This window comes from Caryophanon latum (assembly GCF_001700325.1).
GTDB classification, from domain to species: Bacteria; Bacillota; Bacilli; order Bacillales_A; family Planococcaceae; genus Caryophanon; species Caryophanon latum.
This window is the reverse complement of record NZ_MATO01000006.1, coordinates 1-57,671: the sequence shown is the minus strand read 5'-3', so window position 1 is coordinate 57,671 and position 57,671 is coordinate 1. Positions and strand designations below refer to the sequence as shown.

34 protein-coding genes and 1 pseudogene are annotated in these 57,671 nt (G+C 43.7%); 3 read left to right on the top strand and 32 right to left on the bottom strand.

Going from position 1 to position 57,671, the window contains the following annotated elements:
- Positions 1-79: 79 nt before the first annotated feature.
- A complete protein-coding gene (locus A6K76_RS01745) occupies positions 80-391 on the bottom strand; it encodes a metal-sulfur cluster assembly factor (RefSeq protein ID WP_425393856.1) in 312 nt (103 codons plus the stop codon).
- 202 nt (positions 392-593) lie between these two features.
- Between A6K76_RS01745 and A6K76_RS01740 the strand changes: the two genes are divergently transcribed.
- Both A6K76_RS01740 and A6K76_RS01735 read left to right on the top strand, forming a co-directional pair.
- Positions 594-1,400 carry a Cof-type HAD-IIB family hydrolase gene (locus A6K76_RS01740; RefSeq protein ID WP_066461478.1) on the top strand — a complete coding sequence of 269 codons (807 nt, stop codon included), beginning with the start codon at positions 594-596 and terminating at the stop codon, positions 1,398-1,400.
- A gap of 161 nt (positions 1,401-1,561) precedes the next feature.
- The gene (locus A6K76_RS01735; protein WP_066461476.1) at positions 1,562-2,437 is read left to right on the top strand and encodes a DegV family protein; all 876 of its coding nucleotides are present in this window, start codon (positions 1,562-1,564) and stop codon (positions 2,435-2,437) included.
- A 60-nt stretch (positions 2,438-2,497) separates the two neighbouring features.
- Here A6K76_RS01735 and A6K76_RS01730 read toward each other — a convergent pair whose 3' ends face one another.
- From A6K76_RS01730 to A6K76_RS01625, 22 genes are all read right to left on the bottom strand, one after another.
- Positions 2,498-4,315, bottom strand: coding sequence for an oligopeptide ABC transporter substrate-binding protein (locus A6K76_RS01730; RefSeq protein ID WP_066461619.1), 1,818 nt, complete (start codon positions 4,313-4,315; stop codon positions 2,498-2,500).
- Between the two features lie 243 nt (positions 4,316-4,558).
- Complete coding sequence (locus A6K76_RS01725; RefSeq protein WP_066461617.1) at positions 4,559-5,404, bottom strand: ABC transporter permease; 846 nt, start codon at positions 5,402-5,404, stop codon at positions 4,559-4,561.
- Between the two features lie 86 nt (positions 5,405-5,490).
- Positions 5,491-6,453 carry an oligopeptide ABC transporter permease gene (opp4B, locus tag A6K76_RS01720; protein WP_066461472.1) on the bottom strand — a complete coding sequence of 321 codons (963 nt, stop codon included), beginning with the start codon at positions 6,451-6,453 and terminating at the stop codon, positions 5,491-5,493.
- Positions 6,454-6,455: 2 nt separating this feature from the next.
- On the bottom strand, positions 6,456-7,403 hold the full coding sequence (locus A6K76_RS01715) for an ATP-binding cassette domain-containing protein (protein WP_066461471.1): 948 nt from the start codon (positions 7,401-7,403) through the stop codon (positions 6,456-6,458).
- Positions 7,403-8,410 (bottom strand): ABC transporter ATP-binding protein, encoded by a 1,008-nt coding sequence (locus A6K76_RS01710; protein ID WP_066461469.1) that lies wholly within the window; start codon positions 8,408-8,410, stop codon positions 7,403-7,405. The genes A6K76_RS01715 and A6K76_RS01710 overlap by 1 nt, the downstream gene beginning before the upstream one ends.
- A gap of 474 nt (positions 8,411-8,884) precedes the next feature.
- On the bottom strand, positions 8,885-10,318 hold the full coding sequence (locus A6K76_RS01705) for an alpha-amylase family glycosyl hydrolase (RefSeq protein WP_066461467.1): 1,434 nt from the start codon (positions 10,316-10,318) through the stop codon (positions 8,885-8,887).
- Between the two features lie 180 nt (positions 10,319-10,498).
- Entirely contained in the window at positions 10,499-10,852 is a 354-nt protein-coding gene (locus A6K76_RS01700; RefSeq protein WP_066461465.1) for a YisL family protein, read from the bottom strand.
- Between the two features lie 78 nt (positions 10,853-10,930).
- Entirely contained in the window at positions 10,931-11,830 is a 900-nt protein-coding gene (locus tag A6K76_RS01695; RefSeq protein WP_066461464.1) for a fumarylacetoacetate hydrolase family protein, read from the bottom strand.
- 58 nt (positions 11,831-11,888) lie between these two features.
- Positions 11,889-13,028, bottom strand: coding sequence for a DUF418 domain-containing protein (locus A6K76_RS01690; RefSeq protein WP_066461462.1), 1,140 nt, complete (start codon positions 13,026-13,028; stop codon positions 11,889-11,891).
- 339 nt (positions 13,029-13,367) lie between these two features.
- Positions 13,368-17,033 (bottom strand): helicase-exonuclease AddAB subunit AddA, encoded by a 3,666-nt coding sequence (addA, locus tag A6K76_RS01685; protein WP_139108630.1) that lies wholly within the window; start codon positions 17,031-17,033, stop codon positions 13,368-13,370.
- Positions 17,030-20,536 (bottom strand): helicase-exonuclease AddAB subunit AddB, encoded by a 3,507-nt coding sequence (gene addB, locus A6K76_RS01680; RefSeq protein WP_066461460.1) that lies wholly within the window; start codon positions 20,534-20,536, stop codon positions 17,030-17,032. The genes addA and addB overlap by 4 nt, the downstream gene beginning before the upstream one ends.
- Positions 20,537-20,844: 308 nt before the next feature.
- The gene (locus A6K76_RS01675; protein ID WP_066461457.1) at positions 20,845-21,465 is read right to left on the bottom strand and encodes a TVP38/TMEM64 family protein; all 621 of its coding nucleotides are present in this window, start codon (positions 21,463-21,465) and stop codon (positions 20,845-20,847) included.
- 159 nt (positions 21,466-21,624) lie between these two features.
- On the bottom strand, positions 21,625-22,788 hold the full coding sequence (locus A6K76_RS01670) for a PDZ domain-containing protein (protein ID WP_083995178.1): 1,164 nt from the start codon (positions 22,786-22,788) through the stop codon (positions 21,625-21,627).
- A gap of 96 nt (positions 22,789-22,884) precedes the next feature.
- Complete coding sequence (locus A6K76_RS01665) at positions 22,885-23,430, bottom strand: TlpA family protein disulfide reductase (protein WP_066461455.1); 546 nt, start codon at positions 23,428-23,430, stop codon at positions 22,885-22,887.
- Between the two features lie 68 nt (positions 23,431-23,498).
- Positions 23,499-24,830 carry a murein hydrolase activator EnvC family protein gene (locus A6K76_RS01660; RefSeq protein WP_066461454.1) on the bottom strand — a complete coding sequence of 444 codons (1,332 nt, stop codon included), beginning with the start codon at positions 24,828-24,830 and terminating at the stop codon, positions 23,499-23,501.
- 15 nt (positions 24,831-24,845) lie between these two features.
- Positions 24,846-25,730 (bottom strand): permease-like cell division protein FtsX, encoded by an 885-nt coding sequence (gene ftsX / locus A6K76_RS01655; RefSeq protein WP_066461452.1) that lies wholly within the window; start codon positions 25,728-25,730, stop codon positions 24,846-24,848.
- Positions 25,720-26,406, bottom strand: coding sequence for a cell division ATP-binding protein FtsE (gene ftsE, locus A6K76_RS01650; RefSeq protein WP_066461450.1), 687 nt, complete (start codon positions 26,404-26,406; stop codon positions 25,720-25,722). Before ftsE ends, ftsX begins: the two co-directional genes overlap by 11 nt.
- Positions 26,407-26,679: 273 nt before the next feature.
- On the bottom strand, positions 26,680-27,816 hold the full coding sequence (locus A6K76_RS01645; RefSeq protein WP_066461449.1) for a DUF4097 family beta strand repeat-containing protein: 1,137 nt from the start codon (positions 27,814-27,816) through the stop codon (positions 26,680-26,682).
- Between the two features lie 214 nt (positions 27,817-28,030).
- On the bottom strand, positions 28,031-30,874 hold the full coding sequence (gene uvrA, locus A6K76_RS01640) for an excinuclease ABC subunit UvrA (RefSeq protein ID WP_066461447.1): 2,844 nt from the start codon (positions 30,872-30,874) through the stop codon (positions 28,031-28,033).
- A gap of 16 nt (positions 30,875-30,890) precedes the next feature.
- Complete coding sequence (gene uvrB / locus A6K76_RS01635) at positions 30,891-32,864, bottom strand: excinuclease ABC subunit UvrB (RefSeq protein WP_066461443.1); 1,974 nt, start codon at positions 32,862-32,864, stop codon at positions 30,891-30,893.
- 335 nt (positions 32,865-33,199) lie between these two features.
- Positions 33,200-34,993 (bottom strand): carbon starvation CstA family protein, encoded by a 1,794-nt coding sequence (locus A6K76_RS01630; RefSeq protein ID WP_066461442.1) that lies wholly within the window; start codon positions 34,991-34,993, stop codon positions 33,200-33,202.
- A gap of 271 nt (positions 34,994-35,264) precedes the next feature.
- Positions 35,265-35,501, bottom strand: a complete 237-nt coding sequence (locus A6K76_RS01625; RefSeq protein WP_066461441.1) for an IDEAL domain-containing protein — start codon at positions 35,499-35,501, stop codon at positions 35,265-35,267.
- A 295-nt stretch (positions 35,502-35,796) separates the two neighbouring features.
- On the opposite strand from A6K76_RS01625, the gene A6K76_RS01620 reads away from it, so the two are divergent.
- Positions 35,797-36,288, top strand: a complete 492-nt coding sequence (locus A6K76_RS01620) for a competence protein ComK (protein ID WP_066461437.1) — start codon at positions 35,797-35,799, stop codon at positions 36,286-36,288.
- A gap of 108 nt (positions 36,289-36,396) precedes the next feature.
- Here A6K76_RS01620 and prfB read toward each other — a convergent pair.
- The 9 genes and pseudogenes from prfB to A6K76_RS16705 form a co-directional block, all read right to left on the bottom strand.
- A protein-coding gene (prfB, locus tag A6K76_RS01615; RefSeq protein WP_139108633.1) for a peptide chain release factor 2 occupies positions 36,397-37,495 on the bottom strand; the annotation gives its coding sequence in 2 pieces (ribosomal slippage) (positions 36,397-37,422 and positions 37,424-37,495; 1,098 coding nt in all).
- A gap of 535 nt (positions 37,496-38,030) precedes the next feature.
- The gene (gene secA, locus A6K76_RS01610) at positions 38,031-40,541 is read right to left on the bottom strand and encodes a preprotein translocase subunit SecA (protein ID WP_066461434.1); all 2,511 of its coding nucleotides are present in this window, start codon (positions 40,539-40,541) and stop codon (positions 38,031-38,033) included.
- Positions 40,542-40,835: 294 nt separating this feature from the next.
- A complete protein-coding gene (locus tag A6K76_RS01605) occupies positions 40,836-42,386 on the bottom strand; it encodes a transglutaminase domain-containing protein (protein WP_139108629.1) in 1,551 nt (516 codons plus the stop codon).
- A gap of 261 nt (positions 42,387-42,647) precedes the next feature.
- Positions 42,648-44,375 carry an S-layer homology domain-containing protein gene (locus A6K76_RS01600; protein WP_066461431.1) on the bottom strand — a complete coding sequence of 576 codons (1,728 nt, stop codon included), beginning with the start codon at positions 44,373-44,375 and terminating at the stop codon, positions 42,648-42,650.
- Between the two features lie 129 nt (positions 44,376-44,504).
- A complete protein-coding gene (hpf, locus tag A6K76_RS01595; RefSeq protein WP_066461430.1) occupies positions 44,505-45,065 on the bottom strand; it encodes a ribosome hibernation-promoting factor, HPF/YfiA family in 561 nt (186 codons plus the stop codon).
- Positions 45,066-45,266: 201 nt separating this feature from the next.
- The gene (locus tag A6K76_RS01590) at positions 45,267-46,427 is read right to left on the bottom strand and encodes an RNA-guided endonuclease InsQ/TnpB family protein (protein WP_066461428.1); all 1,161 of its coding nucleotides are present in this window, start codon (positions 46,425-46,427) and stop codon (positions 45,267-45,269) included.
- A 232-nt stretch (positions 46,428-46,659) separates the two neighbouring features.
- Complete coding sequence (locus tag A6K76_RS01585; protein ID WP_066461426.1) at positions 46,660-47,049, bottom strand: PilZ domain-containing protein; 390 nt, start codon at positions 47,047-47,049, stop codon at positions 46,660-46,662.
- 153 nt (positions 47,050-47,202) lie between these two features.
- On the bottom strand, positions 47,203-47,613 hold the full coding sequence (gene fliS, locus A6K76_RS01580) for a flagellar export chaperone FliS (protein WP_245671934.1): 411 nt from the start codon (positions 47,611-47,613) through the stop codon (positions 47,203-47,205).
- A 191-nt stretch (positions 47,614-47,804) separates the two neighbouring features.
- Positions 47,805-57,671, bottom strand: a pseudogene (locus A6K76_RS16705) (hypothetical protein); the annotation flags it as partial.

Sequence of the window (57,671 nt, the reverse complement as noted above, 5' to 3'; positions counted from 1 at the left end):
CTTTTGTTTTTGCAAAGAATTGCACACATTTTTTGCACAAAAAAATGAGCCCATTTATTGGACTCATCTCGTATAGTAATTAACGTACACCTAATGCCATTTTCGCATAGCGGCTCATCATATCTTTTGACCAGCCTGGCTGCCAAACGATGTTCACTTCTGTATCTTTTACTTCTGGTAATTCAGAAAGCGCTGTTTTTACTTGATCTACAATTACTGGTCCAAGTGGGCAGCCCATTGACGTTAATGTCATCGTGACAGTAGCTAAACCTGCATCGTCTAAATCTACATCATATACTAAACCTAAGTTTACGATGTCAATGCCTAACTCAGGGTCAATTACGTTTTCTAAAGCACTCATCATGCTGTCTTTCATATCTTGATCAATCATGTGAAAAGCTCCCTTCTCTCTATCCATTTAGGCTGTTTCAAACCTGTTCGTGTGTAGCTCTATCATATCAAATGTACGCGGTGCTTGCCACTTAGCTGTTTGAAAATGCTGTATTTTTGCCAAAACGTACAGCACATGCATCGTTTTTTTGACGAAATGTACGAACAGCCGTAAACTAAAAAGATATGGAAGGGAGATTTGTATGCAAAAGCACTTAGTCGTACTTGATTTAGACGGTACGTTATTAACAAACGATAAAACAATTGCGCATCAAACGAAACAAACACTATTACAAGCAAAGGATGAAGGTCACCACGTTATGATTGCGACCGGACGACCGTACCGCGCGAGTGCACCATTTTATGAGGAGCTCGGTCTCGTTACACCGATCGTCAACTTTAACGGTGCATTTGTGCATCATCCATTTAATACAAACTGGCAAACGTTCCACCAGCCGATCGATTTATCGGTCGTGCACGATGTCGTGTCGTCCATTCATGCGTATGAATACGAAAATTTACTCGCTGAAATTAAGGATGATGTGTACATTCACCGAGAAGATGACTGGATGTCGCCATTATACGCTATGGGCAACCCGCTCGTTCGCATTGGCGATTTACGCGACACATTGCCTGCCGATCCAACATCGCTACTCATTTCAGCTAATGAAATAAATGTGCCGATCATTCGCAACCATTTACAAGCAGTCCATGCAGAGGTCATTGAGCATCGTCGCTGGGGCGCACCTTTTCCGCTCATCGAAATCGTTAAAAAAGGTTTAAACAAAGCGGTTGGCATCGACTTAGTCGCCAAGGAGCTCGGCATTCCGCGCGAGCGTATTATCGCATTTGGAGATGAAGATAATGACCTTGAAATGCTCGAGTATGCAGGCGTCGGTGTGGCAATGGGGAACGCGATCGATTGTGTTAAAAATATCGCAAATGAAATTACATTATCGAACGAAGAAAATGGAATCGCCGTCATATTGCAGGAGCGCTTAAAACTTTAACTAACGAAATGCGTTAATTAGCCCATTCATATTGAATCGATATAGCTCGATGAAAACGTTTTAGTGATGAAGCACGAGCTTGAACTGAGCTTTCGATGCGAACATGATTGCTAATTAACATATGTAATGAGTGACCCACGTCTTGAAGGGAGAAAAACTGTATGAGGCTATTTGCAGATAGTGGCTGTGATTTACCACTCGCATTTTTACAAGATTATAACGTCACATTGTTCCCGCTCGTCGTCGAATTAAACGGCAAAACGTATCGTGACATGCTCGACATTCGCGCTGAAGAAGTGTACGATGCCATTCGTGAAGGCGCAACACCGCGCACGCATCAAACACCGTCAAACATTTTATATGAAGCGTTCCACAAGCTAGCGATGAGCGAAGAGGACGGTGTATACATTACATTTTCGAGCAATTTATCTCGTATGTATGAGGAAGCTGTCAACATTAAACAGCAGCTCATTCAACAATATCCAAACTTTCAGCTAGAAATTATCGATTCACAATGCGCATCGCTCGGCTACGGCTTGCTCGTCGATAAAGCAGCACGCATGAATGAGGAAGGCTATTCGACGTGCGAAATTGTGAAGGAAGTCAAGCGCCGTATGGAAAGCATGGTGCAGCTGCTCGTTGTCGATGATTTGCGCTACTTAGCAAAAGGCGGTCGCCTATCAAAAGCAGGTGCATTCGTCGGCGAGTTGCTGTCGATCAATCCGATTTTTGAAATGAAAAACGGGAAATTGATTGAAATTGAACGTGTACGCGGTCGCCAAAAAGGGATGCAGCGTATGCTCGATTTACTCGAAGTGCGATGCACGAATTTGAGCAATCAAGTTATTTGCATTAGCCATGCTGATGACGTAACATTCGCTGCCGAGCTGAAAAAAGTCGTGGAGACGCGCTTTCGTCCACGCAAAGTTGGCATCGCAATGATCGGTTCTTCAATTGGCTGTCATACAGGACCTGACGCGATCGCTTTATTTGCGCTCGACGAATCATACTATACGCATATTGAACATCATTTATAATACAAAAAGGGGAGCACGACCGTCACTTGGACGATCGCACTCCCCTTTCATATGCCGTTATTATTTAATTGGCTCTTCTGCTGTTAACTGTACATCTTCTAAACCTAAATCAGTTGTGTAGTCGATTGAGAAGTTTTTCACACGTTTGTTTACTGGTGTAATTTCTAAACGGTTGTTCATTGGGATTACTGGCGCTTCTTCAGCCATTAATTCTTCCCAAGCAAGTAATTTCTCTTTACGGAAGTCCGCATCGAATGCTTCTGGAGAATCGATTGCTACAAGTAGCTCTTGAGATTCTTCTGTTGCAAAGCGAGAGAAGTTAAACGCTGCATCGTTAGAGTATAACCCCATTGGAGATGGGTTCGTACCTGTACCCCATGCACCCATGAAAATGTCGATTTCTGGGTCATCTGCTTGTACTTTATCGTAGAACGCATTGAACTCGATTGAGCGACCTGTCGTTAACGTTACGTTTAAGCCTACATCAGCCCAGTTTTGTAACCAGTATTGTGTAATTTGCTCAGCGATATCGTCACCTGACATCGTCGCTAAACGAATTTCTAATGGATTGCCTTCTTTATCTTCACGGATACCGTCACCGTCTTTATCAACGTAACCAGCTTCATCTAATAATTCCATCGCTTTTTCTGGGTCATATGTGTAACCAGGTAAGTCTGCGTTATGGAATGATGCGAATACTGGTGGAATGAATGAGTTTGCACGAGAGCGTAAGCCGTAGTAATAAACATCTGATACTTCTTCAATGTTTAATGCGTAGCCCATTGCTTTACGTAAGTTTTTGTCAGCCATTTTCGCATTTGGATCCATTACTACTTGACCAGCTTCTGTATCCATTTTACCTAGCTTGAAGCCTAAGTAAGTGTATGCAAGCTCTTCACGTGCTAAAATTTCGATGTTTTCTAAGCTTTCGATTTGGTCATATTGTGTTGCGCCGAAGCCAACTGCCATATCATACTCACCGTTTTGTAACGCTACTGCTGCTGAAGATGATGGTACAACTTTTACAACAACGCCATCAAGTTTTGGCTCGCCTTTCCAGTAGTGTTCGTTTTTCACGTACTCTACAGACTCACCAGGAACGATTTTGTTAATTTTGAATGGACCTAATGTTACAGGGTTTAAACGCACTGCATCATGTTCTACTAACTCTGCAACTGGAATGTCCTTAATGATATGTGATGGCTCAGCGTAACCCCAAATACCAGCACCGATTGATGCGATCGCTGGAGAAACTTCTTTTAACGCAATTGTCATCGTTGTTTCGTCAACTTTTGTAATACCTGAAATTGTATCAGCAGTACCTGCATTATACTCTTCAGCACCTACGATATTTTTGAAATCTGCATCGTAACGTACACCTGTGTAATCAGGGTGACCGATAATTTCATACGGTAACATTAAGTCTTCAATTTTAAGCGGCTCGCCGTCAGACCATTTTACGCCTTCGCGAATTTTAATTGTTACAACTTTCGCTTCTTCATCTACTGACATTGACGCAATGCCTTCGTCTGTTGCTAAAAAGTCGCCATCTGTTTCAAAAATTGCATTCGTTGTGTATTCCATTAAGTCTGCATCATAGCCATCTTCATATAATGTCCATGAGAAGATCCCTTGGAACGGAGATTGTGCTACTAATGCAACTTTTAACGTACCGCCTTCGATTGCTTCGTCAGCGTTCGTCGTATCTGTACCTAAAGTAGAACCGATATCTGTGCTGCCTTCATCTGTTTCTTCGTTTGTATTTTCCTCTGTGTCTGTACCTTCGTTTGTTGTTTCCTCTTCATCACCGCAAGCTGCTAATACTAGCATTGAAGATAATGCAAGTGAAGATGCTACTGCCCATTTCTTTTTCGTCATCATATTTGTTTCCTCCCTTTTTATAATTGCCTATATCGTTGGACGCTTAATTTGTCCACTCATGCTATATACTGAACATAATTCACAAAGCATTTCGTGACACTAAGTAATTATGATAGTACCAAAGAAATTGTCATATCGCTACATTTTTTTACAAATAGCAATATATGAAATGTTCTGTACTTTTAGAATAAATGTCTTATACGAGCATATTCAAAACTCGTATAAGAACATTGTAGCATATTATCCTAGACGTTGTTTAGCATCAGCCGAACGACGTAACGCTTGACCAATATAGTTGATGCTTAACATTAATAATAAAATTAAGATTGAAGCAGGTAACCATACCCACCATTTACTCGATAAAACAAGCGGATTATTCGCATAACTTACAAGCGTTCCGAGCGATGGTGTTGATGGTGGTAAACCGAAGCCTAAATATGAAAGCCCCGTCTCTATCCCTACATTACCCGCAAAGTTTAATGTTAACTCCACAATAATGATCGAACTTAAATTTGGCATAATTTTACCAAAAATAATTTTAAAATCGCTCGTACCTAACGTTTTTGAGGCGTTTACGTAGTCGCGCTTACTTTCAGATAACGCTTTTGAACGAACGAGACGCGCTGTTCCCGTCCATAAAAATAAACTCATAATTAACACGAACGTCAACACCGTATATTTCGGAATGATTGTTACGAATACGATGATGATCATTAATTGTGGAATTGTGATGAAGAAATCGATAATACGCATGAACATGTTATCGATAAAGCCACCGTAGTAACCACATAATAAACCGATCACAACGCCTGTTACACCTGTAATGAACGTAATGGCAATCGCGATCGCAATCGAGTTACGAGCCCCGATAATTAACTGACCTAAAATGTCTCGTCCACCTTGGTCAGCCCCTAACCAAAATTTTTCTCCTGGCTCTGCAAACTTTTCGCGCAAGCTTACGCGCATCAGCTCCTGCTGGTCAATCATTGCCGCCCAAATGAAAATTGTCACAATCGCTACAACGAGCGCGATTAATGAAAAGAGCGCAATTTTATCTTTTTTAAACTCTCGAATAATAACCTGCATTCCTGTAGGCGGAGAGCTTACTACTTCTTCTTTCTTATCTAATTGAACCACTGTTTTCACCTCTCCTTAACTTTTTTTAGTACGGCCTATTCAATCCTAATACGTGGGTCAACGATACTCATAATAATATCGGATAATAGACTACCTAATAATGTTAAGAAGCCAAATAGCATTACTAACGCTGTGATAACTGAATAGTCACGTGAACCAATTGACGAAATGAATAGCTGCCCCATACCTGGGAAGCTGAAAATTGTTTCAATGAAAATCGAGCCGCCTAATAAGCCAGTAATCGTAAAGCCTAAAAACGCAGCGATCGGCAATAATGAGTTGCGGAAAATGTGACGCGTGTACACTTTGCGCATCGGAATTCCTTTACTGCGCGCTGTACGTACATAATCTTGTGCTTTCGCATCGATAATTTCCGAACGTAAAAACTGAATGATCGACGTCGTACCTAAAATTGCATACGTAATCGCCGGCAGTAACATGTGATACATTTTACTCCATGCATAGCCGAACGTTCCTGGATCATACTGCACGTCTACTGAGCCACCAGTTGGGAACCAGTTGAGCTTGTAGCCGAAGAAGTATAAAAAGATTAATGCGAGTACGAATGTCGGAATCGCATATGTTACGAAACTATAAAGAATAATTGATTTATCTAACGCTGAGTTGCTATAGCGCCCTGCTAATACGCCGAGCGGAATTGCAATAATGTACAGTAAAATAACCGAAATGAATGATAACCAGAACGTGTTTAATGCACGCTCACCGATTAGCTTCGATACTTCCATTTTGTACGTATAAGACTTACCAAAATCCCCTTGCAGCGCATTGCCAATCCATCGTCCGTACTGCTCATACCACGGATCGTTTAGCCCTGCTTTTTCACGCAATTCTTCAATACGTGCTGGGTCTGTGTCTGGCGTGATCGAACCAGTGAACGGGTCACCTGGCATGAACTGCGCCATGACGAAAATTAATAAGCTTAGCACGAAAAGCTGCGGAATCATGACTAAAAATCGACGTAATATCGTTTTCCACATAATTAAAACGCCCCCTTCGCTTTAGCTGCTACTAAGTGACCGTTAGATCCTGCTACTGGCACTAAATCGTATACGCGGCCATTTTCATCGAAGTAATGTTTATGCTCTGCTTGGTAATGCTTCTCCACTTCAATACGTGTGCGTTTACGCTCTGCACGACCGATTGGATTGACATCTGGAATGGCCGATAATAAGCGCTTCGTATAAATGTGCTGTGGATTTTTGTAAATGTCCTCTTTAGAACCTGACTCTACGAAACGTCCACGATACATAATCGAAATGTGATCACACATATGTTTAACGACACCTAAATCATGCGAGATGAATAAGTAGCTTAAGCCGTATTCATTTTGAATGTCTTTCATGAAGTTTAGCACTTGTGCTTGTACTGATAAATCAAGCGCTGAAACCGGTTCATCAGCGATAATTAATTTCGGATTTGTCGCAATCGCACGCGCAATACCTAAACGCTGCTTCTGTCCACCTGAGAACTCATGTGGATATTTTAGCTTCGCGTCCTCTGGCATGCCGACAATCGCTAATAGCTCGCTAATTTTTTTCTCTTCCTCAGCAGGCGTTAAGCTTAAAAAGTTACGAATTGGCTCTTGTAAAATTTCTTTTACGCGCTTACGTGGATTTAAGCTTGAATGCGAATCTTGGAAAATCATTTGAATTTCGCGGTTGTAGCTTGAACGACGATCGCGACGTTTATTCGTTACGTTTTCGCCTTCATAAATAATTTCACCGCTCGAAATTTTTTCTAAGCCGATAATCGATTTACCTGTCGTTGATTTGCCGCAGCCTGATTCGCCAACTAAGCCGTACGCTTTACCGCGCTCGAACTCCATTGAAATGCCATCTACTGCATACACATTATCGACAACTGTATTAAAGAAGCCACCGCGAATTGGGTAGTGCACTTTTAAATCGTTAATTTGCATAAAGCTCATTATGCGTTACCCCCTTCAAAGTGAAAGTTTTGCCAGCACGTACAACGAACATGATGCCCTGGTGCTACTTCATGCAACGTCGGCGTCTCCTCGTGCTCTGACGCTTTCACCCACGGCACGCGCGCTGCAAATCGACAGCCTTGGCGCGGTAAGTTCATAAGCGATGGCACGATACCTTGAATGACGTTTAAACGCTCACCCTCTGCTGCACCCATTTGTGGAATCGAGTTAAATAGTGAGCGTGTGTACGGATGCTTCGGATTTGTAAATAGCTCCTCAACGTCCGCAATTTCAACAATTTGTCCTGCATACATGACGGCAACACGGTCTGCAACTTCCGCTACAACCCCTAAGTCATGCGTAATTAAAATAATGCCTGCGCCTGTTTCATCTTGCAGGTCGATCAACAAGTCTAAAATTTGCGCTTGAATCGTTACGTCGAGCGCTGTTGTCGGCTCATCAGCAATGATTACTTTCGGTTTACACGCAATCGCAATCGCAATGATGACACGCTGACGCATCCCTCCTGATAATTGGTGTGGGAATTGCTTAGCAACACGTGGCGGATTCGGAATACCTACTTGCTCTAAAAGCTCTAATACGCGTGCTTTACGCTCAGCTTTTGACATGCTCGTATGATAAACTAACCCTTCCTCAATTTGGTCGCCAATGCGCATTAATGGGTTTAATGCCGATAGCGGGTCTTGGAAGATCATGCCGATTTCCTCGCCGCGAATTTCATTGAACTCGTCCTCGGTCATTTTCGCTAAATTTTTGCCTTGATATAAAATTTCGCCTAATACGCGCGTTTTATTATGATCGTGTAGCCCCATAATTGACGTCGCTAATGTACTTTTCCCACAGCCTGATTCGCCAACAATTGCTAAAATTTCGTTCTTCTTTAACGTCAGCGATACACCATCAACTGCATCGAAATACGTATCTTTAATTCGAAAGCCTGTGTGCAAATCGTTAATAATTAATAGTTCTTCATTCGTCGTTTTCAAATTGTTGCTCCTTTCAAGCAAGCGGTATGAGAATATTGTGACAATTTCATTTATAAAAAAATCGTCTTCATCGTGCTAAGCCGCTTCCTAAATTTTCAGTCAATTGATCCTACAAAAACACACTGTTACACATTATACCTTTGTCAGAAAGGGTGCGTCAACATAGATGTATGAATTATTCTAACATAATGACATTTTAGTAGTTTATAAGAGGCTTGACAACTAGTTTTTGCGCATTTCAACACTTTAAACTGCTAAATTAATACGTTATTTACTGAATATACAGACAAATTATGTTCGTTTAGCGATAATAAATTTCAGCAAAATAAAATTGATTCGCATAATATTTTGACGTAAATGCCCCATTTATAAAGCGCTATCATTTTTCACTTACGCTTAGTTGTACGTTGTCGGAGGACTAGCAAAAAAAAGCTATGAACCATTTCATTGTACGGTCATAGCTGGAAATTTTTATTATGTGGCTGTCGGTCGTTTCGCTCGGCGTATTAATAGCCAAATGAACGCGATAAAAATCACATACACAAAAGCCATTACCCCCATGTAAGCAACATTAAACCCTTTTTCTTCTTTCACTTGGTATAGCTCAACAATTTCGCGATCGACGACGAGGTTGTATTGCCCTTGCTCATCGACACGTACGATATCTTTTTCAAATAATCCGTGTAGCTCCTTTGACTCATGGAACATCGACGCAGGCACTGCATAGTTTTGTGTCTCACCGGTGTTGTTAATCGCTACGACCCACGTTTCCTCGTCGTTGCTGCGCGTGAACACGATAAAGCCGTCCTGCTCGTGCAGCAATTCAAACGCACCTGTTCGTAGCGCCGCCGATTTGTTGCGCACCGTTTGCACATCGGCAATGTACGAAATAATTTCCTCATCAACTTTAAAATTTTGAATTTGATGTGACTGTGCCGCTGTTGCACCGTTCATCGAAATTTCGGTGCCGTACGTCATCATCGGCACGACCGGCATCGTCAATAGCGCCCCCATTGCGACTTTAATGCGCGTCGGTGGAAACACATTCGCCTCTGCTGCTTTATGCGTTAAACGCGGTGACGTTAACGTATCGACTGCCGCAACGCTCGCTTGCGATGTTACAAGCTGTGCTAGCTCGCTCGTCGGCTGTGACGGCTGCGCGAACATGCGGCTCCAAACGTCCACGTGCGCTTCATTTAATGCCGCATCAACTTGTGCTGTCGTCGCCTCGTTGCTTACAATTTGAATGTTCGGCGTAACGTCTCGCAGCGCCGCAATGATGTCGTTTAACACCGGTGCTGGCACGTTCGTCGTTTCAGTAAAGCGCAGCGCTCCAAATTCATACGTTTGCTGGAACTGAACGATTGCTTCACGTAACGCTGCGACGAACTGTGCATTCGTATAATCCCACTGCACAACATTATCGACTACAGTTCCCCACGTCGGGTGCTGCGCAAGCCATTCATGATTTGCACTGACGCGATTCAAACGCACATCTGGCATGACGCGAATTTGCTTTTTGTGAAATGTTTCGACGACGTGCTGAAGCTCTTGCTGCGTACCGAAATGCGGCTCTAGTTCTGTATATGACGTCACCATGTAGCCGTCATACGTATCCGTCGCAAATACTGAGCCGATTGCCGCTGTCGTAAAGCCGAGTGATTGAATGTAGCTTACCTTTTCCGCTAAGCCCGCAAAATCCCCCCCTGCAAAGCTCGCTGGATTTTGCGTATCAACTTGCTCATCGTTCACAATCGTGCCGTTGAAAAAACGGTCCACGAGCAAGTCGTATATACTTTCATCCTCTATTGCTCGTTCCTGCTGTGCATAGGCAGTCGGCGCTGTCATTGCAAGCGCTCCGATTGCGATACATGCCGCAGCACGACGCAGCGTATGTAGCATTCCCATATCCATATCCCCTTTACGAATTTAGTCTTTTTGTCGCTGAAGTCGCTTCGCTTCGACCATCATAATAATGAAAAATAAAAATAAGCCACCGATAATGACGAGCCACATATGCTACGCCTCCTTTTTCATGATTCAAAAAAAAACCGCGCACCATTGCTGGATACGCGGTTTTAATAAAGGCTAGCCGAAGAAGGCAAAACCTGCTGGAAGCTTGAAGCCGTAGAAAATTGTTACAAGTACAAAAACAACTAATAACGCCATAAATACGCCAGCTGATTTTCCTTTTTGCTTCTTGCCTAATACCATTTCCATCATACCAATTGTTAAAATGGCAAATGTAAACTTAATGTCATATTCAAACGTTGCACGGTACTCTAAATAAAGTGCGACACCTGTGAAAATAGCTAATACGTAAAATAAACGTAACGCCATGTGTACACCTTTTGAATATTTCGAAAATGCTACCGCAAATAGCACGATCATCACTACCCATGACGTAATGTGCGCATGTGTAGTCGTTGTTAAAAAGTCCATCGTTTCCCCACCTCATAATATGTTAGTACATACATCATCGTAACAGATATTAAGTGGTGATTCAAATTGTTGCGAACGTTATTCGAAACGATTTACGAGCGTGCCGATACCTTCAACTGACACTTTTACAACGTCGCCGCTCTTTAAGTACGTTGGTGGGTTCATCCCTTTACCAACTCCTGCTGGCGTACCTGTTAAAATGATGTCGCCTGGCTCAAGCGTTACGTACGTTGAAATTGTTGAAATTAACGTATCAACTTGGAATAACATATTTTTCGTTGATGCATTTTGACGAATTTCGTCGTTTACTTTTGTAACGATCGTTAATGCGTGTGGGTCTGGTAATTCGTCTTTCGTTACAACGTACGGTCCAATTGGGCAAGTGCCGTCTAAGCTTTTGCCTAAGAAGAACTGCTCGTGGCGGTATTGCACATCACGCGCTGAAATGTCGTTTGCGATTGAATAACCGAACACGTAGTCATACGCTAAGTTTTTCGGAATGTTTTTGCCACCTTTACCGATGACGATTGCTAATTCACCTTCATAGTCAAGTGAGTTTGTTTTATGTGCATGCAGTGGTAACGTTTGCTCGTCCGCTGCAATTGTTAATGGTGATTTCGTGAAGACGATTAAATCTTCTGGTGACACGCCGCCCATTTCTGCTGCGTGGTCTGCGTAATTGCGACCTACACAAATGATGTTTTTTGGTGTACGTGGAATTGGTGATAGCCACGTAATGTCTGTAAATGCTCGTTTAAACTGTGCTGGATTTTCATCCTTCGAAGCCGCTTCAACTAATTTACGAATTTGTTCGACGAAGTCTAGCCCTTTTGCCACACCTTCTACCATCGTTTTTGCAAACTCAGGTAATACAGCTAACTGTTCTTGAATAGCAAGAACATCCCATACTGCCTCTTCTTTTTTGACTTTTAGTCCAAATCGAACTTGATCGTTGTAAGTAAATGATAAAAGTTTCATCTCATTAAGCGCTCCTTTTGACTTTTTTTCATCATACCGCAAATCGTCAGAAATTTCCTCATTTTCGCTGAATTATTTTTCTGTATGTCAGTCGTTTCCATATTATCTCTAACGGTCCTTGCGTAAATTTTAAGAAATACAGCTCCGCGGCGATCACTTGCAACACGTAAATACCGACTGCAAGCAATACCATCGATTGCACATCGAGCTTGCCGTACAGCGACGCACCGTAGCTTAGCGCCGTCATGATGACAGACTGCGCAATATACATCGAAAGCGACATTCGCCCGATGCTTGCAAACGGCTTCATTACGTTTAGCATTGCTGGCAACATACAAACGAGCACGATGACACTTGCGTAGCCGATTGCAACGAGCGGGCCACCGATGTACGTTTGCACGTAATAATAAAAATACGTGCTGTCGCTTAACACGAACAAGCTTTTAACGTAAATGCCGACGCCGAGTGTAACGACAGCGAGTGCGAACCAAAATGCTTTTAGTTCGCGCGCACGTTCAATAAGGCGCCATTTTGATGCAGCTGCCCCGATGAGCATGTACGGCAGCAGCGTCGTGAGCCATACGATTGGTTGGAACATGAATGCGAAGTCCTCGCTGCGCTGTGCAAGCTGGTCGCCCCATGAGCCGAGCGTATATGCTGTCACGACGTCTTCAATCGCTTGCAAATCAACGTACGTATCCATTTGCACGCTGCCGTATGTCCAGTAGCCGAGAAACACGAGTGCATATAGCTGCCAGATGCCGTTTATGACGATGGCGCTAACGAGTAACGCAATCGGCTTTAAGCGAATGAACGCAAGCAGCACGAACGCACAAATGGCGTACGCAAATAAAATATCGCCCCACCAAAGTACAACACCGTGCAGCAAGCCGATCACAAGTAAAATCGTGAAGCGGCGCGGCGCAAACGAATAAAATGACGTGCCTGCTTTTACGTATTGCATCGCGACCCCGTAGCCAAACAGCATCGCAAATAGCGGGTAAATGCTGCCTTGTATGTAAATGGCAATGTTTTCGTACGCGACGAGCTCAAACGGACTGCCGCTATACCATGCATATAAGTCAATGTACGGCATCGGTAGTAAAAAGCCGAAGACGTTAATGACTAAAATGCCGAGCAAGCAAAGCCCGCGAATGACGTCGAGTGTATGGATGCGATCGGTGTAAGTTGTGTACAAATCGTTTCACCCTTTCTTCATTCAATGTTTTCTTATTTTTTCATAACTGATATACGTTAACAAGCTGGCCCTCCACATCGAGGCATGCTTTCCGCGGGCTCGGCTCAAGCCTCCTCGACGCTCATAACTCGCGTCTGTGGGGTCTTGAGACACGAGCTATTCCCGCTGGAGTCAGCCTCTCATTCCGTGCCACCCAGTTTTACTTTCGACTTCAAATCTGTTACTACTCATTCTCATTACATGTTCCAAACACCGTTCATCGATGAAAAAAGATTGTGCTAATGTCACAATTCGACTTTTAACACAATCTTCCTTCATATCATAAATTGATGCAACAGATTAATTCATCACAACGGTTTCCCCGTGCTGCACGGCGTAAATGACTTTTTGTGCAACGGTTGCGTTCGTAATGCTTGCGAGTGCTTGTGCATATGTCGCAAGCTGCATGTCGTAGCGACGCGTTAGCTCTTGCTGTAAGTTCGCCTTCGCAATGCGGTCTGTTTTGTAATCGAGCAGTATGAGCGTGCCGTCTTGCTGCTCGATGACACAGTCGATAATCCCTTGAATAATTTGCCCATCTGCCGCGTCGTCATCTTTTACGAGCATCGTAAACGGCAACTCGCGCCATAGTCGACGTGCTGCTTGGAATTGCTGCCCGATTACTGAGGCGAAAAAGCGCTCAAAATGCTCCGGCTGTAATACAGAAGCTTCCGATGCGGTTAAAATTTCACGCGTTATGAGCGATTGAATAAACGGCTCGATGTCCGCGCTAGACGCAAATCCTTGCTGCGGCACGTGTTGCATCGCCGCGTGAAATGCCGTTCCGATTTCTGCTGCAGTTAACGTTTGCTGCTGCATAAATTGCGGGCGCGGCGCTTCTTTTTGCTGCATCGGCGCCGCTTCGACAAATAGCTCAGGCTCGTCTAATAACTGAAGCTGCTGCAAACGTTTCAGCTCGCTCACAGACGTTTTCGAGCGCGTGTTCGTTGCCGCTTGCTGCTCATACGTCGCAGAAAATCGTCGCGCCACTTCCTCCACGTAACATGTATCGAGCGTATGCTTATTTTGCAGCTGCTCGTTCGTGATCGCTTGCTGCTGCGACGTTAAATCCGCCGCATCGACAATCGTCACGCGCCATTGTGCTACTTCTTCGCCTTCGAGTGATGCTTCAAAATCGTCGTGGCGTGCAATCGCAGGTCCGAGCCAATCTAAATAGCTATTTGCTTTTGCGCGTAAATAGTTTGGCAACGGCTCTCCTGCTGCGACGTGCTGCTGCTCACGCCATGATGTGATCGCTTTGTCCGCATCTTTCACCGAGCCGACTAAATAAAGCTTTTCTTTCGGGCGCGTCATCGCAACGTATAAAATACGCATTTCCTCGGCGCGCATTTCGAGCAGCTTTTTCTCCTTAATTGCTAAAAATGGCAGCGATGTGTATGTGATGCGATGCTCTGGGTCAATCGCCTTCACCCCGATGCCGTACTTTTGGTCAAATACGTACGGGTTGTTGAAGTCCATTTTGTTGAAGCCTCGCCCCATACCTGCTGCGAAGACGATCGGGAACTCCAGCCCTTTTGATGCGTGAATCGTCATAATGCGCACGACGTCTTCTTCTGCACTAACAGAGCGTGCTGTTCCTAAATCGTCTCCGCGCGTTTTCATGCGGTCGATGAAGCGTAAGAAGCGAAACAGTCCGCGGAATGCTGTTTTTTCATATGCGAGGGCGCGGTCGTGCAGCACGCGTAAATTCGCCTGACGCTGCTTGCCGTTATGCATCGCGCCGACCATCTCGTAATAATACGTATCTTCATAAATAAGCCAAATTAAATTAGCGAGCGATTGGCGCTTTGAGGCGTCGCGCCATTTTTGTAGCAGCTGTAAAAAGCGCTGTAGCTTCTCGGCTGTACGCTGTGCAATGCCGCTTCGTCCATCGCGCACAAACGCATGTAGCGCCTCATAAAACGGTACTTTTTTGTCCGCAATGCGAATCGTCGCAAGCTCATTTTCAGTTAAGCCGACAAATGGCGCACGCAACACAGATGCAAGTGCGATGTCTTGATACGGATTGTCGACTACTTTTAACGTGTTGAGCATAATCATCACTTCAAGCGCCTCGAAATAGCCTTTTGATAGCTCGGTATAAAGCGGCACGTTCGCCTGCTTAAACTCCTCGGCAAACTCCGACGACCACGTCATCGAGCGCATTAAAATGACGATGTCGCGGTACTCAAGCTTACGTTGCTTACCGTCTTTCCCTTTTACCGTGACACCTGCTTCCATCATGCGCTGAATTTCACGAATGATGTAGCGCGCTTCAAATTGTGCCTGCGTTAAGTCGTCCTCGTCGCCGTCTTGTTCATCTTCTAACTGCGTCACAATCGCAAACTCAATCGGCTGAGGCTGTGGCACATCGTCGTAGCCACCGCTATATTTTAGCGACGCATCATCATCGTAATTGAGCTCGCCGACTGCTGACGTCATGAGCTGCTCAAACAAATTATTCGTGCCGTGCAACACTTCTTTACGCGAGCGGAAATTCGCATTTAAATCAATTTTCAAGCCACTATCGCCTTGCTTATAGTCCTCGTATTTGCCTAAAAATAAGCGCGGTTCAGCTAAGCGGAAGCGGTAAATCGACTGTTTTAAATCGCCGACCATGAACATATTGCCATCACTCGCACCGCCGCTTTTCACGAGCTGTAAAATTGTCTCCTGTAATAAATTGACATCTTGATATTCGTCAACGAGCACTTCTTTAAATTTTTGCTGTAAATCGAGTGCGACAACAGACGGCTCAAGTGAATTTGGCTGCGTTAAAATTTGCAGTGCGTAATGCTCTAAATCCGAAAAATCGACGAGCGCACGTTTTCGCTTCACTTCTTTGTAGCGCTCACTATAATCTTTCGTCAGCTGCACGAGCGTCGCAATGATCGGTGCCATGCGACGAACTTCGTTTACGAGCGTTGCAGGCTGGCGCATAAAATACGTGCTCGCTAGCGTCGTCACTACTTTTTTCGCCTTGTCGCGCTTTGCTTTTGCACGTTCTTGTAAGTCTGGGTCGCCTGCTTCGTCCTTTTTAATGCTCGCTAATCTCGTCCATTTCACATTCGTAACGGCGTCGTGCAAGCTTTGCCACGTACCGCTTTTTGCAACAGCTAATAACGTGCGCATCAGCTCAAAATCTTGCACAAGCGTCGCGCCGTAGTTTGCCGGTCCATCTGGCAGTAACGTTAGCTCGCGCATTTCCTCTAAATAGCTCATCGCACTTTCAAGCTCGAGTACGATTGCTTTTTTTACGTCGTCAATAAAATGTAAATCGTCTACGGTCATGTCGTCTGCTAGCTCGTAGCTCTTCACTAAATTGTTCAGCCATTCGTACGGCTTCGGCTGCACGCGCGACATGTCGTATAACTTTTCGATTAAAATTTCAATCGCCTGGTCGTCGCGATCAGACGTGAAGCTATCAACGAGGCGATACATATCGAGCTGCGAAATGCTATGCTCCTCATCGTACGCAAGCTCTAGTACTTCCGCTAGCACATCGTCACGAAGCAATGCCGCCTCCCCTTCGTTCGCAATACGAAATCCTGGATCTAAATCGAGCATGTACGCATATTGCTTGACGATCGCTAAACAAAACGAGTGCAGCGTCGAAATTTGCGCTTTGTTCACTAAGCTGAGCTGACGGCGTAAATGATGAATCGTTTGCTCGTTACGTAGCTCGCTCGTCATTTGTGCCTTTAACGCTTTTTCAAGTGCGGCTGCCATACGCTGGCGCATTTCGGCTGCGGCTGCGTTCGTAAACGTCACGACGAGCAATTCGTCACAATCAATCGGTTCGCTATTTGTGCCGATTACTTTTTCAATCATGCGCTGAATGAGCACCGCTGTTTTACCAGAACCTGCTGCTGCTGAGACGAGCGTATCTTGCCCGCTTGCGTAAATCGCCTGCCATTGCTCGTTCGTCCATTGCACGTCGCTCGGCTTTTGTGGAATGTTCATCATTCACCGTCCACTTCCTTTCGAATCGTTTCAACAAATTGCTCCTGCTTCATCGGCTTTAAGCGGCGATATTGCTGCTGCCCATCTGACGGGTCAAACTGGCAAATCGCCTTGTACTGGCAATACGTACATGCCGTTTTGTCCTTCAAGCGGTATGGCTCGATGCTCGTGTCACCTGCTAAAATGCCGTCGCCTGCTTCTTTATGCTTTTTGCGCACGTATTGTTGCACGTAACGCATATCTTCCGTTTCAATTACTTTTGAGCGCTCCGTATAAATCGAGCCGTCTTTTTTTAGCGTTACTGGAATGATGCTCGATTTTGCTGGCTGCTCTTCTAACGTGTCGTCCATTAAATAAATCATTTGTTCGTTCGTCGTAATGAGCCCGCGCATGCGATATTCCTCTAAACGCGCCGCTTCTAATGCGTATTCATCGATTTCTGTTTGCAACGTCAGCATCGGGTTATGCATATGCACGTATAATACGCCTGCTGGTTCTACATCGTCTTCATCGTTCAGTAACGTATGCGCGTTTTCCATCGCCACGTCTAAATACGTCATGAGCTGTAGCGACAATCCGTGATACACTTCCGATAAATTTAAATCGCGCGCAGATGACTTGTAATCGACGACGCGTAAATACGTTTTATCGTCAATCGTCGCGCGGTCGATGCGGTCAATGCGCCCTTGTAAATAAAGCGTATGATCGTTTTCAAGCGCAATTTTTAGCGGTGGCATCGCCTCACCAAAGCCGAACCCTTGCTCAAAGGCGAGCGTCTGAAAATGCGATTTTTGCGCGTGATGTGTGAGTGCAAGCATCGTTCGCTCCACGATATGCATAAGCTTCTTTTGAATGTAACGGTAACGCGCACTGCTCAGTAAAATTTGATGCGAAAAGACCGGCACAATTTCTTCGATCGCCTGCTTCGTTAATAGGCGACATTGCTCCTTCGACAGACGATTCCACTGCACGCCAAGACGCTCCGTTTCCTCGGTAATCCACTTCATCGCCGCATGGAATAAATCGCCCATCGCAAAGTTTTCTAGTCGATACTCCGCGCGTTCCTCTAGCTTTAGCCCGTACGTCGTAAAATGTGAAAATGGACAGCTAAAGAAGCGTTCAATGCGCGATACGCTCGACGTTAGCTTCTCTCCGTATAGCTCCTCTGTGACCGCTTCTGTTAGCGGTTCGCCTTTATTTTGCTTACGAAGCGGCTGAATCATTTGCTCAAACATATTCGACCACGTTACATGCTGCTCGTAATAATGCTGCACCGCTCGCCAAACTGCAGGAAGTGGCTCCCCTTCTTCTAGCTGACGCAGCTGCGATACGATAAACGGCATTGCAGTGCGCGGATGCTGTACGTAATGCAGTACGTCCGGCTCGCTTTGTAAATCTTCCGCCGGGTCAACATACATGCGCAGCACATTCGCGTTCGGTACGAGCTCCTTTAAGCGCTTCGTATACATTGATGGCAGCAGCGCCTTACTTTCCTCATCAGCGAGCGGGTACGTTACAAATAAGCGCTGTGATGCGGACGTGAGCGCTGTATATAAAATGTACGGTTCCTGCAACAGACGATTTTTCGACGTCGGTGCAAGCTCAAACCCTGCCTCGGTAAAATAATCGCGCTCGCGGTCAGATAATAGCCCTTCATAGTCAATGCGCTTCGGGTACACGCCGTCGTTCATACCGATGACGAATACGGCTTTCATATGCGCAAGACGAGCTAAATCTGCCGTCACAATCATCACTTGGTCGAGCGTCGGTGGAATGCGTGAAAACTCGAGCGATTCAAACCCTTCATCTAAAATATCAATCATATCGTCTAGCAGCAATGCCTCATCGCCAAACATATGCACGAACTGGTCAAGCACTTGTAAAAAGCCGCTCCATGCTTGATCATGCTCCGCCGCCTCATACAGCTGAACGTCGCTAAATTCGCGCTCCTTCATATACATCACTTTTTCGTATACGCCGCACTGTTCGACAAGCGTATAAATCGCTGTTGCCATATCGCGTGCATTTTTCGCCTGCGTTAATTGCTCCTGAAACGCTTCAAGCGGTGGCACGACAAGCTGACGTAGTGCATCGATTTCTTGCTGAATGGCGCGCTCCTCATCCGTTTGCGTCATGCGGTTAAACTCTAAGCCGCGATATTTTTTATAATACCAGCGCGCATCGTCCTTCCAGCGCCCGCCGTAAATGCCGTGCGAAATGACGTAGTTTTCCATGCGGTCCGCTCGCTCACGCCAAACGGTACGCTCCGACGCTAACGGGAAAAATAAATCGGTCTTAATGCTGCGGAACATCGGCTCGTACTTCCACCCTGTCATCACCGCTTCAAGCGTCGAGCGCACAAATTCAATTAACGGATGATGCAGCATCGGCTTTTTCGTATTGCCGAAGTACGGAATGTCGTGCTGCTTAAAAATCGTCGCAAATAGCGGGTCGTACACATCGCTTTGACGCGTAATAACTGCCATTTCCTTATAGCGCAGCCCTTGTTCTGTTGCAAGCTTGCGAATTTCACGCGCAACCGCACTAACTTCAGCACGACGGTTCGACGCTTCAATGATCGTTAACGCATCGCCGCTTTGTACAAACGGTCGTGCCGGCTGCGTCTCAAAATGGCGCTCCACGTGCACGAGTGCGTCTGCCTTTACGCTATCGTTCGCGTAGCACACTACTTCTTGCTCGACGTGTAAACGTAGCTCCTGTGCCGCCTCATGTAAGCGCAGCGCAGTCGATGCCGCCTCATGAAAGAGCGCCTGGTCGTTATGCGCCTCCTCAATCGATTCATACGGCAACACGATCGTCACGTTCGCCGCCACGCGCAGCAGCTCCTTCACTAGCGCAAACTCACGCGCCGTAAATGCTGTGAAGCCATCAATATAAACAGCTGCTTCCTTCATTTGCGTCGACTGTGCTAAATTCTCGGTCAGTAGCGGATAATACCCTTCGCTGTCAACGTACGTCGTGCCAAGGCGCTCCTCCACTGCCTCGACGACAACTTTTAAATCCGCCGTTTTATTCAGTAACGTTTTCGGTGCATCGAGCGATTGAAATTTCGTCAGCACATCGTCAAGTAGCTCCGACGTCACATTGTAGCGCCCGAACTCCTTTAACAGCGCTTCAATTTCTGCTGTAAAGCCGCGCTTGCCTGCTGCTTGGCGAAATAGCGAAAATTGCTCCTTGTTCGTATCAAGCAGCTGACGAATGAGCATTTTGTAGCCGACACCGTTTACTTCACGCCTTGCGATGCCACCTGTTTCTTGCAATATATACCACGCTAAACGTTTAAACGTTAACACTTGCGCACGAATGAGCCCTGGTATTTCATGCATATGCATTAAATCGTATTCCGTCGTGTACGACATTTGGTCTGGCACGATGACGAAAATCGGTGCGCCGAGCGGGTCGTGCTTACATGCTTTTGCAATTTCTCGTTGAATAAACTGCGACTTGCCGCTTTTGGCGCGCCCTGAAATAATTCGTAAACTCATGTTCATCCCCCTTTAAATTGAATGATTGTTCCTCTTATCATTATACAACAAGCATGTTAATTAGCCTTTAAACTGGCAGTGCGCGTATGACGGCTCACTTTCCTGGGGCTCCCTCGACGTTCGCACCTCACGTCTGTGCGGTCTTGAGGCACGAGCTTTTCCCCAAGGAGTCTCGCCGCACGCACTCTGCTACGACTATGCAGCATTGCTTTTCGTTTTGCTATGAACAACAATCGCTTCAGCTGTAAAAAAACAAACGTGACACAACAAATAAAAAAAGCGACATGCTGTTAACATGCCGCTCACTGTTACTGCTGTTTCTTTTGCTGTTCAATTGCTTCAAAATCACGCTCGACACGTTTGTTCAATCGGCGCTCGAAAAACTTGCCGATCGCCCACATCGCAATAATTGCGACAATCGATAAAATGAGCTTCGTCGGATTCGTCAGCAACTCGCGCAAATCGTAGCCGATGTAGCTAATGAACAAAATCATCGCGCACTTTCCCGCAAACAGCACGATAAAATAGTTCACTTTCTTTATGTTCGAAATACCTGCGACGACGTTGACGAGCACAGACGGTGTAAACGGCAAGCAAATGAGCACAAACAACGGACTTAAGCCGTTCGTGTCAACCCAATGAATGAGCTTATGTAGCCGCTTCTCTGTAAAACGTCGCACAATCGCCGTGTCGCGGAAGTAGCGCACGAGTAAAAAGACGCAATACGAGCCTGCAACGGTTGCCGTCCACGTTAATAAAAAGCCCCATAATAAGCCGTATGCGCTCGCATTGGCGACGACAAATACGACGAGCGGTAAAAAAGGTAAAAACGATTCGATGAAAGGTAATAAAAAGCCAACGATTGGTCCGAGCGCTTCGTAATACGCCGTCAGCCGGTCCAATTGGTCAAGCGTTAAAAAATCCGTCATGCAGACCACCTCTTCTTTTTTTAACTATATAGACGGTGAATATATTTTCGTGTTTTGTTAGTCGACTCTGTTGTCGTTATAAATCTTCATCACCCTCTATATAAACGAAAAAGCTAGCGTATAAGTTCGTCATACGACGCACCTACATGCTAGCTTTCTTTACACGAGTAATAGCCCGATGCGGTAATGATCTTCAGCGAAAACGGCGTGCTGCGTTAAGCGCACTTCGTTATGATGGTCAAGCACCTCTAATTTACAGTACGCTGCGTTAATTTGTAGCGCCTTATATAGCTCGTCCTCTGTATGTACATATTGCCCGTTCACACGTCGAATGCATTCACCAACGACTAAACCCATGCGCTCAGCTGGTGAATCCGCTAATACACCGGCAATAATAACACCTTCTTGCTTCGGCTGTACCGCAAATGATTTGCCGCTTTGCGAACGCGCTGCTTGCCACGTTAACAGTAAACGTCCAATCACACCAATTGCTAAGCCGATAATGCCAAGCTCCGGTAAAAACAACGTCGCCAAACCGATCGCAAACACGACTTCACCTAGCCATATAACGCGCTTACCAAGCTGTGGATACATGTATTGTGGTAGCGTCTCACGCGTCACATGTTGGAAGCCAATAATCATCGGGAACAGTAAAAATGAAAACTGCGTATGCCCTAATGAAAATTGCGGCCAATATGGAAACAACGCAGAAACAGCATCACCTGGTATGATGAAAAACATCGGCAGTAGCCAAAACTGCTTCGACTTATACTCAATTGCCGATAAGCCGCGTTTCGTCGTCGTTAATACAGGCGAAGCAAATCGCGCTGCATGTCGTCGAATTAAAATCCCTTCAGCAATTAAAAACATTGCCGCAAATAATGTGACACATACGACTGTGCCACCCCAAACATTTACCCCTTCAAACGTATATGACAATAGCGTTAATGACCATTCCTGTCTTGTCACGAGCCATAACGCCGCAAATGCAGCCACGAACGCATAAATCGGCGAGCCTAATGTATATGTAAATGTGAGCAATCCAAGAAGCATACAAACCGTCAGCAATAATACCCACTGTAGCGGTACTGTCATTCCAATCGCAAAGCTCAGCACAGAAATAATGACACCGAGCAATAAGCCGTCTCGCAACATGCTCGTCACCTCTGAGCTACCTGGGAGTAAACGTCGATTAAAGTGATAACGTTCACGCTTTACGCGACTAGAAGCTATTACTACAGCTACGATCATCGCTACATACACAATAGGATTCATTAAAAATCGTACAATTGCCCAAACTATTTCCATGAAAAATTGTTGCACTATCGTCACCTTCTGTTCTCATAAATCCACATTACCATTGTACCAAATGGCGCTCGTCTTGGAAATGCTAAGCGGTACATTATTAAATTCGGCGCTTTACTCCAGCTTTCCGACATATTCCTTCAGCATCGCCTCGTCGACCGGTCCTTTAATTTCATGCTGCACACGACCGTTCGTATCGATCATAAACGTCGTCGGAATCGTTAAAATACGGTACGCGGCATCGACTTCACCGTTCACATCGACCGGCATCGTGAGCGTTAGACGATATTGCTCAATAAACTGATCGACGCGCGTTTTATTTTGCTCGCGCGCATGTAAATTGACGGCGACGACCTCGACGTTATGTGCGTCTCCGTATTGATCAGCGTATCGCTGCAAAGCCGGCATCTCTTCACGGCACGGCGGACACCACGACGCCCAAAAGTTTAGCACGACCTTTTTATTTTGCAATGCATGTAACGAAAACGGCTCGCCACTCGTCGTTTGCAGCTCAATTTCCGGGGCAACCTCGCCTTTTTGCAGCGTCGTCATCTCAACTTCCACCCCGTCCGCTGTCGTTTTCGTCCGCTGCTCAATAAACATAAATATAGCTACACTACAAAGCACGAGCAGCACAACTAAACTTACCGCCTTTTTCATCCGATTTCCCCCTTCGTATGGAAAAGGCTGCGCTCGCGTTAAAAAACGTGTAGCACAGCCTCGATTGCTTATAAGGAGATGTAGCGCAGCGGGTTAATGACTCCCTCTTTTTGTCCGCGCCACGGTCCTGTATGAATTTCAAAATGTAAATGCGGGCCGGTTGATCGACCAGTGTTCCCCATCTTCGCGATTTCTTGACCAGCTTGTACAACGTCACCTACGCTCACGCTAAACGAGCTTAAATGCGCATATACAGACGAGAACGTTTCACCGTCAATTGTATGCACCATCATAATGACGTTGCCGTAGCCGCCCATCGTTGAAGCGTACGTAATTTCGCCGCCCGCAGCTGCATAAATTGGCGTGCCGACTGCGTTCGCAATGTCGATACCGTAATGATACTCAGGACCGCTGCCAATATCGCGCCAGCCAAAGCCTGATGTGAAGCGCCCTTCAGCCGGACGAATCCACGTTCCTGCTGGTAATGCGGGCACAACTTCTTCGACATCATCGCTTTCCGTAAGTGTCGCTGATGTATACGAGCTCGTTTGCTGTGCGGCAAGACGCGCCTCTTCTGCTAAACGAGCTTCCTCGGCAAGTCGGGCTTGCTCCGCTAAACGCGCTTCTTCTGCCAACCTTGCTTGCTCAGCAATAATCGCCTGTTCTAGCTCCGCACTTAACGTTAACGCCTCTGAATATTGTTCCTCTAGCATCGCCTTTTGTTCATATAAACGAGCTTGCTCTGCCTCAAGCGAATCAATCGCCGCATTATTTTCTGCCTTTTGCTCGGTCAGCTCATCGTTTAATGCGACAAGCTCCGTTTTTTGACGTTGCTCCTCTTTGCGCTGCTCCTCTAGCTCTTCTTTTTGCGCTTCGATTTGGTCGCGGTCTTGTTGTTGCTGCTCCATAATCGAACGGTCTGCTTCAATTAACGTGTTCACTGCAGTGAAGCGGTCAATTAAATCCGCAAAGCTGTTCGCCCCTAAAATAACGTCAACGTAGCTAACAGAGCCCCCTGCTTGAATCGCACGCGCACGATCTGCAAGCAATCGGTCACGCTCCGCAATTTTTTGTGCAAGCGCATCAATCGACTGCTCCAGCTCATCAATTGCTTGCTCCGTTTTGGCAAGCGTCTCGTTCGCTCGCATAATAAGACTCGCCGTTTCGGTAATTTCTGCGCTTAACTTTTCAACCTTTTGCGTTAGCGCATCAATTTGTGACGTCGCGTCGTCTAATAACTCATCGTTCTCCTCAAGCGATGAGTTTAATTCGTTTTGTTTCATTTCTGTTTGCTGCTTTTGTTGCTGTAGCTCGTTTAACGTTTCGGCATAGCTTACCGGCTGAAACGCCATCGTGAGCAGCATAACGGGAATGAATCCTTTTTGCCAACGTTTACTCATAAACTTCTCCTTTCGCTATACACGTAAAAACTTGCGCACCGACATAAAGCTTCCAACAACGCCAATTACAACGGCTAACAATAGTAGTAGCCCTGCAACCTCAAGTGTAATCGCCCCTGGTTTCACGAGCTCAATTAAGTCACCGGAAACACGCGGCGTCACGAAATCATACAGCTGCTTGTATAAAAATGCCGTTAAGCCCATCGGAATGAGCGCACCAAACATACCTAACCACATACCTTCTAATAAAAACGGCAGGCGCACAAATGAGTTCGTTGCCCCAACGAGCTTCATAATTTCAATTTCATCCCCGCGCGCAATAATCGTAATGCGAATCGTATTTGAAATTAAAAATACAGCCGTAAACAATAAACCTAAAATTAAAAATAAGCCGACGTTACGTGCAACGCTTAATGCTTTAAATAAACGCTCTACTTTATCCTCACCGTACACGACATCATCGGTATTGCTTAAATAATTAATTTCCTCCGCTAGCTTCGGAATATCCTCTGGGTTTAACGCTCGCACGTAAATGACGTTATGCAGCGGATTGCTTTGCTCATACAGCTTCCAATCATCACCAAAATCCGCAATGAGCTGATCAAGTTCCTGCTCCTTTGACGAATATTCGTACTCGGCAATAGCAGGCATATGCGCAATTTCATTTAACAGCTGCTGCTCCGCGTCGGCATCGGCAGTTAGCTCAATTAACACTTTAATTTCAACGTCTTGCTCTAAGTTGCTCGCAATATGGCTTAAGTTCGCCATTAAAATCGCAAACACGCCAACGAGCATGAGCGTTACCGTTACCGCACTAATCGAGGCAAACGTCATCCAGCCATTTCGTCCGAGCGAGCGGAAACTTTCGCGCACGTGGCGACGTAACGTACTAGTTTTCATAGCCGTAGTCACCTCCGTACTCATCGCGCACAATTTTCCCATGATCGACCGCAATGACGCGGCGACGCATCGTATTCACAATATCTTTATTGTGCGTTGCCATCACAATCGTCGTACCGTCACGATTAATTTGCTCAAGCAAATCCATAATTCCCCACGACGTTTCCGGGTCTAAATTCCCAGTTGGTTCATCGGCGATAATAACAGCTGGCTTGTTCACAATCGCGCGTGCAATCGCGACTCGCTGCTGCTCACCGCCTGACAGCTCCTGCGGCAAGTGCTTCGCTTTTTTCGTCAACCCTACTTTTTTTAGCACGTCAATAACGCGCTGGCGAATGACTTTCGGCTCCGCTTCCGTCACTTCAAGCGCAAACGCAATATTTTCATACACGGTCAGCTTCGGCAACAGCTTGAAGTCTTGATATACGACGCCGAGCTGACGACGAAGAAGCGGCACTTTTTGGTCTGATATGCTCGTGACGTTCATGTTGTTCACGACGATTTGACCTTTCGTTGCACGCTCTTGTCGATACATTAGCTTAATGAGCGTCGTCTTCCCTGCACCACTTGGACCGACGACGTACACAAATTCACCTTTATTAATTTTGACGGATATTCCGTTTAATGCGACGACACCATTGTCGTATGTTTTATATACATCATGCATTTCAATCATCGTTAATCCCCTAGCTTTCAAATTGCTTGTTCTCCACCATAACGCGGCGTTGCTGTTTACATTGAGACGAGCATGAGCCTCTTGTTTCAAACACCCTATATGCATGAACACTATTTTACGGTAATGAACCTAACTTTTTTACAGAACAATCACTATTATACCATTCCATGCTTTCATTATATCGGCAAGCGCTTGAAAAAAAATAGTATGTAAACGTCGCCGCCACAACAAAAAAACGGCGAAGGAAACGTATTGCTTCCTCCACCGCGTTCATTATACTGTTTGCGTATCGACTGGCGCGTATTGCACTGTAATGTTGCCTGCTTTCGTCTGTCCGTCCACGTATAGCTTTTGCGTTTGTGGCACTTCCTTCTCAAAGCTCGTCACTTTTTGTAAAAACTGCTGCTCGTGCTCGTCTTTTGCGACGTCGTTTAAGCGTATGTCCACTTTACCGAGGTTCGATACAGCTTTTCCTTTTAGTGACATGTTGTTTGGAATGTACAGCTCGACGTTCCCTGCAACGGTTTCTGCTTTAATTTTAGAAGCAAAAATCGTTTTCGTCGTCACCGTCACATGCCCGTTTAACGATTTCGCATCGATGTCTTCAATGACGCCATCGATGTACACGCGCCCGTTCATCGTCTCAACTTCTAAGTCACGACCCTTTATTTGCTTTAGCTCAATCGCGCCGTTACTTGACTCTGCATGGCAACGCGTAAACGCCACTTCATGCGCTGTAATTGAGCCGTTATATGTTTTCACGCGCAGCTTTTCCGCTCCAACTTGACGAAGCTTCACCGCACCGTTTAATAGCTTTAACGTAATCGCCTCATATTGCTTCACTGGCACGTATAGCGTCAAATTCACTTGCATCATTTTAAAGTCGCTAATGAAGCGCAATGTCGCGGAGTCCGCTTCTGCAACGAAACGCTTGAAAAACGTCTCCTCCAGTGATGCTTCCCCTTCGTTACGTAAGCCTGCCTTCACTTGGCAAAGCGCCGTAATCGTATCGTCCGCTGAAGGCTCGATCGTCACGCTACCGTGGGGTAAATCAACGGCGATGTTTTGAATAGCGATGCTGTCGAATGTGTACGTATGCTCAAACTCCGTCGCCCCAACTTGTGGGAAGTCGAAATCTTTCACGCGGTTTAATGCGCTTGAAATAATGTCAATGAAGCGCGTGCCAACTTTTGAAAACTCTGCTTGCATCGAGTCAAACGGTGATGCACCGCCTTCTTTTTTATCAAAAAACGATTCATCAAAAAATGGTGCTGTATGCTTTGGCTCGGCTTGCTCCTCGATCGGTGCTTGCTTCGGGTTGTCGAGCGCCTCCAGTAACGTTAATGCCTCCTGCGCTGAAATTGTACCGTTTTCCACTAGCTTTAAAATTCGCTGACGTTCGTTTTGCATTGTACCATCATCCTTTTCTGTTCGATATAGCGCATCATATATGTGCTAATGCTATGTTGATGTCCGTTCCATTAGCTCGCTTTCCTGGGGGCATAGCTTGAGCCGCCTCGTCACGACTGCGGGATCTCTATTCCCCTAGGAGTCTCGTCCATCAACTAGCAACTTATGTGATGCGTTATATTACTAATACGTACGACAGACGAAAAAGTTTCATTTAGTTTTGCGCTCTCGCTTTATCGCGCGCCAACGCTAGCTTTAAATATTTCCCTGTGCTCGATGCTTCGACGTCACAAATGTGCTCTGGCGTACCGGTTGCGACGATCATGCCACCACGGTCGCCACCTTCTGGACCGAGGTCAATGACGTGATCGGCCGTTTTAATGACGTCTAAATTATGCTCGATCACTAGCACGGTGTTGCCGCCGTCTACTAAACGGTGCAGCACGTGTAGCAGCTTCGCAATATCGTGCGCGTGCAGTCCGGTCGTCGGTTCATCTAAAATGTAAAACGACTTGCCGCTTGAACGACGATGCAGCTCGGACGCTAGCTTCACACGCTGCGCCTCACCACCAGAAAGCGTCGTCGCCGATTGCCCGAGCTTAATGTAACCTAAACCAACATCGACAATCGTTTGAATTTTACGCTTAATTTTCGGGTGGTTTTCAAAAAACGTTAAGCCTTCTTCTACCGTCATCTCTAAAATGTCCGCAATGTTTTTGCCGCGATACTTTACTTCGAGCGTTTCGCGGTTGTAGCGCTTGCCGTTACATACTTCACACGGCACGTATACATCTGGTAAAAAGTGCATTTCAATCTTAATAATGCCGTCCCCTTTACATGCCTCACAGCGCCCGCCTTTAACATTAAAGCTAAAGCGCCCTTTTTTGTAGCCGCGCAGCTTCGCCTCATTCGTTTGCGTAAATACATCGCGGATATCATCAAACACCCCTGTATACGTCGCAGGGTTTGAGCGCGGCGTACGCCCGATTGGTGATTGGTCAATGTCGATCACTTTCTCAAGCTGCTCCGTGCCGCTAATTGTTTTATATTTCCCTGGACGAATTTTTGCACGCGTCACTTTTTGTGCGAGCGCCTTATATAAAATGCTGTTAATAAGCGTTGATTTGCCTGAACCTGACACACCGGTAACGGCGATAAACTGACCGAGTGGAAAATCGACGTCGACATTTTTTAAATTGTTTTCCGCCGCGCCTTTTAGCGACACGATGCGACCGTCATGCTCACGGCGTTCTTCAGGCACCGCAATAAACTCCTTGCCGCTTAAGTAGCGACCCGTTAGTGAATTGTCGTCGTTCATCACTTCTTCCGGCGTCCCTTGTGACACAATTTGCCCACCGTGAATACCTGCCCCCGGTCCGATATCGATTAAATGGTCCGCCGCAAGCATCGTATCCTCATCGTGCTCGACGACGATTAACGTATTGCCGATGTCGCGCATATTTTTTAGCGTTTGAATGAGTCGATCGTTGTCACGCTGATGCAGACCGATTGACGGCTCATCTAAAATGTACAGAACGCCCGTTAAACGTGAGCCAATTTGCGTCGCTAACCGAATGCGCTGCGCCTCACCACCTGAAAGCGTCCCAGCTGTGCGGCTAAGCGTTAAATAATCTAAGCCGACATTCACTAAAAACGTCAGTCGCTCCTCAATTTCACGCAAAATTAAACTCGCGATTTGGCGGTCGTTCGCTGATAAATCAAGGTCGTTGAAAAACGCACGCAGCGGCGCAATCGCAAAGCTCGTCACTTCGCTAATGTGCAGCCCGTTTACCTTCACCGCAAGCGCCTCTTTTTTTAAGCGGTTGCCATCACACGTTTGACACGCCTGCTCGGTCATGTACTTCTCCATTTGCTCGCGCGTATAATCCGACGACGATTCGCGGTAACGACGACTAATGTTTTCGTACACCCCTTCAAACTGGATCATTTTTTCGCGTACATCACCGTTATCCGTTTCGAAGCGGAACAACAGCTTTTCCTTGCCCGAGCCTTTTAAAATTTTGTTTAGCTTCGTTTTCGGCAAGCTTTTTACCGGCACGTCCATGTCGATATCGTAATGCGTACAAACCGATTGCAACATTTGTGGGTAATATTGCGAGCTAATTGGCTGCCACGGTAAAATTGCCCCTTCACGCAGCGTCAATTCATCATTCGGAATGACAAGCTCTGGGTCCACCTCAAGCTTTGCGCCGAGCCCATCACATGACGGACATGCCCCAAACGGACTGTTAAACGAAAACATGCGCGGCTCGAGCTCACCTATTGAAAAGCCACACATTGGACAGGCGTGATGCTCACTAAAAATAAGCTCCTCCTGCCCGATGACGTCGACAATAATGCGTCCGTCCGCTAGGCGAAGCGCCGTTTCAAGCGAGTCGCTTAAACGCCCTTCGATGCCCTCTTTCATGACGATGCGATCCACAACTGCTTCAATCGTATGCGCTTTATTTTTATCGAGTTCAATATGGTCGTCAACGTCGCGCAGCTCACCGTTTACACGCACGCGCACGAACCCTTCCTTTTTCAAATCATCGAGCAGCTTTACATGCGTTCCTTTTTTCCCTTCAACGAGCGGCGCTAAAATTTGCAGCTTCGTTCGCTCCTCATAACTCATCACGCGGTCGGTCATTTGCTGCACCGTTTGCGATGAAATTTCAATGCCGTGCTCTGGACAAATCGGCTTGCCAACGCGCGCATAAAGCAGTCGCAAATAGTCATAAATTTCGGTCACTGTGCCGACTGTTGAACGCGGGTTGCGGCTCGTCGTCTTTTGATCGATCGAAATGGCAGGTGATAACCCTTCGATCGCATCGACGTCTGGCTTATCTGCTTGTCCTAAAAATTGACGCGCATATGCAGAAAGCGACTCGACGTAACGGCGCTGTCCTTCCGCATAAATCGTATCAAACGCAAGCGATGACTTCCCTGAGCCTGATAATCCCGTAATGACGACAAGCTGGTCACGCGGAATCGTCACGTTTATATTTTTTAAATTGTGCGTTCTTGCTCCTTGTACAACAATTTCAGTATGTTTCATAAGTAATCCCTCTCTATTATGACTTCAGCTCAAAAATCGCATCGCGCAGTTCTGCTGCTCGTTCAAAGTCGAGCGCACGAGCCGCTTCCTTCATTTCAAGCTCGAGCTGCTCAATCAATGCGGCCTTATCTTTTTTCGTCAGCTTTTTCCCACTTAATTTTTTCGTAATCGTATTGTCGGTTTCGTCCGTCTCCTTCGTCGCGCGAATGAGCTCCGGAATTTTTTTCGAGATCGTTTGTGGCGTAATGCCATGCTCATCGTTGTACGCCATTTGAATCGTGCGGCGGCGCTTCGTTTCGTCAATCGCCTTGTTCATCGAGTCAGTCATTTTATTTGCGTACATAATGACCGTACCGTTTGCATTTCGCGCCGCACGCCCAATCGTTTGAATAAGCGAACGTTCCGAGCGTAAAAACCCTTCCTTATCGGCATCGAGAATCGCAACGAGCGACACTTCTGGAATGTCGAGCCCTTCACGCAATAAGTTAATGCCAATTAATACGTCATGCACACCTTGACGCAGCTCGCGAATAATTTCGATGCGCTCTAACGTCTTTACCTCCGAGTGTAAATATTGAACCTTCAAGCCGAGCTCCTTCAAATAATCCGTTAAATCTTCAGACATTTTCTTCGTCAGCGTCGTAATTAATACACGCTCATTTTTTTCAATGCGCGCATGAATTTCATCGATTAAATCGTCAATTTGCCCTTCAATCGGACGAACTTCAATTGTCGGATCAAGCAGCCCGGTCGGACGAATAATTTGCTCGGTCATGTGCGGCGTATGCTCTAGCTCATACGGTCCTGGCGTTGCTGAAACGAACACCGCCTGATGAATGTGCTGCTCAAACTCGTCCCATTTCAGCGGGCGATTATCTAAAGCGGACGGCAAGCGGAAGCCGTGCTCCACTAACACATTTTTTCGCGCCTGGTCGCCGTTAAACATGCCGCGTACTTGCGGTAACGTAACGTGCGATTCATCGACGACAAGTAAAAAGTCGTCCGGGAAATAATCGAGCAACGTGTACGGTGTCGCACCCTTTTCACGCAGCGTTAAATGACGCGAATAGTTTTCGATGCCCGACGTAAAGCCCATTTCCTTTAGCATTTCTAAATCGTAATTCGTACGCTGCTCTAGTCGCTGTGCCTCTAGCAATTTATCTTCGGCGCGCAGCTGTGCTAAACGCTCCGCAAGCTCACGTTCAATGCGCTCAATCGCAATTTTCAACTTCGCCTCGCGCGTAACGAAGTGAGATGCTGGGAAAATCGCAACGTGCTCGCGCTCCCCTGTAATTTCACCAGTCAGCGCGTTCACCTCACGAATGCGGTCAATTTCATCGCCGAAAAATTCAATGCGAATGCAATGCTCATCGCGTGACGCTGGAAAAATTTCTACGACGTCGCCGCGCACACGAAACGTTCCGCGAATGAAATTTATGTCGTTACGCTCGTATTGAATGTCGACTAATTTACGCAGCAGCTCATTGCGCTCCATTTCCATACCTGGTCGTAGCGACACGAGCATTTCACCGTATTCCTCAGGTGAACCTAAGCCGTAAATGCACGACACCGACGCGATAATAATGACGTCCTCACGCTCAAATAACGCCGACGTTGCCGAGTGGCGCAGCTTATCAATTTCATCGTTAATGCTTGAATCTTTCTCGATGTACGTATCCGTTTGTGGCACGTATGCTTCTGGCTGAAAGTAATCGTAGTAGCTGACGAAATATTCGACTGCGTTGTTTGGGAAAAATTGTTTAAACTCGCTATATAGCTGACCAGCGAGCGTTTTGTTGTGCGCCATAACGAGCGTCGGCTTATTAACTTGCTGAATGACGTTTGAAATTGTAAACGTCTTGCCCGTCCCTGTTGCCCCGAGCAGCGTCTGCATGCGCTTGCCTTCGTGAATGCCCGCTACAAGCTCTTCAATTGCTTTTGGCTGATCTCCTGCTGGCTCGTAATGTGATTGTAAGTCAAATTTTGTCACGTGCTCCGCCTCTTTTCTTCGTTCAAATTCGTATCGTTAGTGTAACATATATCCGTTTTCGAATCGAATAAAAAGCGAACGTATGTTTTTAACAGTAATTTATTAAGTTAGACGGTGAATGTATTTTAGCGTTTTGTTCGTCGGCTCTCCACATCGAGGAAGGCAGCGAGCGCCACGTCCATATGGCATTGCCTTCAGAACAAACATCGTGTTCGCCCCCGAGCCCCAGGAACGCGAGCCAACAGCGCGACCATCAACATTTACTTCTTATTACATCCGCACAAAAAAAACACGCGAAAGGAAGCTTCTTCACTTCTCTTTCACGTGTCTTCATATTAAGCTACTGCTTTTTTCGTAAAGCGTGGATGTTTCCACAGTTCACGCCATTTTAATACAGATGTAATAACGATAATTAAACCGAGCGTTAACATAATAATGGATAGCACACCGTTTAATACGTTGAAGCCACCTGCTGCATCGTTCCAATAAACGTTTTTCACCATCCAGAAGCCGGCTACGTTTACCGTAATGTATAAGTACACAAGTGGAATGAAACATGTTAATGCGTAAATGCGCTTGTCCGCCACTTTTAATACGAACGTCACACCACATACTAAACCGATCGACGCCATTAATTGGTTCGATACGCCAAACAACGCCCAAACCGAAGCGATGTCTCCCGAGTTCAGCAAGTAACCCCACATGACGCAGGCGAGCGCACTAGCCCCAATTGCTCCAGGCATCCAGTCCGTCTTTTTCAGTGGCTTGTATACGTTGCCTAAGAAGTCTTGAATTAAGTAACGCGCCGTACGAGTACCCGCATCGATCGCCGTTAAAATGAATACCGCCTCAAACATAATGACGAACTGATAGAAATATTTCGTTAAATGGCTAAACCATTCAACGCCCGCAAAAATCGATGCCATACCGACTGCAAGTGTTACTGCACCCCCTGTACGACCTTCTAAGTCCATACCGATTGCTTCAGACAGCGCCGGTAAATCGACAACGGTCATGCCAAGCTTCGCAAATGCTTCTGGCGTTGAGTTAATCGCAAAATAATCTGCTGGGTGTAAAACTGTTGCGGCAATTAATGCCATGACGCCGACAACACATTCCACTAACATCGCACCGAAGCCGACAAGTCGAATGTCTTCCCAACGATTTAACATTTTCGGTGTCGTACCAGACCCTACGAATGCGTGGAAACCTGAAATCGCACCACACGCAATTGTAATCGATACGAACGGCCATACCGGACCTGCCACGATTGGACCACCGCCGCCTAAAAAGTCTGGAATGATTGCTGGGAACTGAATTGTTGGGTTAATAATGAATACCCCGATAATGAGTGCAATGAATACACCAATTTTCATAAAGCTTGATAAATAATCGCGCGGTGCTAATAAGAACCATACTGGTAATGCCGCCGCAAAAAATGCGTAAATCGGTAAAATGATTGATAACGTTTCACGATCTAACGTTAATACGTCGCCTAACCATGTACCTTGAATGTACGGCCCGTAAAATACTGCCGCAACGAGCAATATGACCCCGATAATTGTCGAGAGCTTTAAGTTACCTGTAAATTTCGTAATAATACCCATTAACATCGCAATTGGAATCGTCGCTGCAACGGCGAACGTACCCCATGGATTTTCTGCTAATGCGCCTAAAATAACCATCGAAAGTCCTGCCATCGTAATCGTAATGATGAACAGCATCGCTAAGCCTGTACAGAAGCCAGCTACTGGGCCAAGCTCCTCACGCATTACTTCCGATAATGATTTACCACCTTTCGTCATCGATGCAAATAACACGACCGCGTCATGCACCGCACCACCGATAACCGCACCGATTAATAACCATAAATACCCTGGTAAATAACCGAACTGCGCAGCTAAAATCGGACCGACAAGCGGACCTGCTGCTGCGATTGCTGCGAAATGATGTCCAAACGCAACCCATTTACTCGTCGGCACGAAATCTTTGCCGTCGTTTTTCTCATGCGCCGGTGTTGGACGATCATCATTAATTTTTAATACGGTTTTCGTAAAGAAAATACCGTAAAGACGATACGCAATCGTTAAAATACAGATTGCTGCAATAACTAATGTAATCGCGTTCATAAAATACCTCCTTTAACTATTCGCTATTTGTTGATACGTTGTTCTAACTTTTACTCGTACTGGCTGAATGTGTGCTGCAAAACTCGTTAAAATAAAGCCCGATCCTCATTACATACGAATCAACTGTTTATACAAAATCTTTGTTCATTGTAGACGAAAAAAACCGAAATGTCTGAAAATTGAATAATAAAAGGAATATTTGGAATAGGCGCGAAAAAATGGACAAAAAAAGAGTTACTCCACAGCTATATTTGAAGTAACCCTTATTCATTTACTGTTCTGCTTGAAGTGCAATATATTCACTTGTATACTCCTTAAACGCTTGCTCATCTCGGACTTGCAATGCCTCATCAATGGCTTGTCGTAGTTTGTCTAATCGCTGCTCACGCTGTAGTCGTTGCAAAAATAAATCTAAATAAATTTCATTCAAAAGCTTCTCGGCATCATTATGCTGTGACGTTTGGTTAATTGCTCGCAAAAAATCTGTATACGAATAAAACTTGTCCATCGCGCTCACCTCTTATCGCTTTTATTTATTATAATATCGAACGGTATCGAATACAACAACATTCAGAAAATTTGATTTTTTCCAATAAAAATGCTTGAAATATTTTTTTAGCCTGTAGTAAAATAAACCTATAGCTATACGATTGTTGTTCTTTCACGCCACAACAACGCAATATCCTCTGGCGCACCTCACTAACAACAAGTTATATGCTAACATTTCCTGCATCTCAGAATGACGCTTTCGAACGATCATTGTATAGCTGAAAAATTTTTAAACCGAGGTGAATTTTTTTGCTATGAAGTTTGAGTTAGAACAGATGCACGATGTCATACGTATTACGGACTATACGATTTCTCAACATACGATGGCCATTTTTGACTGCAATTACAAAGGGCAGTCTAGCAGCTTAATACTCGAAAAAAACAAACGACTATTCATCAAGAAAAAACCAATTCAACTCATCCGCGAAAGCTGCCGTCATTACGGCCTATCCTACACCGAGCGAATTCGCCAAACGAAGCGATATTTCCGCCAAACACATAAACTTCCCATTCTACTAACATATACTCAAACAAAACCATGTATTATCTTCCCATTATATTCTTCACGAACATTCGAAAACGCGTGGCTTAATTTGTATGCCATTCGCAATATGAAAGCGGACGGACAATATTGCACCGTGCAATTTGAAAACGAGTGGATTCCGTTGCCCGCAACGATGAATGTGTTTAAAACACAGTATACGGTTGCGAATTTATATGCACGTAACTTAGAATTGAATATGTAAGCAAAAAAATAGCGCGAACAAAACAAAATGGCATTGGAAAATTGAAATTTTCCAATGCCATTTTTTGCATGAACTATAAAAATGGATAATTAACCGCTCTGTCGTTCATTATAGTTGCGAGCGTAAATACGCATGAATGAACGCGTCTAAATCGCCGTCCATTACTGCACCTGTATTTCCTGTTTCCTCGCTTGTACGGTGATCCTTTACCATTGAATACGGATGGAACACGTACGAACGAATTTGTGAGCCCCAGCCAATTTCTTTCTGGTCGCCACGAATTTCGTCTAGCTCGGCTTGCTGCTTTTCAATTTCTAATTGATATAGCTTTGCCTTTAACATGTTCATCGCTTTTTCACGGTTTTTAATTTGCGAGCGCTCCGCCTGACATTGTACAACGACACCTGTTGGCATATGCGTAATACGAACAGCCGAGTCAGTCGTATTAATGTGCTGACCACCTGCACCTGTTGCACGGTACGTATCAATTTTTAAATCTTCGGTACGCACGTCGATTTCGATTTCATCGTTAAACTCCGGCATTACTTCACACGACACGAATGACGTATGACGGCGACCTGACGAGTCAAACGGCGAAATGCGCACTAAACGGTGAACGCCTTTTTCTGCCTTTAAATAGCCGTATGCGTTATGCCCTTTAATCGCAAGCGTTACCGATTTAATGCCCGCTTCGTCCCCTGGTAAATAATCCATCGTCTCCACTTTGAAGCCGCGTTTTTCTGCCCAACGTGTGTACATACGTAAAAGCATCGAGCCCCAATCTTGAGACTCCGTGCCACCAGCGCCTGGGTGAAGCTCTAAAATGGCGTTATTTTTGTCGTACGGCTCTGATAATAAAAGCTGTAGCTCAAAGTCTGCAAGCTTTGCCTTGAAGTCGTTTAGCTCCGTTGCTAGCTCTGCTTGTAGCTCTTCGTCTGGCTCTTCACGCAGCAACTCCACCGTCATTTCTAAGTTTTCCTGCACGTCCGTTAGCTCCGTATATTCCGCAACCGTTGACTTCAGTGCATTCGCCTCGTTAATGACAGTTTGTGCAGCATTTTGGTCGTTCCAAAAATCTGGATCAAGCATTAAATCTTCTAGCTCTGCAATGCGGGCTTCCTTTTCTTCTAAGTCAAAGAGACCCCCTAAAGTCCGCTAATTTTTTAGCTGTAGTTTCTAACTCGTTACGTGCGTGACCTAATTCGATCATTTTTGTTTCCTCCAAAGTGTTTCATATGTTAAACCATAAAGTAACGTGCTCCAATACAATTGCTCTTCACGTCGAGGCAGGCTTTCCGCGGGCGTGGCGTGAGCCTTTCGTGTCACGCTCACGCTTTTCCCGCTGGAGTCCGCCTCTCGTTCGAGCAATTTGTTCGCACTATCACTCTACATGTCAATTACTTGACGATGCCATTCGCTAATTAAACGCTGCGTCCATATTGCATAAAAAATAACCAGTTTGTTAATACGCTGTTTTTATAAAGCTGAATTAGTTGTTTTTAACAGCAAAAACGAAATCAATGCTGCATTTTCATGGCAGGAAGCGTTGCGGCGAGACTCCTTGGGGAAAAGCTCGTGCCTCAAGACCCCACAGACGCGAAGTATGAGCGTCGAGGAGGCTTGAGGAAGGTGGTGAACGCCACGTCCATGTGGCACCACCTTCAGAACAAACATCGTGTTCGCCCCCGAGCCCCAGCAAAGCGAGCCGCTATACGCGAACTGCCAGTTAAACGTGACAAAATTTACTGCTGTGTTGCGCCGTGGCAGTTTTTGAACTTTTTGCCTGATCCGCATGGGCAGTCGTCGTTACGTCCAACGATGACCTTTTTGCGAATTGGTGCGCGCTTTGGCTTTGAGCCTTCCTCTTTCGGGTTGACCGCTTGCCCTTTTACGACTTCTTCACGCTGTAGGTTGTTGCGAATTTCTGCCTTTAACGCATATTTCGCCACATCGTCTCGGATTGATTCGACCATTGCTTCAAACATCGCAAAACCTTCTTGTTGGTACTCGCGCAGTGGATCTGTTTGACCGTACGCACGTAAATGAATTCCTTGGCGTAGCTGATCCATCGCATCGATATGCTCCGTCCATTTGGAATCGATTGCACGAAGTAAAATAACTTTCTCAAACTCGCGCATACGCTCAGACGTCATTTCCTCTTCCTTCGCATCGTAGCGCTCAACAGCTCGCTCCGTCACTAAGTCAATAATTCCGTCCGCATCTAACGCTTCAAGCTCCTCAAGCGTAATGACACCTTCTTCTAGCACGTTTGCAGAAATGTAATCTTCTAACGCTTTTAAATTCCAGTCTTTACGCTCGCCTTGTAAATATGCCCCGACGTTTACATCGATTGATTCATGTAACATTTTCTCAACAAGCTCGCGCATATTTTCCGTCTCAAGCACTTCGTTACGCTCTGTGTAGATGACTTCACGTTGCTGGCGTAATACGTCGTCATACTGTAATAAACGTTTACGCGCATCGAAGTTGTTTCCTTCTACACGTTTTTGTGCAGATTCAACCGCACGTGATACCATTTTCGATTGAATTGGCTGCGTATCGTCCATGCCGAGCTTCGTCATCATGTTTTTCATATTATCTGAGCCGAAGCGACGCATTAATTCATCGTCTAATGCTAAGTAAAACTGCGTAATCCCTGGGTCGCCTTGACGCCCTGAACGACCACGAAGCTGATTATCAATACGACGTGATTCGTGACGCTCTGTACCGATTACTGCTAAACCACCGAGGTCTTGAACACCTTCACCAAGTTTAATGTCCGTACCACGACCTGCCATGTTCGTCGCAATTGTTACCGCACCTTTTTCACCAGCACCGGCAATAATTTCCGCTTCCTGCTCGTGATTTTTGGCGTTTAATACGTTATGTGGCACTTTCGCCTGCGTTAAATAGCGCGAAATAATTTCTGACGTTTCGATCGCAACCGTACCGACTAACACCGGCTGCCCGTTTTTATGACGTTCTACAATTTCTGCCGCTACCGCTTTAAACTTGCCGTCCATTGAAGCAAAAATTAAATCTGGACGGTCGTCACGCTGAATCGGACGGTTTGTCGGAATCGAAATTACTTGCATGTTGTAAATGTTGCGGAATTCCTCTTCTTCCGTTTTCGCCGTACCAGTCATCCCTGACAGCTTCTCGTACATACGGAAGTAGTTTTGGAACGTAATTGTCGCAAGCGTCATCGATTCGTTTTGAATTTCTAACGCTTCCTTCGCCTCAATTGCTTGGTGTAGCCCATCTGAGTAGCGACGACCTTTCATTAAACGACCTGTAAACTGGTCAACGATAACAATTTCGCCGTCTTGTACGACGTAATCCACGTCTAAATGCATCGATACGTGCGCCTTTAACGACTGGTTAATCGCGTGCAGTAAACGAACGTGCGCAAGATCATATAAGTTGTCGATGCCAAACGCGCGCTCTGCCTTCTCAATCCCTTTATCCGTTAAATTAACGCCCTTTGTCGATTCATCATACGTATAGTCGTCGTCTTTCTTTAAAATGCGCACGAAAGCATTTGACTGCTTATACAGCTGTGGTGAACGCCCTGCTTGCCCCGAAATAATTAACGGTGTACGCGCCTCATCAATTAAAATCGAATCGACCTCATCGATAACAGCGAAATGTAGCGGACGCTGCACACGCTCTTCCTTGTATAGCACCATGTTGTCACGTAAATAGTCAAACCCTAGCTCATTGTTCGTTGAAAACGTAATGTCACATGCATACGCTTCACGCTTTTCGTCTTTTGATAGCGAGTTTAAATTTAAGCCAACTGTTAAGCCTAACCAGTTGTATAGCTTGCCCATTTCCTCCGCATCACGCGCTGCTAAATATTCATTGACGGTAATAACGTGTACGCCTTTACCAGTTAACGCATTTAAGTAAACTGCCATCGTCGCCGTTAACGTTTTACCTTCACCGGTTTTCATTTCCGAAATATTTCCTTCGTCAAGCGATGCCGAACCCATAATTTGTACCGGATACGGGAACATGCCTAACACGCGCTTTGACGCTTCACGACATACCGCAAATGCCTCCGCACGCAGATCGCTTAAGCTCTCACCTTTTGCAAGGCGTTCCTTAAACTCCGCTGTTTTCGCCTGTAGTGCCTCATCAGATAAACTTTCCATTTGTCCTTTTAACGCGTCCACTTGATTGGCGAACTTTTCGAGCTTCTTCACCTCACGCTTATTCGGATCAAACACTTTATTTAAAATATTTAACATATATATGGTCACATCCTGTTTAGTCTCTATTTCCCATTTTACCATTTCCAGTACGACGCATGCAAATCAGCGCGTTAACTGTTTCGCATTCGCCTCGCTACATCAAGCATCTTAATGAGCGAGTCAATGAGCAGAAGCGTATGGCAGCTCGCTTACTGCCATTAACATGTCGCATTTATTTTCAAAATTGTTGCTAAAAACAATCGATGTCACCGTATACAAATGGCGCATTAACCGACTAGACACTGCGTAACAAAAAAGGAGCGCCCCGCATTCGGAGTCGCCCCTCATCTATTACATACGCGCTTCAAATTGCTCGAGCACGCGCACGCTCGTCATTAACTTGCGCTGCGTTGCGGGCACACGGTCTAACGCTAAACGCGCCATCGCTACTTGCTGCGTAAATTTCGCACTTTGCGGATCAATCGCTTCAATACGATTTGCTGCGACAATCGCTCGGCGCATTTTTCGCTCTACAACAAGGAGCTTTTTAACGTTCATCACGTTCAGCCGCTCCTCATAACTTAGCGCGTCATACGCCTCACGCACTGCGATGACGTCCTCTACCTTCGCACCGTGTAACGCATTAATTTGTGCAACGACGCGCTCTGCTTCTGAACGTTCAACAACCGTTTGAAACGTTTGTCGTAGCGCAGGCTGTGCAAGCTTCGTCGTCTTCATCGTACCGTTTGCGTCATATTGCAGCTCGTCACCACGCACGCGCACATTTGTGACCGGCACCGCATCGACCGTCGTCAGCTGCTTCGTATTCACATTGTACGCAGATAAAAAGCCGTTGTTCGATTCATTCGCAAAATAAATCGTGTCGCCATGCGCTGCTATATGCGCCGCACGCACTGTCGTTAAACGCTCCTTCACGCCTGTTTGTTTATTCATTTTATATAAGAAGCGGTCGTGCGTGCTGCTGTAATACACGTCATCGTCATGCTCGATGCCCATCGCGATATCGTGATACATCGCATAGCGCGTATCGGTCGCAACCGGATAGCGCGCTTCATCCCATGTATGATCTCGGCGCAGCTGCTCGTTCGTCACTAAAAAATAATTGTATTGAATGTTGTCACCTAAGTCACGTCCGTTGTAAAACAAATCGTTCCATGTTGTGTCCAACTGATACGATACCCCATTTAGCTGAACTGTATTCCACGCATGCAATTCGCCACCTGCATACCCAACGACGTAGCGCGATTCAATGCCCATTTCCTCAAACAAACGATACGCAAGCAACGCATACGCTTGGCACACCGCCTTTTGCTCAGTCAACAGCGCATACATATGGTGCGGCGTTGTCGTCGTATCACGCGAGTACGCCACATTCGTCACGATGTAATCATTCACCGCTTTCACTTTATCAAAATCCGTCATATTCGGATCTATCGTCAGCTCCGACGCAATTTCCTTCACGCGCTTCGTCACAAACTGCTCCTGCTCGATTGTACCGACATACGTCAACGTTAACGTTACATCACCTGCTGATGAATACGTATAACGCCACGTCGACAGCGTCCCATGAATGTAATCGTTCCCCGGCTTCATTAACGCTTCTTGCAGCGCGCCGTCAAACGATGCATTAAAATTATTTAAGCTTCCTGTATATTTAAACGTCACCTCTGAACGAAACTGACGCATTTCATCCATGACCACGTCCATTAACTCATTGTAATTACTGAACTCGCCAATAAATGGCACACTTTGCTCCGCTTGCGAAACGTGTACAAACGCTCCACTCGTCGTTGCAGCTAAAGCATCATGCTCCGCTACAACTATCATCATCGCGGCCACTGCCACCGACTGAATGAAAAACTTCCTACGCTTCCTTGCCAATTCGTACACACTCCTAAATACTATTTTCCAGTATCTTATTACAGAGCATGCATCGTCTCAACGTCTTTATTTGTACATATTTTGGCACTTTTTAAAAACGACATCATTTCGAGTTTTTTCATTGTATGAATCATCATTTTCGCGCAAAACTAATGATACAAAACATATACAAACATAGTACACACATTGACAGTTCTTCAATCATCTCACAATAAAAAAAACGGATTTGGCACACATTGACATGACCAAATCCGCAACTCATTATTTAATTGTTACTTCGTCTACAAAAGGATCCACATATAACTCATGTACAACGACACCATTTTGTTCCACATACACAGCTGTCGCTTCTCCAAATAGCTCATATACATTCCCAAAGCCTTTTAACGTAAAGCTACTTGTTGTCTCTACATTGACCGATACAATATCTCCGTGCATCGTTAACGTATCGACGTGAGCCGGCAAATACACATCTTGTAAATGTCCACCTGGTTGCACGGTAATCGACAGCGCTTCAGTTGACGTCAACGTTTCAAGTGAAGCATTTTCCGCAACAATTACTTGAGCAGCAGGTGCGTCAATCGTCACTTCATACGCAATCGCCTCGGTAAACGTAATCATTAATGACCCTTTACCCGTAATTGTCTCAAATTCTCCTGCTCCAACTGTATATACAGCGTTTGCGGGTGCTTGAATGTCGATCGTGTCATAGTAGTCCGCAAAGTTTTTAACATTCGCATATTTCGCTTCAATGACAATTGGAATGGGCTCCTCAAATAACGCACCATCTATTGTAATTGGTGACGCTGCACTTCCACTCGCTGTCACATGTAGCGCGTTTATCGCTGTCACGACGTCATCTTCCATCGACAGCGATACAATCGCACCGCTAAGCATAGCCGATTCATTAAAAATAGGTGCTAGCGCTTCTTCTACACCGAGCTTCACGACATCATTTTCATAACGGATGACTACTTCACTAGACGTTGAGCTAACAATTTCAACATTTTCCACATCTTCTAACTCAAATGTATACGTCGGTTCTTCATCTTCTTCATCTGAAACGATTGGCCCTTGCTCATTCGGAATTGTCGAATTGCCTCCTGTACTCGGTGGTGTCGTATTTTCACCAGCAGTTGGCGGAAGCGGCTCTTCGTCTATGTTTGGTGCTGTAACGTTCGGCTCTTCTGGCTTTGTTTCTGTTTCATCTGGCGCTGTTGGCTGCTCTGTATTTGTTTCTTGTTCTGGCGCTACTGGTTTCACGATGTCTGTATCCGTTTCGCTTTCTTGCTCTGGTGCTACCGGCTTCACAATCGGTGCATCACCAGTCGCGTCCGCCTCTTGCTCGACGTTCTCAATCGTTTGCAGCAGCTTCGCTAAAAACGATGCGAAATGTACACGTAATACCGCATTTTTCGGGTTGAACACGTCGACGTTTGAAATACCAAGCGCATTAAAAAGCTGAACCGCTTCCTTCGCTTCCTCTTTAACAGCTGCTAAATCTTTCACATTCCCCGTTAATCCGTTATCGTTCGCATACTTCGCTAAATCGACATCCTTCGCCAAACGCGTTAGCACAAGCACTAAATTTTCACGTGTTAACATACTTGCTGCGTTTAATTTACCGTCACTGCCGACAAACACCCCTTCATCGCACACAAGCGCCGCATATTGCAACAACTCGCGATCATTAATCGAAAGCGGCACGTCCGTAAAGCGCGCTTTCGTCTCCCAATTTGACGGCACTGCTTTTCCGGTCGCCTCTAAATAACGTCCGAGCATTTTTACCACTTGTCCACGCGTAATTTCCCGCGCTGGCGAAAATGTCGTGCTTGATGTCCCTTTAATCACTTGTCGATTTACTAAATCGTTAACAGCTTGCTGCGTCGTGTCATCGTAGCGTGCCATATCGGTAAATGACGATGCGCTATATGCAGGTGTCGCCGCAAGCATACTAGCCACCACTAAAAATGATGCTGTTTTTTTCACGTAAATTCCTCCAATAATTCGTTTTTCAAAATTGCCAGCTAACTTTGGCATACTGACCATTTATTATATCGACAAGCAACACATAAAAAAACAACCTATCAACTGAATGATAGATTGTCTTTTTCATCATTAATTTGTCTCAATTAACCCGTACTTACCATCTTTACGCTTATACACGATGTTCGTACCGTTCGTTTCTGCTTCTGTGTAAATGTAGAAGTCATGACCAAGCATGTTCATTTGAAGAATCGCTTCCTCTGTGTCCATTGGCTTTAAGTCGAACTGCTTCGTACGGACAATTGTGTATTCTTCCTCTGGTGCGTCTGCTGCTTGCGCCTCTTCCTCCGCTTGTGCTGCGAAGTATACGCCAACACCGCCGTCACGCTCGCGGAATTTACGATTTACTTTTGTTTTATGTTTACGAATTTGACGCTCTAATTTGTCAACGATTAAATCGATTGCCGCGTACATGTCAGCGTTGCGCTCTTCTGCACGTAACGTCACATTTTTCATTGGCACCGTTACTTCGATTTTCGTTTGTTTATCACTATATACTTTTAAATTAACATTCGCTGTTGCGTTAATGTCAGTTGTGAAAAAACGTTCAATTTTTTCGATTTTTGTTTCTACGTATTCTCGGATTGCTGGAGTCACGTCTACGTTTTCTCCACGGATATTAAAGTTTAGCATAAGCAAAATCCTGCCACTAAAAACATCATCAAATATATTCATTTGATAATGCTAGATTATTTCTTGCTTCTACGTGTTCCGCCTCGCCAATTGCTCGCTACTACAGTTTATATAACACTCCGCAAGCGTCAATTCCGATGTAGCCCACCGTACTCAATAAAAAGCCTTCTGTCAGCTACAATAAATACTATAAATCAGTACTTATGTAACTTTTGTTAATACTTTATATTTCGTTGCGTATTTCAAATTTAAACTAGCATTAAAATCTCGCTCAATCTCACTTTGGCAATGATCACATCTAAATATTCGCTCGGATAAGCTAAGTTTAACTTTTTTGATACCACAGTTAGAACAAAGCTTGGATGATGGATAAAAGCGACTTACCTGTCTAAGTTCAATACCATATTCATTACATTTATCTATTAGCCATTTTTTAAAATATCCAAAGCATTGTTCCTTTATAGACTTTGCAAGATAGCGGTTCTTCATCATGCCCTTAGTGTTTAAATCTTCAATTGTAATATACGCTGGTTTGGCTCTCACCAGTTCATTAACAACATATCGAATATATTCAATACGGATATTAGTTAATCTAGCATGCAGTTTTTGCAAGCGAATCACTTGCTTCTGCCTATTTTTAGTGCAGAATTCACCTCCCTTTTGTTTTTTATTTTGTTCATCTCTACGACTAAGCTTACGCTGTTGCCGTTTTAACTGTTTTTCTATTTTTTTAAATTTCAATGTCTTGTTAATATTTAAAAATACTTTATTATGGCTACACACCGCGAGATTTTTAATACCTAAATCTACCCCAATCCCCTCATATCTCATTAGGGATTTAGTTGACTGTTTCACCTCAAAAAGTACAGAAATATAATAACGATTTGCACATTGTGAAATTCTACAACTTATAACATTTAGGTTCGTTGGTATATAACCGTATTCTTTAAAACGTACCCAGCCAATAGTTGGCACTTTAATACGATGTCTTTCAACTATTAAATCAGTTGGGTTATTTTTAGGAAAATACGCTTTAACATATTGGTCTTTCTTTTTCTTAAAACGCGGAAAATTAGCCAACCCTTTAAAGAAATTTTTAAAGGCTCTGTCGCCATTCATAATAGCTTGCTTCACAGCTTTACTTGACACATCTTTAATCCATGCATCTTTTTCTTTTGTATATACATTATTAAGCCACTTAGAAAAGTCATAACCTGATAAATATTTCCCTGTTTCCTTATAAAAACTTTGCGCTGTTTTAATATACAAGTTATAAACATAACGACAAGTACCTATTGTTTGATTAACCTTTTGCTTTTGGGCCGGCGACAACATAATCTCTGTTTTGAAAGCTTTCTTCATCACATGCCTCCTGCAATGTTTGAATTTCTCCATATGACAGCGAAAAATAACAATAAATTAAGCACGAGGTGATGTTAATAACTACATGGGATAACTTTTTATACAAGTTGAATATGTTTAAGGAAAGTTATAAGCCTCCTTCGTTACGACTATAAATACTAATTCGATGCAGCCTGTAACAATCCCTTCTCATTTCGAAAAAATTTTTAACATCTTTTTTTCACAAGGCACGTTACGATCGGCGCTCACCAATTTTTAATTCTTTACGTCGGCGTGTTTTCAGCTCTGAAATAATTTTTTGTTCGTTTTCCTCTTGCGCATGGAAGTACAAACCGTATACAAATTCGTCACCGTTACGTCGCTTCCATACCATTTCACCGTACGACTGAATTTCAAGTGTATCTAGGCAATAAATGATGAAAAACTGAACATCCTCTGATAACTCGTCTTTAATATTAAATGCTGTGGAAATTTTCATTCCTTTTGGGCTAATGTCCAAAATTTCAGCTGGGATGTATGATGCTTGTGGTTCAATCGGCTCGCCATTTTTCATTAACCGAAAAGCTGCTTTTACTGGTTGTTCAAATGTAAATCGAAATCCTTCGTTACGTTTAAAAATCACGTAATCACCACCCTTATCAAACTGATACCACGTATATTATATACCTAGTATCAGTTCCATTAAAACACAAATAATCACCAAAATCTTCTAATTATTCATAATAGAGAAAAAAAGGACTTAACTCAAAAAAATGAGTTAAGTCCGCACGTTTTTTTACACTTCTACTTCGCTAGTACCCGAAAATTGTTGCTGGCGCGTAATTTTAATAACTTCCTTCCACGTATCGCGGAACTCTGTTACTAAACCTTCCACCTCTTCAATGATCGCAATGTCATTTTTTACATTCGCATCTGTTAAACGACGTGTCATGTAATCATATAACGGTAACATCTCTTTTGAAATTTCAATATCCATATTTAACGTTGACATTAGCTCGTAAATGATCGCTTGTGCACGTTGAATATTGTTGTTACGTTCCTCAATGTTTTTATCTTCAATCGCTTTCTTTGCTTTCGTTAAAAACTTTAAGCAGCCGTTATATAACATTAACGTTAATTCTCCAGGTGACGCTGTTGTTACACTATTTTGTTTATAAGTGTTAGATACCTCTTTTTGTGCTACCAAAAAAATACACTCCTTCATATGTCATTTTCATAAAACTATTTACACTTGAATCTTCATTTTTTTATAACTGCAACATATTTAAAATCTTACTTTGTTGCTTATTTACTATATCGACGAAAATTACCTGACTTATAGTATTAGATTAAGAAAAACACGTAACTTCCCTTAATGAAAAGTTACGTGTTTTGTCACTAATTTGTCGCTTTTATAAGCTTAAATACTGGTAAATCTGTACCTGAAACTTGTGTAATTTTTATTAGATTGCCTTCAAACACTAAATTGAATTCGTAATCGTCATAATTATACTCAGGAACCATTACTTGAACACCTGAAATCGATTGATCAGAGGCAGGTTTCATGATACGGAACTTCACTTCATTTACTTGGTCTACACCATTTCCAGCTGCTGCATAAGAACCAATTAAGAAGCTACCGTCCTCAATATCTATTGGTACATTCATATTAAATGTAAATGTAACTTGCTCTTTTCCACCAACTTCAAAACGCTCTTCCACATACTCAATCACGTTACCAGCATCAGATACCTCTGTCACTGTATAATCTGCATCTACTTGATATTCAATTGTACGCTTCATACCTGTTGATGATGTAAATGTAATCGATGTTTCACCCGCACCAACGAAGTAAACTGTATTATTGGCAACGCGAGCAACTGCACTATTGCTTACAGAAATAGTTGTTGCATTTAACGCCCATTCTGTTGCGTCTTTATCTAGCTTGTCTACTGCTTCGAATGCATATTTTCCATTTGCATCAACAACTGCTTTATACACAGTCACTTTTCCATCTGGATCTTTTGTTGATACGATAATTAGATCATCTTTTTCTGCATTACCATATACCGTTGTACCATCTAATTGGATTGTAGCTGGTGCTTCAATAATTTCTGCACTAATCGCTGGTGATGGTAATGAAACATGCTCTAAATTTGTTGCAGTTGCTTTATATTGATTCGCGTCAACTTTCACTTCGATTTCTTTGTACGTTACCACACCATCTTTTACAGATTTATAATTAGCAATGCCTTTTTTCGTAGCAACGTATTCTGTTACATCAATAACAGATGGCCCACTACCTAATAAAGTTAACGTTTCTGTTGAATCAACATTTGTAATCGCCACTTTAGTCGATGATTCAAAGCTATATACACCAGATGTATTTTTCACATTACTATTGTATAAGAAGCCTTTATTTTCATATGCAAACTTCCCTGCATTTGCATTTTCATCTGTACTTGCAGCTGTCGCATATAAAATTGAAATGTTTTTACTTGTATCTGTCATTGCCTTCACTGGTCCATGCACTTCTTGTGTGATTGCATCTAACTTCAATACATCGCGCACAGTCGTTGTAATTTCCCAAGTATCTGTACTTACATTTACATCTACAACTTTATACGTATCATTTTCACCTTTAATGACCATATATGATGTTCCTGAATTTGTTGCTGTAATTTGAAGTTGACCATTTTGCACTGTTGCTTTCGCTAATCCGTCAACACCTACAATTGTCGGCACAATGCCTAAATCTGTCGACGTTAATGTTTTTGAGAAAGGTGCTACTTCATAGCCGCTTACTACTTTTTCAGCATTTGCCATTTGCTCGACAAGTGTAACACCAGAAGTTGTCAGCTTATAAATAGCTTGCTCTGCACCATCACTCTTAATTGTGAAGTAGCTTGATTCATTACCACTACCTGGATATACAATTACTTCACCATTTTCTACTTTCACAATGCCGTTTGCAATTGTTCCTTCAAATGACTTTGGAACGAAGCCAAGCGTTGCAGCTGATATTACCGTTTTTACAATTTCGTATGCTACTGAATAGTTATTCGAATCATCTTTCGTCACAACTACTTTTACATATACTGTATTTGCTCCACTCGTAATCGCTAATAGCTCTGTACCTTCCTCTTGAGCTTTCACTTCTAATGTTTTGCCTACTGGATTTATTGTTAAATATTTTGAGCTCGGCGTTCCGCTAATATCACTTGCCAATACAGTACTTAAATCAATCGTAGTTGCCGACAACACATCAACTGTCATATCACCTTCAGCTGAAACCGTTACACGATATGTTGTTTTATTCACCCCAGTGCCTACATCAAATGTGGCTGTACCAACACCTATTGCAATTAATTCACCGTCATTTCCACGAACAACCGGATTGGTAGGAACAGTTGCCGCCGTTACACCTGGTACTGATTTTTTAATAATCGTTGGTGTATCAACCTTTAGCTTATTATTTTCACGCACCGCAACTACTTTATATAATGCATCACCGCTCACAGATGTATCTTTTACAAGCTCTACACCCTCTTGTAACGCATAAACTTCTTTACCTTCAAGTCGAATAACTGTCGCTACATTGCTAACTTTTGTTAATGCTGTTGCGTTTGTAATTGTTGATTTTGCAATATGATGTTCCTTAAATTTAGGCATATTATTTTCTGCATTTACATCAACATAGACAACCGTTTTCCCATCGATTAATAACTCCGCTTTACCAATACCAATTGCACTCACATAAATTTCTTGACCAATAACTTCTGCTTTGACGCTATTTGATCCCGTAATAGATGTTGTCACGATTGCTGTTGTATTACTTAGAGTTAAACCTAAATCTGCTGCCTTTAATACTAACTGCTCCTGTGCATCTGCTACTTCAATTGAATGTGTACCGTCTGCATTTTTCACTACTTCAACGTTACGTAACTTACCGTCAACAATAATTTGTGCTTCGCCTACTGCTTTTGCAGCTATTATTGTGTTTCCAATGATTCCGTTACTTCCTGTATCTACTTTAGATTCCACGTTTAAAATGTTACCTGCATTACCAACTAACGTTACTACACTATCTAAATCTTTTTTCACGTCTACTAGTTCAACTTCAAATTCATTCGTTGTCCCATTTCGCGTAACGATTGCATTCACAAATGAACCATTTGTTTTTGTAATCGTTGATGTGCCTACTTGTAATGCATACAGCTTGTTACCACGTACTTGAATTGAACTATTGCCAACATAGCCCGTTCCGTCCACTGTCGCAACTTTCGCCGTAACACCATCTACTTTTGAATTCACGTGGATAACCGCTTTATCAGCACCTGTTGTCACTAACACATCGGTATACCCTAATGATTTTGCAACAACGTATAGCTTAGCATTGTTCTGATATACATCTGCTATTGAACTATTACTTACTGTTAATGTCGTAGTAGCATCTGGCACTAAATCTAAATTTTCCATCGTACTTGTTAGCTTAAATGTAGCTGGTGTAATTGAATATAAATTCGTTTCTGTATTTTTGGTAATACGTAATTGAACTGCTTCTACACCATTTGCATACAGGACAACACCTTCTTTTGCTGCGTACATTTCACCATTATCTGTACGTGTCGTTGAAGCGTCACCTGTAATTACTTCTGTTAATGCTCCTGTATATTTCACAACCGTTGGAATCACTTTTCCATCTGCTACACGAATATTGATAATTGCTTTTGTCTCGCCACCTTGCTTCACTAGTAAGCTTGTTGTACCCGTTGCTTGTGCAGATAATGAAATCCCTGCATCCGTCACATTTGCTTGTACGTATGCTTCATCATAACCTTCTACAGTAATTGGCGCAGTATCTGTAGGTGTTAATCCTAAATCTGCAAACTTTACTGCATCAGCTGTACCGACAATTTCATGCGTAAGTGTACCGTCTGCTGCACGTGTAACTTTAATCGTAAGCTTCTTCGTACCTTCTGTTACAGTAATATTTGTCGTACCTGCTACTGTACCGTCACCTGCATAAACAATTAATTGCTCTGTGCCATCAATTGTTGCAACTTCCGCTTTTGCAATACCTTCATCTTCTGAATGGAATGTCGTGCCTGTTAACGTCAATCCGTATCCTGAAGGGTCTACTTTATTGAAATGACGCTCTGCTACTGTTAGCTTATATTGATCGTCTACTAGCGTTGTTGACGCTTCTACACGATAATTTGCTGTATAGAATGTTTTTGTAGCTGATTCTTCTAAAGCTGTTAGCACTTTATCATTTATATCAAATGACGTTTCTCCAGCTGGTAAAGTTAACAGCTCTTTTAACGTATACTGTACAACTTGCTGTGTTGCTTTGAACTGCTTCGTTGTAAAATCACGTGCGATTTGTACATTCACAAGACCAGTTGGACCCGTTAACGCTACGTTACCTTCTTTTAATAAGTAGAATTGATCACGTAATTCAAGCTTATCTGCACCAGCTGTAATTGTAGTACCGCCTGTCGTATTAGCTACTTGAGATACGTTATTTGTAATAACGCCATTTGATACAGCAATGTGATACAACGTCTTTTGAACACTCGCCCCTGTACCTGTTGTAATCAATAAGTCTGTATTACCATTCGTTGCTGTCGTGTAAATAATTAAGCTATCATCCGTTTTATCTGCAACGGTACCTTTATTGTCCTGCAAAACTTTTACAGCGTTTGTACCTGTAATGTCTGCAACCGTATATGTTCCTTCACCGATTGGCAATTCAATAAAGTTTACGACATCATCAACTGTGATTGTATATGCATTATCTGCCGATGCTACGGTTAATTTAACAATTTTACCATTCACTTTTACAACCGTTGTTCCTGTGCCAACTGCATATACAACATTATCTTCTACACGTACAATTGATGCGTCTGTGCCAACTGTCGTCCCGTCAGATGGAAGTGCATTTACTGTAGTCGCACCAATTGCTAGCTCTGCTGCTGTTTTCTTAATCGGCGTAATTGTCGCTTCTAGCTTATTACCTGTTTTCACAACTGTAATTTTCGCGAGTGCTTTTTCACCATCACTTACTAATGTTGCATACGTTGTACCAACAGAGAATAGATAAAGCTTCCCATCAGCATGAACATTTGCAATTGACGTATTATTTACAGTTGCAGTAATCGCTTTATCTGCAGCAAAACTATAATTTGCTGCTTCAAATGGCGTATCTTTACGTGCAATCGTTGGGGTGAAATCATCTGCCGTTACTGCTACATGAATAACTGTTTTTTGTCCATTGCCATCTGTTACAACAACATCTGTGTTGCCAACACCGACTTTATATAGCACAAGTCGGTCGTTAACTACCGTTGCACGTACAACGTTTTGTGCATAGCCCGATTCAATTTGAAGTGTATTCGTTAAACCTAAATCTGTTGCTCCATAAATTGTAGAAGCAATCGTTGATGGTGTTACAGTGTATGCTGTACCATTTTTTACAATCGTTAGTTGTTTAACACTTTCTACACCGCTAGCATCTTTTGAAATATATTCAAACGTGCCTGTTTCAAGTACATAAATGGTATTTTTATCATTATCGATGCGTGCATTCGTTTTTTCTTCGTGAATCGCTGTTACCGTTTCATCCTGTGCCAATTCTACTTTTAACGGTTCAACTGTTACTGTGTTATCTGTTGCTACAGTAATAACCACACGTACTTTCTTTGTACCATCTTGAATAACTGCAGATGTCGTACCAGTCGCTTGTCCTGTTACAATAAGTTGCTTCCCTTTTGCGATAATCGTCGCAATTGCTGCATCCGGCGCTTCAACAACCGTTAAGTTTCCGTCTAAATCAATCTCAGTATCATTGATTGTTACACCATTTGTTAAATCTTTATGCTCAATGCTATAAATACCATTGTCAATCGTTACATCATATTCAACAAGCTTGTCATTTGATAATTTAACAACTGTTTTCCCTAGCTTCGTCGCATATACATTTGAACCATGAATACGAACTGAATCACCTGTTACGATGCTTGCATTTGCAGGTGTTGTATCCTCTACAATTGCTGTTGCATCTGAATTTTCGGAACCAAGTACTTCCGATACAATAGTAGGGATAATTTCACGATGGCCTGCTGCATTTGTTGTTACTGGTGTGCTGACAATCGTTACACGTCCAGCATCATCTACAGCTTTATATGATGTTTCCCCATTTTGTAATACGAAGAATTGCACGCTCGTACCTACTTCTACTGTACGTGCGATATCTGCATTCGACCATGACTTCTCTTTAATATTTGTTAAACCTGTCGTCGATAAGTCAAGCACTGCTGATTTTTCCACAGTTGCTGTAAAGCCGTTTGTAGCGTGTTTCTCGATGTACACATACGCTGTGCCTTCTGGTCCTGTAACAGTGACAAGCCCTTTTGCTGGATTACCTGATTGCGTCGTTAACGTAATTTTATCTGTTGTTTTCTCAACAGTCGCAATGTCTTCATTTGAAGAAGTTGCTGTTTCAATAACCGTTAAACCTAAGTCTTTCGCTTCAAATACGGATTTTGTTACAACAATCGGCTCACTAAATTTATATAAGCCCGTTACATCATCTTTTACAACTGAAATACGGTAAAAGTCTGTTGCTGAACCTTCAATCGCTAGATCGACTGTCCCTTCACCAATAGCATATAACGTTTGACCTTCAATACGTACAACTGATTTACCTTGTGCGTCATTGGCAATAGTTGATGTAGCTGAATGTTTCACTACTTCTTTTGTTACTGTATATGGCTGACCTGCTGCTTTTGCTACTGTAATATTAACGAGTGCCTTTTTATTATCATCGCCATTAATAACAAACGCTGTCGTACCTGTCGCTGTACCGTAAACGAGTAATTCTGTATCACTCTTCACTACTGCGCGTGCATTTACAGATGATGCAGATGTTGTTGAAATTTCTGTCATACCAACATCAGCATTTGAAATAGTTGTTTTAGCAATTGTGTATTTCGGGTCTGTACCGTCAAATACACCATTTGTCACATTCACACTCACAATGGACTTTTTACCATCTGCATCAGTAACGATAAATTCTGTCATACCTGTTACATTTGGTGTTGCCGTCATACTTATGAGCTGATTGTTAATATTTTGTGCCGTTGCAGACGTTCCTTCGTTTGCCACTACACTTACGACATTTTGTAAATCTAATGTTGCCGCGTCAACAACAACTGTTGCGATTTCTGTCTCTTCCACTTTGTATTGACCATCAACTTGGCTCACTTTAATATCAGCTTGTTCACCATTCATTTTTACAATACGCTGCGTACCGAGACCTGTAGCATAAATTGTATCTCCTTGAATACGAATAATATCCTCTTTTAAATCACCTGTTGACGTTTTCGGTGCAATGACATTTGTACTGCTTCCAGCTGTAACAGCTGCTGCACTTATAACTGTTGCATCTGCTCCTGTTGTCGCGTTCACTAACGTTACTTTGCCATCTTCAGCGGTCACTTTGAACATTGCTTTGTCATTTGGCTTTGATGCAAAAATTTCTAACGTATCTGCACTTAATCGTGTATGCATTGTCGCATCTGATTTTGTTAGTTCAATCGTTTTTAATTGACCTAGTTGCAATGCTGCAACATCTAAAGTTGTTGTCGCAATAACTAGATCAGCTACTGTGTAAGTTGATGCTGGTACTTTTACTGCTGTTGACTTTCCACCTGCTGTAATTACATGTGTTTCCTCTGTTGTTGCTGCTTTTAATGGATAGAAATAGAATGAATCTCCAACAACAATATAACCTGTTTGCGCGCCAAATTTGTTCGTTACATCACCAGTAAGGTTTAACTGATTTTTTGTAACTGATTTTGGCGTGATGTCCTTTTTAAGAAGGTTATTAGATTCCACAATATAACTGTTAAAGATACCTACTACACCTGACGTACCTGGTGTGTAGACAATGTTATTTACATTTACAGTTTTCGGTAAAATATATGTTTTACCTGCATCTGTTTTTAAGCGCGCATCGCTGTTTAATAATTGTGCATTTGCCGCGACTTCTTCTTTTAAAACTGTATGTGTTACTGTTTTGTCCGCTGCTACATCAAGCTTTAATAACGTTACATCGCCTACTGCATCCGTAAACGTTACAATTATCGTTCCTTGCGCTTTACCATTTACTAAAATATTCGATCCTTCTACAATCGCTGTTGCCGTTGCGTTTCCACTACTGTCAGGTGTCGTTACAGATGCACCTAATAATAACTCACTTAGCGGAATTGTTTTGTTGTACGTTACTGCGTTATTTTGCTCCGTTTGTGCAATTACTTCTTCGATTGTTTTTAAATCACCATTTATAAGCTTATCAGCAATCGTTTCAATGAAAATACTGTCATAGTTCTTGCCTTCAATACCGACTACTTGTGTTAAATACGAACGTAATACATCCATATCGCCTTCTGTTTTAGCTTTTTGTGCTAAATCTTTTAGTACGTCAATACGTTTTGCTTTTTGAGCAGTTGGAATTGTATCGTAAACGTACTCATTTGTCACCACAACTACATTCGCTAAGCTAGCAATATCTTTTAACGGTACTTTTAAAATATGCGCGCTATTTGTTTGTGCTGTAATTGAGAAGTCACGTGAATCAAAGTTTTCAAAATAAAATGCTTCTGTATATACTTTGTAATTTGATGATGAGCCGCCATGAGAATATAACGAAATATACTTTAAGCGATCTTGTAATAACGCCGTATCTTGCGTTGTTACATTTAGTTTTAATACACCATTACTTTTATCCACATCTAACACTTTAATGATTGGTCTTGTCACCGGATCCGTGCTTACTTGTCCTTGAAGCGCACCTGTTTCATTGTAAATGCCGATTAACGTCGTTTCTGCATCGACATACATACCAGTGTTTTGATTATATGCTTTTAACGTCGTTGTATCTGTTTGTGCAGGTGCTGTTGTTATTCCTGTGTACTGTACGTAATACGCTTTTTCTGGCGCATTCACAATTGTATATTTCCCTAAAGCTGTTGTTGGTGCAATTGTAAATTGTGGTGTATTTTGTTTAATGTATTCATTTCCTGAAATCACCGTTTTTGTAATTGAAGAAGCAAATTCAACCATTGCACCATTTTCTGCTGTTACGGTTAAAGCGCTAATTGAACCATGGCCTTGAATGATCATATCTTGCGCTAAATGTAGTGTTACTTCTCCAGCACTTAATGGTTTTTCTACAGTACCTAACGTTAAAATAGAAACGCCATTTGCTACCGTTAAATGTCCTACTTCATTCACGACAAGCGTTGCATCATTTGCTTGCACATCGATTTTAGAAATAGATTGACCATCTTGCTTATCAATAACAACATCTTCACGCTTAATCGTTACATTTTTCGCCTCTGTACCAGTTAAATTAATCAATACGTTAGTTGTAGCTGCCACTGTCATAAACATTCTCGCACGGCTAGCTTGAACTTGCATCGGTGCACTAATTGTTAACGATTCAATTGTTGAATTCGGTAAAGCAACAGATTGATTTGTTTCAAGTATTAATTCTCCTGTCACTTGTAAACCATCCACTGAAGTTACACCTGTAATTAACGCATCTCCAACAATCGTATTACTAAACTCAATGTCACCATAGCTTTGTACAATTAATGTGTTCGCTTGTAAACCATCAATTTGTTGCGTACCGTAAAACGTTACTTGATCTAAAGAAGTACCTTCATTAAATGTTACAGCGCCTGGAACACTCACATATACAGGTGCATCACTTACTAGGTTTTGAATAATTACATCGCTATCAGACGTAATGTTAACTGGCACATCTGCACTAATGTTCTCAAAGTTTAACGGCTGTGTTGGAGCTAGTACTTCGATTGCTACGTCGACTAATACCGCTTCGCCATCTTCATTTAACTCAAGTGTTAATGAAACCTTTTGTTCATCATCTGACAGTTGTTGTAACGTCTGTAATGCCGCTAGCGTTTCTGCTTCAACAGGGTGTGACTGCTCCCCAATTAATACTTGTTTATCTTCTGAAATCGCTGGAACGGAATCAAATTGTTGAGTCGTTACTTCCGGCTCTTGGTCTGCTTCACTTGGTTGCTCTGGCTCATTGCCTGGTTCGGTTCCGCCTTCACCTGGTTGCTCCAGCTCATTTCCTGGTTCGTTTCCGCCTTCACCTGGTTGCTCCGGTTCGTTGCCTGGTTCGGTTCCGCCTTCACCTGGTTGCTCCAGCTCATTTCCTGGTTCGTTTCC

Bases quoted from the DNA above. Each gene is read 5' to 3' on its own strand.
- A6K76_RS01630 (WP_066461442.1), bottom strand. From the start codon at position 34,993: ATGAACGCGATTACATTAGTTATTGCAGCAATCTGTATTTTAACGATT.
- A6K76_RS01735 (WP_066461476.1), top strand. From the start codon at position 1,562: ATGAGGCTATTTGCAGATAGTGGCTGTGATTTACCACTCGCATTTTTA.
- A6K76_RS01740 (WP_066461478.1), top strand. From the start codon at position 594: ATGCAAAAGCACTTAGTCGTACTTGATTTAGACGGTACGTTATTAACA.
- A6K76_RS01745 (WP_425393856.1), bottom strand. From the start codon at position 391: ATGATTGATCAAGATATGAAAGACAGCATGATGAGTGCTTTAGAAAAC.
- ftsE (WP_066461450.1), bottom strand. From the start codon at position 26,406: ATGATTGAAATGCATGATGTATATAAAACATACGACAATGGTGTCGTC.
- hpf (WP_066461430.1), bottom strand. From the start codon at position 45,065: ATGCTAAACTTTAATATCCGTGGAGAAAACGTAGACGTGACTCCAGCA.
- uvrA (WP_066461447.1), bottom strand. From the start codon at position 30,874: ATGAAACATACTGAAATTGTTGTACAAGGAGCAAGAACGCACAATTTA.
- A6K76_RS01660 (WP_066461454.1), bottom strand. From the start codon at position 24,830: ATGAGTAAACGTTGGCAAAAAGGATTCATTCCCGTTATGCTGCTCACG.
- A6K76_RS01665 (WP_066461455.1), bottom strand. From the start codon at position 23,430: ATGAAAAAGGCGGTAAGTTTAGTTGTGCTGCTCGTGCTTTGTAGTGTA.
- ftsX (WP_066461452.1), bottom strand. From the start codon at position 25,730: ATGAAAACTAGTACGTTACGTCGCCACGTGCGCGAAAGTTTCCGCTCG.
- A6K76_RS01645 (WP_066461449.1), bottom strand. From the start codon at position 27,816: ATGCAAAACGAACGTCAGCGAATTTTAAAGCTAGTGGAAAACGGTACA.
- A6K76_RS01620 (WP_066461437.1), top strand. From the start codon at position 35,797: ATGAAGTTTGAGTTAGAACAGATGCACGATGTCATACGTATTACGGAC.
- A6K76_RS01675 (WP_066461457.1), bottom strand. From the start codon at position 21,465: ATGACGGATTTTTTAACGCTTGACCAATTGGACCGGCTGACGGCGTAT.
- addB (WP_066461460.1), bottom strand. From the start codon at position 20,536: ATGAGTTTACGAATTATTTCAGGGCGCGCCAAAAGCGGCAAGTCGCAG.
- A6K76_RS01700 (WP_066461465.1), bottom strand. From the start codon at position 10,852: ATGGACTTTTTAACAACGACTACACATGCGCACATTACGTCATGGGTA.
- A6K76_RS01625 (WP_066461441.1), bottom strand. From the start codon at position 35,501: ATGGACAAGTTTTATTCGTATACAGATTTTTTGCGAGCAATTAACCAA.
- A6K76_RS01695 (WP_066461464.1), bottom strand. From the start codon at position 11,830: ATGAAACTTTTATCATTTACTTACAACGATCAAGTTCGATTTGGACTA.
- A6K76_RS01730 (WP_066461619.1), bottom strand. From the start codon at position 4,315: ATGACGAAAAAGAAATGGGCAGTAGCATCTTCACTTGCATTATCTTCA.
- opp4B (WP_066461472.1), bottom strand. From the start codon at position 6,453: ATGTGGAAAACGATATTACGTCGATTTTTAGTCATGATTCCGCAGCTT.
- A6K76_RS01705 (WP_066461467.1), bottom strand. From the start codon at position 10,318: ATGGGAATGCTACATACGCTGCGTCGTGCTGCGGCATGTATCGCAATC.
- secA (WP_066461434.1), bottom strand. From the start codon at position 40,541: ATGTTAAATATTTTAAATAAAGTGTTTGATCCGAATAAGCGTGAGGTG.
- A6K76_RS01590 (WP_066461428.1), bottom strand. From the start codon at position 46,427: ATGAAGAAAGCTTTCAAAACAGAGATTATGTTGTCGCCGGCCCAAAAG.
- A6K76_RS01715 (WP_066461471.1), bottom strand. From the start codon at position 7,403: ATGAGCTTTATGCAAATTAACGATTTAAAAGTGCACTACCCAATTCGC.
- addA (WP_139108630.1), bottom strand. From the start codon at position 17,033: ATGATGAACATTCCACAAAAGCCGAGCGACGTGCAATGGACGAACGAG.
- A6K76_RS01725 (WP_066461617.1), bottom strand. From the start codon at position 5,404: ATGCAGGTTATTATTCGAGAGTTTAAAAAAGATAAAATTGCGCTCTTT.